The sequence below is a fragment of the Colwellia polaris genome (assembly GCF_002104515.1).
Lineage (GTDB): Bacteria > Pseudomonadota > Gammaproteobacteria > Enterobacterales > Alteromonadaceae > Cognaticolwellia > Cognaticolwellia polaris.
In genome coordinates this window covers 1-57,671 of sequence record NZ_NBOE01000018.1, presented here as the reverse complement: position 1 = coordinate 57,671, position 57,671 = coordinate 1, and the positions used below count along the sequence as shown (strand labels likewise).

The following is a 57,671-nucleotide window of genomic DNA, read 5'->3' as shown; positions in this document are numbered from 1 at the left end:
CTACCCTATTTCTGCCAAGCTCTTTAGCTCGGTATAGTGCTTGATCTGCTCGTTGCAATGCATCCTCTACAGCTTCGTCAGGCACGGCTAAAGTTACCCCAAAACTTGCCGTTTTATGACCAACACGAGGAAACACATGATCAGATATTATGGCTCTTAATTTTTCTGCTGCAATCATAGCCCCCTCAACATTAGTTTCTCGGCAAATAATAAGAAACTCTTCACCACCCCACCGGCCAATCACATCAACGTCGCGACAGTAAAGACGTAATATTTTACTTATCGAAATTAACACCTGATCACCAATCAAATGCCCATAATTGTCATTAATCATTTTGAAGAAATCTATATCACATAAAATTATCGATAAATCTAAGGTATAACGGCTCATCCTTCGAAATTCATCTGATAATACGTTATCAAGATACATACGATTATTAAGCCCAGTCAACGAGTCTGTAATTGACAATTGTTCAACTTGTTTTTTATCAGTAATATTTTGTCGAATCGAAATATAACCATAGATGTCACCCGTTTTACTTCTGATCGGGTCTATTCTTGCATCAAGCCAGTAAAATGAGCCATCTTTTGCTTGGTTTTTTAGCTCGCCTGCCCACGCATTGCCTTGCTTAATAGTGCTCCATAAGTCTTGATAGGTCGACTGAAGAGTATCAGCGTGTTTAACAATACTGTGTGATTGTCCAATGAGTTCATTTTTGCTGTATCCAGATACTTCGCAAAACGCCGTAGAAGCATCAATAATAATACCATTGAGATCGGTCTGAGAAGAGATTACATAGCGATCAACAATATCGACATATCGTGCCAAATTAGCTTGTGCTTCACTCAGTTCTATTGCTCTATTATCTACCATTGCCTTAAGGCGGCGATTTATACCGACCAAAAATATCGTCAGTAATAAACTTCCTCCCGCAACAGCAAATACAAACTTAGCCCAAAAAGGCAATGCGTCTTGCGTGTACAAATACTCACCTAAAGTGACACCGCTATAACTTGCATCTTCATCGACCAGACCTTGTTGCTTATATATATCAGCTATGCGGTGAAAGCGCTCGCTACTCATGTGTCCAATATCGACCATATTGGGCAAAATCATTTTCTCGGTTTCTTCAGCTTCAAATTGCAAGTAATTGTGTGATATTTCTGACGGGTATTTACTGTCTAACCAACCAATAACCTCGTCTTTGTTCTCAAGTGCGTAACGCCATCCTTTCATACTTGCTTCAAGAAACTTAAGCGTTCGCTCAGGATTGTCACGCACCGACTTTTCACTGGTAAACAGGATGTCGTCATAAAAATCGACACCAAAATTAATCGGGTTAATGATATGAATATCGTAACCCTTTTCTTTATAGTAATAAGGCTGGTTTGTTAAATAAGAGGCAATGGCATCGGTCTCTCCTCGTATTAAGGAGCCTGCATCAAAGCTAGGGGCAACGTGTTCAAAGTCGGATTCATTGATGCCCAATTGATGAAACATAGCGAAAAAGGTCGCGTCATCAGCTCCCTTACTATACATAACTCGCTTACCCTTGAGTTCGTATGGTCCAATAATACCGCTATCTGCGAGGGTTATAAGTACCAGAGGACTATGCTGAAAAACAGCAGCTAAGGCAACAACAGGAAGACCTTTCATGCGGTCAAGGATAATACTTGAGCCTACTATACCAAAGTCGGCTTGGTTATTTAATACGGCTTCAACGGGTGTTACGCTAGAATTTCTTTCTTTAATTGTTACGTCAAAACCTGCTTCAGCGTAATAACCTTTTTCTTTAGCAGCATAATAGCCTGCAAACTGAAACTGGTGCAGCCACTTCAATTGAAGTACCACTTTTTCATTGGCCCACGTAGGGTTCACAAGCAATAAGCCTGACGCTAACATGAAAATTTTCAAAACAATTAAATTAAATAGTCGCAAGTGTCACATCAAAAAAGGTGAAATGATAAATCTAGTGTAAAGCCTAAAAAACTATATTTCATCTATTTAGCGGGGAAATTTTTTATCTGAAGTAAATCAAATAAGCTTCAAAAGTTGAACAGCCAATACCCAATCGATATTGGCGTTATTATGTAGAAGGTATTTTAACGATTAGTCTGTACTTATTGATTATACAATTAAATTTATTAGCATAAGGTGGCAGGAAAAATAAAACACATCGTCGCTATTTTTTACGTCGAATATAAATGGTTCGGTTAAGCTTAGCCACAACTTCGCCTTGCTCATCTTTAACATAAACCGGAATTTGAGGTAGATACTTTTCACCTTGCGCTGTGTTAGCCAAAATATCATCAATAAAAGCATCGGTAATCAGAAATTCTGCGGTAACGGTACCCTTACCAGGCTTAATGTAGTCAATATCGGCAGACTTATCCCACACAACATAATCTTTTCCTAAGCGCGACATAACCAATAACATACAAAAGGGATCTGTCATCGCATATAACGAGCCGCCAAAATGCACACCAACAGCATTTTGGTTAAACATACTAAGCTTTAAACGCACTTTGGCTTTACGAAAATCTTCTGAAACGTCTAAAACACGAATACCTGTAAATAGAAATGGCGGCCAAAGATTTAATAATAATTTCATTTGCCAAGCTTTTTTAAACATATAACTACCTTGAAAACCCTTTATAAATTTTATTACCCATATAAACCGTATGGTTTATTATGCTAGACTGTTCAATTCTGACGGGCATTATGACGTTTCAGCTCAATAAAACCAGTAAAAGAGTTAATCATTTACAACTAGCTCTTTAAACCAAACTCATAACACCCTATAATTTTCCCTAAATTGAACGCCGATGTAGAGATAAAAATTAATGCCTGAACAAAATGAAGAACTAAAAAGAGCCGGACTCAAAATTACTCTGCCGCGCATTAAAATTTTGGCTATTTTACAAAACCCAAATAATCAACACATAAGCGCAGAAGACGTATATAAAATTTTGCTTGAGCAAAACGAAGAAATTGGCTTAGCAACGGTTTACCGCGTATTAAACCAATTTGATGATGCCGGTATAGTAACTCGTCATCATTTTGAAGGTGGTAAGTCAGTATTCGAGCTTAGCCATAAGAAACATCATGATCATCTTGTTTGCCTTAAATGCGGTAAAGTTGTTGAGTTTGAAGATGACGTTATTGAACAGCGACAAGAAGATGTTGCTAAGTTGCATAAAATTAAGCTCACTAACCATAGTTTATACCTATATGGTGAATGTGAAGACGAAGAAGCTTGTGAAGCATACCGTAAAGCCCAGTTTTAAAACCGTAAATACCCTATAAATAAAAAGCCCTAGTTATTAAATTAACTAGGGCTTTTTTAATTAATACGCTTGTCGTTCAATATTCAATTTTAGACCAAGCAGACTCATTGTTTAATTCTTTTTAAATGCTCTGCAATGCTATTTATGCTGATTGTTAGCCCTAATAACCGAGCGCATATTATGTTGTTTTCTGCACTTATTGCCGTGCAAAATCGTGTTTTACTTATGTAGTACTTATCTCGCTATTCTCGTTATATCGTGTTTAACTGCCCGCTAGCATTAGAAAGTTACCAACGTTCTATAATCCATTGAATTGCCATAAAGGCTATTAATAAAGAGCCAGCACGCATAATAGCTTTACTATAAACTTTGTTGTTACGCAGTAAGATCAAAATCGGTAGCAAAATTACCAATATCGCTAGTTGCCCTATTTCAACTCCTAAATTAAAGGCTAAAATGCTTAACAGTTGTTGATCAGCCGGTAAACCTAGTTCACCTAATACTCCAGCAAACCCCATACCGTGCAATAAACCAAAGGCGAAAGTTAACCAAGCTAACTTTAAAACAACAGGCTTTATATTATTTATTGCCGCAAACAATACCGAAACCGCAATGCCAAGCTCTACCCAACGACTGCTTGGCGTTAACCAACCTAATGCCGTAGCTGTTAACGTTAGCGAGTGTGCTAGTGTGAACGCGCTAATAATCCAAACCGTATGCGTTAAAATAGGTTTAACACTTTCAATGGCTTGCCACTGATTATTTTTTCGGTGCAATACTGCCGGCAATAATAATGCGAGTAGGAAAAGAATATGATCTATTCCTATCCAAATATGAATCATGCCTTGATAAACGAATTGAGTGAAAGTGGTTTGCCAACTACCCGCTTTTATATCTAGGCTTATTTCTCGAGTGGTATCGTCTAAAACAAAACTGTGTGAATTACTGGCATCGCCAACATTAAGGATAACTTCATGGCTACTATCTAATGCGAATATCGCACTGTATTTAACATTTAGTGGGCCACTAATGGCGCATTGCCCTGAAAAATCGGTAACTGCAAAAGCTTCGTTGGCATGATCTTGCAAGCGCTCTACCACCCCAAAACTGAGGTTACATGAAAGGTTATCGCGACTAAGTTTTAAATGCTCTGCTAAGTAACTAGCAATGTTAGTTTGACTACCTTTAACTTCTCCCCATGTTAACTCGCCATTGGCATTTAGGTCTAAACCTACCGCTAATTCCAAATCGGTTAAGCTTAATTGCCATTGGCCATTAATGCGGCCGGTATCGTCCATTTTCGCAATAATGTAACTGGTACTTAATTGATGAGCGGCAACGACATGGCTCAATAAAAACGATACTAGCACTAAGCTTATTTTTAACCACTTCGACATAGTTTACTCACTATCCTAATTTTAACTGTTAACATGTTTATGGTGTTTGCCGTTATTAAATATTGCTCGATTTTTGCGCTGTTTTTGCCCGTTCAAGAATACGCTTATCAGTGTGTAATTTCGCTTGTTGCCAATTAATTTCTGCCCAGTAAAGCGCTTTACTTTGATCCGGCTTAATATCTAAGTAATAACGAGCAATGTCTGCTGCGTGTGCGGTGTCGTTGCGCTTTAAACGTATGTCGATTCGTTGCTTTAATCTATTTTTCCAAATAGTGTTTATCGAGTTACCACTGAGATTAATATTTTTTTCTGCTAAAGCGAGTCGTAACAATAAAGCATCATCAAAACTGTCACTGTTTAAAACTATAGGGCCAAGGGTATTTAATACCGAATTGTTTTGTTGTTCAGACAACTGAATATCGGCCCATAAAGCTAAATAACTTACTGGCATTTCTGTTAACGGATAACCGGCTAAATGCGCGTTTGCCTGTTGCGTCAACTGTTGTCGCTGCGCTAAATCAGCCAAGATTTGCTTAAGCCAGATATTCTCTTCATGTGGAATATCGCCTGCAACACTAACAACATGTTTTAACTGCTGGTAACTCTGCTCAACCTGACCTTGCTCCGCATTAACTTCTAATACACAAACTGTACTGACAAAAAGGCCGCCTTGACCTAATGCTTGCACACAGGCTTTTCTCGCTGCGGCTAAATCGCCTTGTACCATGTGAATATTGGCTTTCATTAGCCAAGCGCTGATATGACTTGGCTGTTGTTGTAGTATTTGAGTAAGCAACTGCTGCGCTTGGTCAAATTGATGATAATGCTGAAGTACTGTTGCTGAATAAAACTGTAGTTCTACATCATTAGGGCTTGCAGCTAGCAAAGGCTTAATTAGTGCACTTGCTCGACCATAATATCGACTCGCTAAGCCTGGTTTACTGGCATCTTTAATGAGTTGAGCGATAAAAACTTTCGGTTGCTTTGCCGGTTTAGGCACTGTCCATTTAGCAACAATACTTTGTTCTGATTTAGGAATATAACTTTCGGAAAATACTGGAGACGTAATAAATAAAAAAGCCAAGATAAATACGTTTTTAAAGCGAATTATTCCACAACTTCTTAACTTACTTTTAAGGTTGGTTTTCTGCGTTTTAATGGTGTAATTGGTAAACATTTGCATTGGCATATTTTCATCCATAAAAGGGCGCCTTCCTTGGCGCAGTCAAGCTCGATATTACTGAGAGAGTATGTCGTCGTAAGCTGTTGGATCTTCAACATCTTGAATAAACACTCGACCATTTGTCGATAGTGGTTTATCTGTTGGCTGCTGATTAAAAGCTGCACGACTCGATGTATCAAAAGATACTACTAGCGCTTCAATGGTAATATTAACGGTGCCAGTAACCGGTGTATTTACGCCATCGGTTACTGCAAAAGTAAAACTGTCACTACCAGTAACTTCGTCATTAGGCTGGTAAATAAAACCACCATTTTCAGCAATGGTTACAACCCCTAACATCGCTTGTTGATCTAAACTAAAGGTCAAAATATCGCCATCAGCATCATCAGCACTTAACAAATCAGTAATAGATGTTTCTGTTTGCGTGATCAGATCAACCGTTATTGTAGTGGGCGCTGTATTAGGTGTTTCAGCTTTATCATCATTGTTACAGCCGGCAAGCACTATTATTGCCCCCAAGCTTAAGCTCAATAATTTAAGTGGACGACGTGCATTAGTGTTCAATGCCGTATTGTGTTTACTATAATTCATCATAGTGATCCTTATTCAGAACCAGGTAATGGCATGGCTAAGTAAGGAAAACTTGTTCCTATCATAGAAGCATTACTTGGGGCTCCATCTGTAAATGGTACGTTACCAACGCTTGCATCTTCAGGCGCACACAAGCCTAAATCAGTATCGGTGCCGTTAACTGGAATTGGATAACATAAACGTCCCATTACTACACGAAGCGCAATATCTACCACATCATCACCTGGACGACGACCATTTGGGAAGCCGGCTAAGTCATCACCCGCAACACCAAACGATGACTGCATATCAGCAGAAACGGCTGCGATTCCAGTATTTAAACGTAACATTTCAGAAGCAGTTACAGTCGACATTTGATTCACGCCAGGAAAGCCGGTTAAAAATGCTGTAACTAAATCAACACGCGGAAAGTTAGTTGGTGCAAGTGTTTCGATATTGGCATTAAGTGTGGTATTAACCGCATCTTTAAATAAGATATTTAGCAACTCAGGCAAGGTTGGGTGTGTTACATAATCAGCAAACTGGCCATCATTACTTGGGTGCGACGTAGAAAACTTATCTTTATCGGCAATACCAATAACTAACTCATTAACCAATGGAGAACCAAGACGCGAAACTTGTGTCATTGCTCCACCGTTTACTTCAGTTTTATCGAAGCTAGCATTTGGGTTTAAAATTCTCGCTTGCGGTAAACTTGCTGAAGTCCAGCTACCAATTACACCATTACCATCGCCCGTTAAACAAGCAGTAGGTACTTCAATGGCAATACTAGTAACATTTTTGTCAGCTAAGTCATCATTCATTGCTGATTGTGTAATACCGCCAGGAAAACCAGCAGCATCACCCGCACCTGGAGCACTATCACCTTCAACAGGCACAAAATTTACTAAATCAAATACGCGACCTAAGTTAACAGTAAAAGCATCTTTGCGTTGACCAACAAAAACTTTGGCAGGAGCGTCACAACCCGGAATAGCCGCTGAATAGATATGACTATTCGCATAAGCCATGTACTGCTGTGCACTACTGAATGTTTTATTACCAATGTAATCTAAAGGTTTAGCAAAGCTCGCGCCACCAGAGGTAGTATTTGTAACACTTACGCTAGTGCCAGTTGCCATTGGGCCGGAAGTCATTTTAACGGTATAGCTTTCAGAGAAGTTGGCTGCAGCTTGGTCTGCCATACTAATGCCACCTACGTTTTTAAGTGGCACACCAACCGACTTTTGTTCACCTTCAGGGCCAACCATTAAGGCTATACCGGCATTATTGTTACCTAACATTTGGCTGAAGTTAAAGCTAAAAGTAATATCTTCAACAGCATCACCATCGTTATCAATATGAATATCATAAGATGCTGCCGGATCCATAGCAAAGTAGTTAGGTCCACCATAAGCGTCTTGTAGGGGAATATAGTTTGCAATTAATGTGACGTAATCACCGCGACCTTCTTCGTAACTATTGAATGCGTAAAAATCTGTGGAATCTACTGTAGGCATACGCGTAAGATTAGGTGCTTCACGATGACTCGATGCTGAAACAGCTTGAGACAAGGTAGCACTCATGATTACCGAGGTAATCAGCGTTATTTTAAATTTTTTCATGACGTTTCCTTTTTAATTTTATACTTCTTAGTGGTTACTTTCTTGAAAGCTCATAAAGTTAAACGTCTGAAATTCACTTTTGGATTCAAAAAAATGAATATATTTTTCAAATAATTATATTTTCCTTCCATTATTTCATCTAAGTCTTTGTTAACTAATACTTATAAAAAATATTTTAAATTTAATATTATTTTACCCTAAACATTCATCTCGAAAAGTGTCGTTATAAATATTAAATAGCATGGTTATAGCAAGTAGATTAATGAAATAATCTAGGACTGAATCTGTAAAAAAGAGCTTAATAGCGCAGTAGGTATTCATGTTAAACAGGCAAAATGAGTAGGTAATTAATCAACTTGATATTATTTCTAGCCATAAAAAAAGCGAAACAAATGTTTCGCTTTTGGCATTTACTGTTAAACCGCTCTATTTAGGTGTTACCTAAGCATTACGAAAGCGTGACAAGCTTAGAAGTATATAATACCGTTGTGGGTGAACCATTTGGTGAACCGCCTAGTGGCTCTATACTAACCGCTAACGCAGCAATTTCAATTTGGTCAAATATTGCTGGCTTACTTAAGCTTAACTTACCTGTTTTAGGCAGTAGCCCTAACGAAATTGGTGCTCTGCCATCGGCTGCGACTATCCACAATTCATAATCAGCATTGGCTTGTGCTACTAAGCTTTTAGTTGCCTGAACACTAATAGTATCTGCACTTATTTCTAATGCCCATAATAATTGCGTTTGTTCATTATTTACCAAAGCAAGTTGCTTGGTGTCTGGAACGCTTGTATCAAGGTTAACTAAAAGTACAGCAAGAACTAATGCGGCAGCTGAAGCTAATCCTGCAATACTTTGCCACACTCTAGATCTAGCTTTGGTGATTGGTACAACTTTACTGACGGTTTGTTCGCTTGTTTTTATTGGCTGGTTATTTTGAACTGGCGCGTCAGTAAAGCCTAATTGTTGCTCTATTCGCAGCCAAACAGAACTATCCGGTGTTACCGGTGGTAGTTTTTGGCCTAAAGTATTTAAGTGTTGCTCCCATGTTGAAGTTGCCTCGCTGAAAGCTGAGTGTTGCATCATTAGCTTTTGAAAGCGTTGACGAGCAGGACCACGCAAAGTACCAAGAACATATTCTGCTGCTAGTGAGTTTTTGAGGTTTTCGGATTGATAATTCATGATGTTAAACAACTTTGTAAGCTCATAAGTCCGCGTCTGATCCAACTTTTAATGGTGCCCAACGGATTATTTAAGTGTTTAACCACCTCTTTATGAGAACAGCCATTAAAGTAAGCAAGGTATATTGCTTGGCGCTGTTGAGTATCGAGCTGTTGTAAGCATTTATCTAACAACAATTGCTCAGCATCGCTAACTTGCTCAATGGTTTCGATATCAAAATTATTACTTTCATCAAACTCACTTTCTTTTCTTACTTTGTTATAGCGAAGAACATCTAATGCACGATACCGTACAATACTTATCATCCAAGTAAGCACACTGCCCTTACCTTGGCGATATTCAGAGGCATTATGCCAAATACGTACATAGGCTTCTTGAAGTGCTTCTTCGGCTAATTCTTTACGCGTTAGCATTTTCAAACTCACGGCATAAAGCTGTTGACTGGTTGATTGATACAGCTCTGAAAACGCCTTTTTGTCACCCTGGGCAATAGCCCCAAGTAAGGCTAGGTGTTGTTCATTTTCCATTTTATTGCTCTTTTAATGAAGGAATAATTTACTCATTTGACCCGATAGTATACTAAACAGCCATCATTTACCTAGTGTTGTAAAAACCCCTTTTTTTAGTTTATATGCTAAATAGGTAAAAAAAACTTTTAAATCAAAGCTGTTCAGCCTTTCAAGAATCGTTTAATAAATGCATGAAAAGCTAACCACAAAATAGATACTTAATATTTTATAACAACAACTTAAAATGAATAACCATTAATCTGCTATATCTATTCGTTGTATAGGTACAACATATTTATTAACAACATATTTATTAACAACATTACCTATTTTAAAACGATATTTTATAAACTCAGTATTTTAATGGTCGCGTATAGCAGCGCTAAACTGATAGCAATAAAAGCGATAATCATTGAAAAGAACATAAGGTTAACCAGCTTGCTTTTTATACTACTAAACCAACCTTTATTTACTTTACTGGTATTGGTTTTTTGCACCAGCAACCCGATTATGGCACTAAATAACAAACTCCAAGTCGCAAATAATAGACAGGGTACGGCATAAGTATTTTGACTTTCTATTGAACCGTTAATAAACAAAATAACTATAGTCATGATGCCTATGACAAAGCTTAAATTTAATAATGGTTTGAGAAAAAATAATCGCTGCGCTAATAGGCTAACATGCATGCTAACTTCCCTTCTTCCTTTAAACTAAATGCTCTCTAAATGTTCTATTGCGCTCACAAGTTAACGTTTGGCTGCTGAGAATAAAACCATTCATTTTATGCTCAAAATAATCCTTTAAAAGTAAACATTTAACGAGAACTTCATAACCACTGTGGAACTAAAGTAGCATTCTAAACCTTTATATTATACGTCATGCTGATAAGCTGAGGCTGCCTCTTTTTACCTTAATATATAACACCCGATTTATAGCTTTTAACTTTGGAAAATTATCATGTATAAATGTCTATCGATGATTATTGTCACTACAACATTTTTTTTTACTAACGCTATCTTTGCAAAAACTCCAGCACTTACTGAGTTTGGCAATAACCCAGGCGAGTTAAGTGCTAGCTACTATCAGGGAGATATAAACAGTAAGACTTTAATTGTGTTACTCCATGGTTGTGTGCAACAAGGTGAACGCCTTGCAGAGCAAAGTGGATTAATGGCGCTAGCGCAGAAAAAAAAGTTTTCATTACTCATTCCACAGCAAAGTCAGGATAATAACATTAAAGGCTGTTTTAATTGGTTTTCCACCCAAGACATTGACAAAAATCAAGGTGAAAGCCTGTCTATAAAAAATATGATTAACACAGTTAACGCCGAGCAAGCGTTTAGCAATATTTATATCATAGGTTTATCGGCTGGTGGCGCTATGGCAAGCTCTATGGTGGTAAATTATCCTGAGTTATTCACCGCAGGTGCTATTGTTGCTGGTTTGCCATATCCTTGCGCAGATAATTTAATTACCGCTATTGCTTGCATGCGCAGCGGCCCTTCACAAACGGCGGAACAATTAACTGCTTTAGTAAAACAGCTAAATACAGTACAGCCAAAGTGGCCGGCATTGTCGATATTTACCGGTTTAAATGATGCAGTAGTAAATCCTAAAAATTCACAACAATTAGCCATACATTGGGCACAACTAACGGAGTCAACGCCGCGAGCTAAGATTTCAAAATATCAAGGCTATCAAGTAAGCCAATGGCATGGAAAAAACAAAAATATCAATGTTGAGCTCATAGAAATTGAAAACATGGGGCACGGTATAGCTGTAGCGCCAGAACAAACCGACGGAGGCAGTGAAGCGCCATTTGTGCTCAGCACTTCTATTAGCACCATAAAGTACTTACTTGATGCATGGAAAATTTAACTTTAGGAAAATATCAGTAACAAATAACATGTAAAAACAATTAAAATTAAATTTATATTCTTTATTTACAATAAGTTAAAACAAAAAATCGCAGCATACTACTATAGTACAAATTAACTTTTTTCAAATTTACTATAGAGTTTTATCCACACTAATAAAAAAACAATAAAGTGCTGGAACTAGCGGTTTATAAGATTAAAAAATACGGGGAAATACCATGAAACGTTTTAATACTAGGTTAAGTATTTTAGCCATAACAATTTCTACAGCATTAACTAGCCAAAGCATTATGGCTGCAGAAACCGATGAACAAATAAAAAATGATCCAACGTTAGAGCGTATTGAAGTAACAGCGCGTAAATCTTTAGAAAGTTTGCAGTCAGTACCAGTTTCTGTAACCTCTGTTGGTGCCGAGCAATTAGCTCAAAATGGCGTCAGTGTCATGTCTGAGGTTCAACAGTTTTCGCCTAATACAACTTTACAAGCAAGTCGTGGTACTAACTCAACATTAACCGCTTTTATTCGTGGCGTAGGTCAAGATGATCCATTATGGGGTTATGAACCCGGTGTTGGTATTTATGTTGATGACGTTTATATGGCGCGCCCACAAGGTGCGGTATTAGATATTCTTGACGTTGAACGCATCGAAGTTCTACGTGGACCACAAGGTAGTTTATACGGTAAAAACACTATCGGTGGTGCAATTAAATACGTGACAAAAAAAATGGCTGGTGATGTAGAGCTAGACCTTAAAGCAACCTTTGGTAACTATGGCCGCCAAGATTATAAAGTAGCGGGTAAAATCCCGGTAATCGACGACAAACTATATGTCGGCTTTGCCTTAGCTAACTTAACCCGAGATGGTTACGGTGAATTCTTACAATCTGATCAACCTAATCAAGACTTAGAGAACTACAATAAAGATGTTTTTGCTGGCCGAGTTACCATTGAATTTGAACCGACTGACGATTTGTTTTTCCGCTTTAACTATGACAAAACAACCGACGATTCTAATGCTAAAGGCGGTTACCGTTTACTACCAAGCATAATAACAGATGCGCCAGTACCTGATAGCGTTTATGACTCTTACACCAGCATGCCGACTTGGAATAGTGTTGAATCTGAAGGCTTTAGCTTAACCGCTGAATACTTTATCAACGATAATTGGTCAGTTAAATCTGTAACAGCAAGCCGCGAAAACTACTCAAAAACGAATATCGATTTTGATAATACCGCAGAACGTATTTTTGATGTTCCTGCGATTTATGACGATGAACAGTTTAGCCAAGAGTTTCAACTTAACTATGACTCAGACAATTTAACCTTTGTTTCAGGTTTATATTACTTTGATGGCGAATCGTGTGGCGTTTTTGATGCTATTTTAGAAAACTTTGGTCAATCTTTAGGTTTACCAGGATTAACTCGCGAGGTTAGCGGTTGTAACAACAGCGAAAGCTATGCTGTTTATGCCCAAGGTTCATACGACCTTACTGAAAAGTTATCAATGACTTTAGGTGCACGTTATACCACAGAAGAAAAAACAGCTAAGGTGAATAATGGTTTAGCATTTGAAACCGTGTACCCTGAAAGCGATTGGGTACCAGGTTATGTGCGAACTTCGACCGAATTTCCAGAAGTGTTAAATGACAAAGAAGACTGGTCACGTTTTACACCACGCGTTGGTGTTGAGTATCAATACTCGAACGACATGATGTTCTTTGCTAGTTACTCTCAAGGCTTTAAGTCAGGTACTTTTAACCCTAGAGCAGAAGGTCCAGAGCCAGCAGTAGATCCAGAAGTTGTTGATTCATTCGAAATTGGCGTAAAAAGTGAGTGGAATGATAACTTAAGGGTTAATGCCACCGCTTTCTATCTTGATCACAAAGACAGACAATTTGTGACTGTTTTACCTTCAGAAGACAACAGTGCTTTAAGCCAACGCTTAGGTAACATTGGTAAATCAACCGCATCAGGTTTAGAGCTAGAAATAGAATACGCTGCAGCCGATAACTTAAACTTATTTGCCAGCATTGGTTTAATCGACTCTTCTTTTGATGAAGTAAGATCATTTGATGAAGCGGGTAACCCAATAGATATTAGCGATAGCTTTACTATTACCAATACGCCAGAAACTACGGCAAACTTAGGCTTTGCTTATGATATTGAAACCTCTGCAGGTGCTTTTGTTGTAAATGGTAACTACTACTATCGCAGTGATTACGACTTAAACGTTACCGATAACTTACTAACACAAGATGGTTACGGCTTACTTAACTTTGGTATTAACTGGTATAGCAATGACGGTGATTGGACCGCAGCACTACATTGGAAGAATATTACCGATGAGGAATATTTAGTAGGTAATTACGCTTTCCTAGGAGCACAAAGTACTGATGGTAGTTATGCTCCTGGCTTAGGTGGTGATACAACCTTGATTGGCTATTACGGAGACCCTGAAACTATTTCATTAACTATTGGTTATAGCTTCTAAAACAAGCGTTACTTTTAAACAATAAAAAGAGCTGGTTTTTACCGGCTCTTTTTTTGATAATAAAACATCGATAAATAAGACTGATTTTTCGACTTGATGTGAGATAATATTTCACTTTATCCGCTCTTCTATTGTTAATCATTCTTATAATTTTAATCATTTAAAGGCTACTGCAATGACCCAAGCAAAAGTAATTATCGCTGACGATCATCCCTTATTTCGTACCGCTTTGAAGCAAGCAATTGTAGAGTGCATTGAAGATGATGAAACCCTAGAGGTAGATAACTTTCACGACTTACTAAAAGCCGTTAACGAAAACGACAGTTTGGAAATTGTTTTTCTAGACTTGCATATGCCCGGTAACGACGGTTTTACGGGTTTAACGCAATTGCAAAACCATTTTCCTGATATTGTTGTGATCATGGTGTCATCAGACGATAACTCTGAAACCATGCAAAAAGCGATTAACTTTGGCGCTGCCGCCTTTATTCCAAAATCAGCAAATTTAGCCACTATAGCAAAAGCTATTGAAACGGTATTAGATGGCGGTATTTGGCTACCCGCGCATATTGAGTTTAATGCTGACCAACAAACCGATTTAGCGCATCAAAAGCTAGCTAAACAATTAAGCCAGCTTACACCGCAACAATACATCGTATTAACGCAAATAGCTGATGGGCAATTAAATAAGCAAATCGCTTATGATCTCGATATTAAAGAAACAACGGTTAAGAAGCACGTTTCCGCTATTTTGTTAAAGTTAGAAGTGAATAATCGTACCTTAGCAGGGTTGGCTTACCAGCAATTAATGCTAAGTCCTTCACAGCATTTAAATGTCTCATAATAAAAAAATTCAATGCCCATTGAAAAGTTACCTCGCTTTTTAACGGTAACTAATGGCTTTCTTGTTGAGTGGAATACTCAGCATAGTTAGACACTCAAGCTAAGTCAGCACTTGCTTCATTATACGTTTTAAAGCTAACGACTTAATAGGTTTTCGTAAAAACAAACATTGAGCATCGCTGGTGTGCTGCCTAACACTTTCAGATGGGTCAGCAGAGCAAATTATGGTCGGTAATTGCCAGTTTTTAACTGCAAGTAGGTTAGCAACTAACTCAACGCCATTATTGCCATAATCAAGATGATAATCGGCAATAATTATATCTGGCTTAAGGCCTGATTGTGTTAGCTTTTGCTGACATGACGCTTGATCGTATGCTGTTAATACTTGGCAACCCCAGTCAATCAGTTGTTTAGTCATCGCCGTCAGCATTAATTCGTCATTATCAATTAATAAAACCACAATATTATTAAAAGGCTTAGTTGATGATATTTCTGAATTAACCTCTGAACTTATATTACGCTTATTCGCTGCATTGGCAGTTAACAACGTCGCCTCAGTCGTGTTAACTCTTGGTATTTCAATACTAAAGCATGTACCTTTACCCTCTTGCGACTTAACCGATATAGATAAACCGAGTAATTTTGCTATTCGCTCAGAAATAGCTAAACCTAAACCTAAGCCCGGTATTTCACGGTTTTGCTCTAAGCGCTCAAATTCACGAAATATGGCTTTTTGCTGTGCTAAAGCAATACCTGGTCCGTTATCCCAAACCTCAACTCGAATCATTGATTTGGTTCTGCGTATACCGAGTAAAATTCTATTTCTAATACCGGCTTTCTTACCTTGCTTATCATTACAGTAATGCACGGCATTTGATAAGAAATTTTGGATCACTCTTCTTAACATGCGCTTATCGGAATGCACAACACATTGACTTAATTGATAAGAAAACTGAATGTTCGCCTGCTTTGATAAAACTGAGAATTCATTTTTTAACGGGCTAAGTAAGTCATCTAAGGCAAAGTGGCTTTTATCTATTTTTTCAGAGCTGCTATCTAAACGAGAGATCTCAACTAAATCAGACAATAACGCTTCAACGACATTAAGCGAATCATCAATGTTTTCTGCAAGCGCTGTTAACTCATCTCCTTGTACTTTATTTTTTAACATAGATGTAAATAAAGATAAGGCATTAAATGGCTGCATTAAATCATGACTCGCTGCGGCTAAAAATCGACTTTTGCTGCTATAAGCCGCTTCCGCTTCAGATTTTGCTTTTTGTAACTCTTGCGTACGACTTTCAACCCGCTTTTCCAAATTTTCGTTGGCTTTTTTTAGCGCTTTCTCCGCTTCAATATGAGCAGTAATATCAGAAAAAGTGCTCACAAAACCACCCGCGGGCATCGACTGACCACTGATTTCTAAAACAATACCGTTTGGCATTTTTCGTTGAAAATGATGACTATCGCCGTTTTTCATATGCGCAATGCGTTTAGCGATCATTTGCTCATTATTTGCATTGCCGGCAATAATGCCTCTTGAAATATTAAACTTTAACAAGGTTTCAACAGGTAAACCGGCTTGCACAAAGCCTTCGGGGTAATCAAGTAATTCGATATAACGTTGATTCCAAGCCACTAACCTCATGTCTGCATCAACAACACTGATGCCCTGCTCAATGTTTTCTACGCCCGATTGTAATAACTCACGGTTAAATCGAAACATTTCATTGGCTTCATCGACAATACTGACAACATCTTCAAGTGGCATTTTTTCGGAGGTTGATGCAGCCTTCATTACCATACGTGTTGAGGCGGAGCCTAAAACACCGGATAGTTGCAAACGTGTGTATTCAATAAGGTTAATAGCATCAACATTGTTATTACTTTGTGCTGCTTGATTCGACTTTGCAATTTTCAGCAAGGCATCGGCAGCATTTTTGTCGATAAAACGTAATAACAAACTGTAAAGATCTTCCGTACTTAAGTTACGTTCATGTTTGCGCTGACTTTTAGAGATAAAAATATCCGCTTGAAGTTTTTCACCAAGGCTACGATGAGTCAGTAAAGAAACAAGCACAAAACAGGCAATATTACTGATTAAGCTATAAAACACACCATGACTAGTTAAGTCTAAAAAATCGATCCCCAAAAGCGCTGTCGGCTTTAACCAAGCAACGCCGAAAATACCGTTTTCTACCCAAGCTAAGTTAGGCGCAACTATGGGTAAAAATAAAGTAAAAAACCACATAACGCTACCAACAATCAACCCTGTTAATGCCCCTTTACCATTGGCTTTTCGCCAATATAAAGCGCCGATAATGGCGGGCGCAAATTGCGATAATAAAACAAACGAGAGTAGGCCAATACTGGCTAGGTGGCTTTGTTGATTTATACTGCGTTCGAAGGCAAAAGCAAATAACAAAATAGCGGTAATAGCAAAACGGCGTTGTTTCAACAAAAGGCCTGAAAACTGCGGTGCGCCTGCCTTACTAAAGTATTTAAATTTTAATGTTAACGGCGTAATAACTTCGGTTGAAATCATAGTCGATAACACGATTGCAGAGACAATTACCATGCTAGTGGCTGCCGCTAAACCACCAATGTAAACCAAAACACCTAACCATGCTTGTTGAAAAAACAAAGGCAGCGTAAGCACATAAGTATCAGCGTCTACACTACCACCCGGAAAGGTAATTAGACCGGCAATAGCAATGGGTAAAACAAAAATATTGATGAGTATAAAGTAAACCGGAAATAACCAACGTGCGGTTTTTAATTCTTGCGGATGATGATTTTCGATCATCATCATATGAAACTGCTGCGGTAATACAAAAATAGTTATAGCGCCCAAAATAGCTTGCGCCACTGAAAGATAAACCGAATTGTGATCGGTAAATAATTGCTCGTTTTGTTGTTGCTGCGTTGCTAAATCTGCAAAGCCATCAAAAACAAAAAATGTCGCAAAAATCCCAACCGCGGTTAAGGCAATAAGTTTTACCACTGAACTAAAAGCAATCGCTAACACTAAGCCTTGATTTTGCTTGCTTGCAGCAATTTGGCGTGTACCAAAAAATATACTAAAAACAATTAACACAATTGTTACGACAAAGGCGGTACTAATGCCCGATTGGAAGGTACCGGTAAGTAAATCAAAACTGGTGCTAATTGCCCGTAGTTGCAAGGCAATATAAGGCACGGTGCCAACTAAAGCGATTAATGCAACGGTAATGGCTATTTTAGGCGAGCGGTCGTAGCGAAAAGCAATAAAGTCAGCAATAGAAGTTAAGTTTTGCCGTTTGATGATTTTTAACATTTTCATCAACATAGGCCAGGCAAAAACCAAGCAAAGTATCGTGCCAATATAAATTGGTGCTAGCCAAGCTCCGGTAGTAGCAGCCTGCCCAACCGTGCCATAAAAGGCCCACGAGGTACAACTAACCGCTAATGAAAAACTATAAACCCAAGGTTTACAACGCCATTGTTCAGGTGACTGATTTTGGCCTTTATAAGCAACTAAAAAAAGTAGGCAAAGATAGCCTATAGAAAGAATGGTGATCAACCATGTGTCAATAGATAGCCAAGCTAACAAATTTATTCCTTTGATTTAAAGATGCTATGCCTAGCATAGAGATGTCAAGAACTAGCATATCACTTAAGCTAGTGAGTTATAGTGCACTAAGGTAGTACTTATTTCCCCAACATCCTCAGGTAACCTAGTTATTCATTGTTGTTTTGTATAAAAGTTATCATAGATGAAAATTACTAACAAATATTTAGTCGAAGCTATTGTTTTCTTTAGTTATGTATTATTTGCCATGGCTTGGGTTGGTGGCACCGCTAGCATGCAAAGCATTATGCTTTCGCTCGACGTACACAGTTTAGCTTCAGCAAGCTTTATTAGTGGCGCAGTGACCATAGCGAAAATTGTGGGTACTTTCATCGCTGCTTGGATAGCAATAAAACTGGGCATTAAATATGCCTTTTTTGTCTCAAGTTTATTAATTACCATTGGCCTACTCACGCCTTACGCGCCCAATTATGAACTCTTACTGTTAAGCCGTTTTTTAATGGGTCTTGGTGGTGCGTTTATGGTGGTGTATTTTAACCCGATTGTTTTACAATTTTTTAAAGCTGAGGAGCGCTCGACCATTAATGGTATTAATGCGGTAGCGTTTAACATTGGTACTGCCGTAATCTTGTGGCAAATGGGCAGCATTAACGACCTTACCGGAGGGTGGCAAAATAGTTTAACACTTTTCTCTGTTATGAGCTTACTTGTTGCTGTGCTCTGGTTATTCGTAAAATTTGAAGAGCCTGATGCCCCTACGCAAAATATTAATGAGACTCCTGAGGTTTACCATTATCGTGAAGGACTAAAAGACAGCTTTAATTGGATTTACGGCCTAGCATATTCAGGCATTTTAGCCTTCTACATTTGTTTATTCACTTTCTACCCAAAGGCCGGCATTGTACAAAGTAAGTGGGTTATTGGCTTTGGTATTGTAGGGACAATATTCGGTATTATTTATGCTAAGAAAGTTCCTTTGCGTATACCGGTTATTCGTTGGTCTGGCTTTGTAGTCATTATTAGCACAGCGATATTTTCATTTAGTGAACTCTATTGGTTACAAACGTTTGCGGCCATGGTGCTTGGCTTTTTTATTTTCTTACCCGTTACCGCTTTAGTGTCAATTCCGCACGAATTACCGAAAATGACCTTACCGCGTATTACCATTATTTTTAGTATGTTTTACTCAATCAGTTATATAATTTCGACCTTTATTTTGTGGATATTCGGTAGTTTGGTGGATAGTCATCAAGGCGATTTTACGTGGTCGTTTATTTTGATCACAGTATTAAGTTCAACACTATTTATTGGTAGCTACTTTTTACCGGAATCTGGCAAGAAAGAAAAATTACAAGCAGGGAGTTAACATGCGAGGTATAGTTTCAGACAATTTAAAGCCATTACTTAAGCAAGTAAATCAAGGCATTGAACAAGCAAAAGCAAGTGGTGCCGCATTTGAACCGGCTATTATTAGGCAGAACTTAGAAAATCTAACCGCATATATGATCCCAGGCCCTGAAGTGCCTTTAATAAAAAATACTTTTATTAAAGCCGGAGATCATAGTGTGGCGGTACGTATATATCATCCAAATCCAGAAAAAGCCTTACCAGTTTTATTACATTTTCATGGTGGTGGCCACATGTGTGGCAGTATTGAATTGTATGACCCTATAAGTCGCGAGCTAGCCATTGCGGCTAATGCAATTGTTATTTGTATTGATTACCGCTTAGCTCCTGAGCATCCATATCCCTGTGGAATAGACGACTGCCAGTTCCTTTTGGAAAATTATCAAGACCTACTCCAAGGTTATAAATTCAACCAACAACTTTATCTTGCGGGTGATAGCGCTGGTGGTGCAATTTGTACAAGCTTAGTTGCTAACAATATTAATAACTCTAAAATAAGTATTGATAAGCAGATATTGCTTTACCCCAGTGTTGATTACACCATGAGCTGTCCGTCAATTACCGAAAATGGCGAAGGTTTTTTGCTAGAAGCCGACAAAGTACGTTGGTACTTTCAGCAATATTTTCAGCTTGATAATATAGAATTAGAGACAAATGAAGCTACAGCATCATTAATAAAAAATGCATCGCCACTACTGGGCGCGTTTACGCATAAAATGCCAAAAACCTTAGTGATAACCGCAGGCTGTGATCCCTTACGAGATGAAGGTTGCTTATATGCTGACAAAGCTCAACAAGCGGGTGTAAGTGTTGAGCATTATCAATTTGATGAATTAATTCACGCTTACATGCTGCTTTCTAAATTGGTCCCTGAGCAATATCATCAAACTTATTTGATGATTAAAAAGTTTATTGAAGCTAAATAAGAACAACTTTAACAGCCTTATTTAAGACAATATATTCAGTACATTTAACTAATATATAAGCTAGCTGAAAAATATCCGCAGCAAATCCACTAACGTCCTATTTTACTAACTTCCTATTTTACTAACTTCCTATGGGCTCCTCATTTAACCGAGACAGCCCTTTTTTTTACTTTTTAAAATGTCAAAACTCATTCAGAAAATAACTATTGTGCAGTCCAGGCACCATCCATAGGCAATGCAGATCCGGTAATGCTTCTTGCGCTTTCACTGCAAAGAAATAAAATAAATTCACCTATTTGCTCTGGTGCCATCATCTCAGGTAAAGGTTGTTTTGCCGTTACCAGTTTGTATTTTGCATCATCAAAACTAATGTCTTGTTTTTCAGCTATAGCTGAAATTTGATTGTTTATTAGCGGCGTATCAACCCAGCCAGGACAAATAGCATTTACCGTAACACCATGCTCTGCGCATTCTAACGCTAGCACCTTTGTTAAGCCCACTAAGCCATGTTTTGCTGCACAATATGCCGACTTATTTACTGAGCCCACAAGACCATGAACGGAAGCAACATTAATAATTCTGCCCCAATTGTTATGTTTCATTTTCGGTAAAGCATATTGAATGGCATGAAACGCGGCTGACAAATTAATCGCTAGAATTGCATTCCACTTTTCTAACGGAAAATTTTCAGCCGACTCAGTGTGTTGTATGCCAGCATTATTAATTAAAATATCAACACTGCCCATTTGCTCAATAGCGTGTTGTATTAATCGCTCAATACTTTCAACTTTCATTAAATCGGCATCGTCAAAAATGGCTTTAATACCATATTGAGCAGAAAATTCAGCCGCTAATTCTTCACCTTCATCAATTGACATTAAGCCATGTAAAACCAAGTTAATTCCCTGCGCGGCTAGCACATGGGCCGTAGCTAAGCCGATACCGCTAGTTGAGCCGGTAATCAGGGCAACTTTTTCGTTAAGCATAAGGTTTCCTTATTATATATTGGTAATATAAATTTATGCTCAAGATTAACTTATTTCGGCCTGTTAATATTTGGTCCCTTAGTACCATGTGAGTTAGCAATAATATTATTGTTGCTGAAGTATGACTTTATAATTCAAGATCAAAGACCACATCAATGGTTGCTGAAAAAACAATATTTTCTTGAAGATAACGGCCAGGTTTTGCGGCGCTATCAGCCATACTTGATCTCATTTTATAACCTTCATTATTCGCACCGTATCTATGATAGCTTTGATTTGAACTGGCATTAATACTATAAATTGCGCCTAATTCCGCATCAAAAGCATTAGCTAACGATTTACCTTTGCTTTTAGCGTTACTAACAGCAAGTGCATTAACTTCTTGCTGTAATTGCTTCTGATTTGACGACGTTAACTCTATATTTCGAATCGCATTAATTTTTACCGAGAGTACAAAGTCCATAAAGGCGTTTAGTTTATCAATATTATTTAGCGTTACTTTTAGTGTTCTTCGAGCAATGTAACCTTCAATAGTATCTTGCTCACCACGGTTATAACTGCGGCGTATTTCTGTTGAAATATTAGACGCCGATACATTATCTTCATTAATATCAAAATCGACTAAACCATCCAGTAAATTATTCACTCGCAGGTCCACTTCTTTTTTTGCCTCTAAACTGGTTTTTTGTTCACTTTCAACATTTAAATGTAGCACGGCTATATCTGGCATTGTCATTAACTCAGCCGTGCCGGTAACTGAGATATGCCGGTGAGTTGGCAAACTATTATTAGCAAATGTAAAAGAGCAAAAACTTAGTAGTAATGTCACCAACAATGTAGAAGTAGAAAATTTCATAAAATATCCTTTTGAAAATTAAATGATAATACGCCATCAACAGCGTTATTATTAAATTAAACAAGCGATTTAATCACACTATCGTAAAAAATTAAGACGACTTTTAAACGGCGACTTTTGTGATAAATTAATCACTATAGATGATTAATACTTTAAACCTTAGCTCAAAATACATACCACAGACTACAGGCCTTAATCGCCAAATATTGCGTGATTAATTGTAACTTAACATCAGTTTACTTAGTGTAGGCTGAATCTTAGCTGAACGAATGCCGTACTGGTTTTATCGGCGAATAGTTATAATCAAAAATTAAAGTCATATTTCACTCGATTTGTCGCTTTAAATCCATTATGGTGCCACTTTTATCGCACTAAAGTACGTTCTTAATGTATTAACTTATAGGTAACTCATGCTGCAAAATCTTCTAGAAAACAAATCTATAGTTACTATTGTTTTAATTGTTACTATCATTACCTTCAAGTTAGTTATTACCCGCTTTATAAAACGTCGTGCAAAAAAGAAAAAAATCGACAAACGCTTCACCGTTAACTTTTTAAATAATATTTTTAACTTTGGTCTGATCGTCGTCTTGTTTAATATTTGGTCAGTTGAAATACAAATGTTCGCCTTTTCAATTGCCGCTTTTGTTGTCGCTATAGTGTTGGCAACAAGAGAGTTTATTCAATGCTTTATTGGTTTTATTTATATTGTATCTAACCGCCCATTCAGAGTCGGCGATTGGATCCAAGTGGGTAATTATTGTGGTGAGGTAAACTCTATTAATTGGATTAACTTAACCTTATTAGAAGTGAATGTAAGCAATTATCAATTTACAGGTAAAACACTTTATTTACCGAACAATCAATTAATTACTACCCCTATAAAAAACTTAAACTTTCTTAAGCGCTATGCAGTACACCATTTTACCTTGACCCGCGATGGCAGCGTAAACCCGTTTGACTTTATTGATGCACTAAAAGAAAAGGCCAATAGTTATTGTGCTGATTTTAATGATGTTGCCGCGAGATATAACCAAGTCATTGAGCATAGATTAGATATAACCATAGCTGGGCCTGAGCCACACATTGAAGTTGCTACGTCAGAGCTTGGCGATACACAAATTATCTTCACCATTTTTTGCCCAACAGAGCGAGTAATGGAGATTGAAAACAAGCTAACAGCAGATTTTATGAATTTCTGGTTCAGTGCTAAGCAACACAAATAAATAAGTTCACCTTCACTATCAAGCTTTTAACCTGACTTATTCAAGTTAAAGCTTGTAAATCTTTCATACGAGTTAATTTTACTTTTTATTTACAAATTAACTCGTTAGAATTAAATGTTTCTCAAAATTGGTTGCTTACATGCTTTTTCGCTTTCTCTCGGTTATTTTTATCCTGTGCTCTATCTCCAACGTAAATGCCGCTCAATATAATAGTTTTAAGAAAAAGCTTTCAAACAGTATTAACACTGAATTAAATAAATTCAGTGTTCCTGGTGCTGCTTATGTTGTTGTTAAAGGTGATAAAGTTATTGCCATTGAGAGTTTTGGTTACACCGATAAAACGAATAAACAAAAAATAAACGAAAACACGGTGTTTCGTCTCGCTTCTGTTTCAAAGCCTTTCGCAGCGACCATTGCGACTATGTTATCGCAAGAAAAAAAGCTTAATTTATCTGATCCTATTACAAAGTTTTTGCCTAATTTCGCACTGGCAAGTAAAGGTGCAGCAGAAAAAATTCAATTAACACACTTACTCAGCCATTCAACGGGTTTAATGCCAAATGCCTACGACAATTTACTCCATGAAAACTGGAGTATGGCAAAAATAATTAGTCGTTTTGACCGTGTTACGCCTATTTGTCAGCCGGCTAAATGTTACGGTTACCAAAATATTGCTTACGGATTTTTGCAACCGGCTATAGAGGCCGTTACTAAGCGAAGTTATGCAAGTTTGCTGCAAGAGCGAGTGTTTACTCCATTAAAAATGGATAATGCTTCAGTCGGTATTGATGTGTTTTTAACTAAAAATAATACTGCACAACCGCATATTTTAAGAAAAAGAGTAAAAACGGGTAAAAAAACTCGAGCAGGAAAAGACATTAGGCGCTATGTTTGGCGTACAGTAAATGTAGAGCCCGACTATTATAAAGTTGCGCCAGCCGCTGGGGTAAATGCTAGCATCACAGATTTATCGAAATGGTTAATAGCCAACTTGGGTAATAACCCTGAAGTGCTTTCACCTGCCCTGCTTTCTGAGCTCACCACACCAAGAATAAAAACCAAGAAAGACTTACGCCGTCGATATTGGCGAGAACACCTCACCGATGCTCACTACGGCTATGGCTGGCGAATTTATCAGTTTGCAGGTCACCCAATAATTTATCACTCAGGTTGGGTTGCTGGTTATCGTGCTGATATAGGCTACTCACCAACACTTGATATAGGTTTTGCCATTTTAATCAATGCAGAATCGAATGTTATCAATAAAATATCGAGCGATTTTTGGACTCAGGCGCAACAAGTTTTTGACAATGTAGATTAATCGCTAAAGTCTTAAAATTTTATATGTAAGAGATACTTATAACTTACTCTTACTGCTTTGTTGACTTTAGTTTTCATAAAAACTTACCCCTGCTAACAATGTAAAATGTACCTTGGCAGCTGAACGCAATAACTTATTCTTGCGCTCCAAAGCCATAATTTTGCCACAATTGCTCACCACTTTGCCTCAATGTTAACGCCCCGCATCCTTTTTGTTTTGTTGAAATAGCCCTAATAACTCAATATTGGAGCTTCAAGTGTTTAACTCAAATAAAAATTTAAGGCTAATCGATTATCAACATTCATACTTTTATCAACAAAAGCGCAAAAAACAACGCCGAAAATGGCTTAAATTTATCATTCTATTTTTGCTAGTAACAAGTGTTATTGCTGTTATTGTACCTTTTGCTCGAGCAGCTACATTTAATCAAGAATTACCAGCGAAAATGTCGTCGGTTACCGAAAACCCTTTAATTCAGGGGCCTCAATTGTTATTTAGTCACCCTGACAAACGCCAGCGCGCAACATTACCGGTAGATATTACTGCGAATATCGAGGTTAATGGTTTGGTGGCTTATGCACGAATAAAGCAAGTATTTATCAACCCTTATAACAGTTCGGTTTCGGGTGAATATCAATTCCCGTTACCTGAAAGCTCTGCCATAAAACACTTAACGATCAAGATGGCTGACCAAGTTATCATTGGCCAAATTATGGAAAAACAAGCGGCGAAGGCCGTTTATCAGCAGGCAAAAAAACAAGGAAAAAAAGCGAGTTTAGTACAGCAACAAAAGCCAAATTTGTTCACTAACAACATTGCCAATATTCCGCCTTTATCAAAAGTAGAGGTAACGTTAGAGTTTATTATGCCGGTTAACATTACTAAAAATAGTTTGAGTGAAAGTGTTTTTAATTTGCGCTTACCTGTAGCAATCACCACTCGCTATCAAAGCATTTATGATCAAAAAACATTTGATAAGCCTAACTCAGAAGCCCTCTTTCATAACGCTAAAGAGGCTTTAAAGCGCATTGAATATAACTCAGAAGTATTGCCCAAAGCGATAGCAGATAACCATACTGCGATTAGTATTTCGCTTAATGCTGGAGCTAGCATTCGCACGATTAAAAGTGCTAGCCATAACATACAAACACAAGCGCTTGATAACCAAGAATCCCAGTACTTAATTACCCTGCAAAAACAACAAACAACGGCTAAACAGGATTTTGAAATCAGTTGGCAGCTTAAAGCGAGCTATGAACCTCAAGTAAGTAGTTTTACTGAGCAAATAGGTGATGAATACTTTACTTTATTAACCTTTTTTCCGCCAGAAAGTGAGCAGGTGTCAACGTTATCGCGAGATATTATCTTCATTATTGACACTTCAGGCTCTATGCAGGGAAGCGCCATAGCACAAGCTAAAGCGAGCCTTCAACAAGCTATTTTAAACTTAAGCTCAGAAGACAGTTTTAATATTATCGCCTTCGACGATAACGTATCGCTATTATTTACCAAAACCCAAATGGCTACTAATCACAACATAGCGCAAGCACAGCAATTTATTAATCATTTACAAGCTGATGGCGGTACTGAAATGTATCGCCCTTTAAGTCAGGCACTGGTTATGGCAAAAGATCAACAGCAAACCGCAAAAGCCATTCGACAAGTTATTTTTATTACTGATGGCGCAGTGGCTAATGAGTTCGAATTAATGCAGTTACTTGAAGGTGCTCAAGCCAACTTTCGCTTATTTACAGTGGGTATTGGCGCAGCTCCTAATGGTTATTTTATGAAAAAAGCAGCGCAATTCGGTCGTGGCAGTTATGTTTTTATTAATAATAGCGAGGATGTGCAAAAACAAATGACTGCCTTAATGAGCAAAATAAACCATCCGGCGATAACCAATATTTCATTGATTTTTGATAATCTAGTTCATCAAGAAACTGAGGTTTTTCCGAAAAAAATTACCGATTTATACATGGGAGAGCCTTTACAAATAACCGTAAAATCTAAACTCCCCATTACCAGCATGCAAGCTATGGGTGATAGCGCACAAAGCCCTTGGTACCAGCAAGTAATAGTTGATGACAATCAATCATCGAAAGGTATATCAACACTTTGGGCCCGTAGAAAAATTGAAAACTTGTTAGACAGCTTGGTTACTGGTGCTGATAAAGCGCAAGTAAAAGCAGACGTTATTTCTACTTCAATTGCCCATCAAACCCTATCGCCATACACCAGTTTTATTGCCGTAGAAATGCCAGCGGAGTTACTTCCTATAACGGCAAAAAATAGTGCAAAAAATAACGCGATAAAAGCTAAGTACCAAATGAATACATTAGCAAAAGCCCATGAAAACTTAATGGTGGCAATGCCCAGAACAGCACTGGGTTGGCATCAACAGTTAGTTATCGGATTGATATTAATGTTATCAGCACCTTTATTGTTACGTATTTGGTCTAAATAACATGACTAACGTCACTAAACTTTTTCAAAAATTAGTCGTTTTAGCCTTAGTGATTATTGGAGGCGTTATGTCTATTCAAGCCAGTTGGCTGCCAACTAAAGCCTGGCTGTCGCAACAATTAATTAATTACAGTTGGCAGCAATCAATAACAGCACCAAAACCTTTGGTAGCAATTAAACCTTGGCCTTGGGCTGATACATACCCTATTGCTGAACTGATATTTCAACGTTTAGATAAAAGTATTGTGGTGTTAAATGGCGGCGACCCAACCACATTAGCGTTCTCAGCTGGTGCCGTTGCGCCATTTAACCAACCTAAAGCAACAAACCCTTTTGTGGTGGCAGGTCATAGAGATAGTCACTTTGCTTTTTTAGAGGATATTGCCATGAAAGATGTTATTTCATTAGTTGACGGGCAAGGAAAAACCCAACTATATCAAGTAAAAAATATTGACATAGTCGATGCCACAACAGGTCAACTGCCGTTAATCGCTGATGAACAAACATTAGTATTAATTACATGCTACCCCTTTAACCAACTAGGCAACGACTCAAACGAACGTTATGTTATTACAGCAAAACCCTTATGAAGTTTTAAGTTCGAAGCTGTCAGTAAGAAGCTTTAAGTTTATAGCTGTCAGCTGTCAGTAAAAAGCTTTAAGTTCAGAGCTGTCAGTAAAAAGCTTTAAGTTTATAGCTGTCAGCTGTCAGTAAATAGCTTTAAGTTTAGAGCTGTCAGTAAATAGCTTTAAGCTTAGAGCTGTCAGCTGTCAGCTGTCAGCTGTCAGTAAGAGACTAACAACCTACAACCTACAACCTACAACTTACAACTTACAACTGATAGCTGATAGCTGATAGCTGATAGCTGATAGCTTAAAGCTGATAGCTTAAAGCTGATAGCTGCCCTTAATACCCTATAAGTTTATTAACTGTGGTAGGTAGCTGTCCGGTTGTGCGGTAAGTTGTTATGTTTTTTGCGACAATGTCACTGGCACTATTGAGGTTTGTTGGCGCTGAAATATGTGGCAAAACAGTTATATCTGGGTGTTGCCACAGTTCGCTTTCTGCGTTTAGAGGTTCATGTTCAAATACGTCGAGTACGGCGTGGTTAAGATGATTGCTATCTAAAGCTGCTAGTAAATCGCTGGTGTTAATAATGCCACCACGTGCAAAATTAATAATGGCGCTACCTGTGGGTAGTTGATTTAATAAACTTTTATTAATAATCCCTTTCGTGATTGAAGTTAACGGCAGCAAGCACACTAGAATATCACTTTGCGCGACCATTTCAGCTAAGCCGCTATCGCCACTAAAACAGCTAATGTTTTCAATAGCTTTTTCAGTTCGGCTCCAGCCCATAACATTAAAACCATTAATTTGTAGCTGTTTTGCACTAACTTGCCCAAGTTCTCCTAAACCCAGAATACCAATACGTCGCTTACTCGCTGGCACTAGTTGATGTTGCTGCCATTGTTTTTTTCTTTGCTGCTTGGCATAGCGCGGCATCTCTCGGTGTAAATATAAGCTCCATGCTAACACCGCTTCTGCCATGGTTTGGCTAAGCGTTGGGTCCATTAATCGTACAACGTCAATTGATGAGTTAGCCAGTGAAAGCATTAAATGCTCAACGCCAGCCCAAACACTGTGCACCCAAATTAAACTTTTAAGTTCAGCCAATTCATCAATATTTGGGTTAGCGACAATGGCTAATTCAATACCCGCTTTATCACTAGATTTAAGCTCAGAAAACGACACAACATTTTCATTCGGCAAGCGTTGATTAAGCGCTGCTAACCACCTGACTTCTTCATCTTTAGGTAACTGATTTATAAATGGGATCATAAGGCGTTGTGTTAATGTAAAATAGATTTGATTATACTACCCCAAGTTAATACGTAAACCAGACAATGTTTTAATCTATTGATAAATAAAAAGTTATAATTTTGTTCTATCTTCCAACGCCCAACTAAGGTATAACGGCGCTATGAAAGTACCTAAACGCATACAGCCACTTGTAAATGATGGCCTAATAGACGAAGTAATAAGCCAATTAATGAGTGGAAAAGAAGCCACTGTTTATATGGTGCGTTGCGGCGATGATATTCGCTGTGCGAAAGTTTACAAAGAAGCCATTAAGCGCAGCTTTAAAAAAGCAGCACAATATCAAGAAGGCAGAAAAAGTCGCAACAGTCGTCGTGCTAGAGCAATGGAAAAAGGCTCTAAATATGGCCGTGATCAACAAGAATCCGCTTGGCAAAATGCTGAAGTTGACGCGCTATATCAACTAGCAGAAGCTGGCGTGCGCGTACCTCAACCTTTTGGTTGCTTCGACGGCGTATTATTAATGGAACTTGTTACCACCGACGATGGCGATGTTGCACCACGCTTAAATGATGTAGTTATGCCAGCAGAGCAAGCTGAAGAAGATCACACCCTAGTTATGCATTACGTTAAATTAATGCTTTGTGCTGGGGTTATTCATGGCGATTTATCAGAGTTTAACGTTTTAGTAGATGACTACGGCCCGGTTATTATTGATTTGCCGCAGGCAGTTGATGCTTCTGCTAACAATAACGCCAAGTCAATGTTAATGCGTGATGTTACTAATATGACTAACTACTATGGTCAATTTAGTCCGGCATTAAAGCAAAGTAAATATGGCCAAGAAATGTGGGCATTATTCGAATCAGGTGAGTTAACACCAGAAACCCCGCTAACCGGCTTGTTTGAAGAAGATACTGGCGCTGCAGATGTTGATACCGTGCTTGAAGAAATTAAAGCGGCATTTGAGGAAGAAGAAGCGCGCATTGAACGTATTAAAGATGCAAATGCTGTTGATAGTGAATTTTAAGTAAAGCCATAGTTAGGCCGCTATGCAATTAAAATTGTCGATTAAATTTGTGCGCATAAACCACACCTCGTATGCGCACTTTTTGCTTCATTGCTCGCAGTTATATTCGCTACGACCTACCATAAAAAAGCTTTATAAAGCCTTATTAATAAAAAAAGATAATGCCCAAAATAACCAATCCAGCCAAAAATACGCTCTCACTCGCCATTAATAATACCGGTCGCCAACCAACAGATAACACTTGTTTTAACGATGTTCTAACACCAATCGCTGCAATGGCAATAACCAGTAAGCTACTCGACAAGCTTCGAATAATGTCAATTAACCACATAGGTAACACACCAACATTTTTTAACAATGCCAACACGAAAAACATAACTAAAAAACCCGGTATAAAAGCGCTAACACCAGCCGACATTTTGCTGTTTTTCTCTTTAAAGGCAAAAAATACCATCATTACAATTGGCATTAACAGCGCGACCCTAAGTAGTTTAATGTAAGTGGCAACATCGCCCGCTTCTGGAGAAATAGTATAACCAGCACCAACAACTTGAGCGACATCATGAATAGCGCCACCAATAAAAACCCCAGCAAGCTCGTCTGAAAAGCCCAAATAGCTCGCCACTATAGGGTAAAAAACCATCGCTAAAGTGCTGAAAGTGGTAATACCTATCACCGTAAAGGCAAAGTATTTCTCTTGTGATTTATCGTTTGGTAATACAGTAGAGATTGCCGCTGCTGCTGAGACGCCACATACTGCAACTGCCCCACCCGACAACACACCAAATACTTTCGATAAGCCTAAAGTACGCGCAAACAACACACCAAAAATAATCGTTAAAAACATACTTCCCATCACGATCAAAGGTGGTGTTATCCCCAGTGAAACAATATCAGAAAAAGCAATACGCACGCCGAGCAAACCAACACATAAGCGTAATAACTCTCGCGAACAAAAATTAACACCACGTTGAAGGCTTGAGTGACTATAAAAGGAATGTAGGCTCAAACCTATTAACAAAGCAAATAGAATAATGGGCGCTTGATAGCGTGTAGCAATAATAGCGGCGATAACCGCGATAGCTGCACATAAGGTAACACCGGGTAATTTAGCTTTAATTTTAGTGAGCATTGTTCGTATAACCGCAGGGTTTTATTACTATAAATTAATCAAGAAAGTGTATCACTAAGCAAGACCTTATTAACTATTTTCAATTGCTAAAAATTGTTAACAACAGCGATTAATAAACAAAAAGCCTGCAATTGCAGGCTTTCAGAATAAACGTGTTATCGAATTAAATGGAGAAGTATTAGCTAAACCAGTTATTGTTACGACCTTTAATCGAAAATGCGACTAACAAGAAAGCGATAATGATTACCATAAGTGGCATTACCGTGCCGCCTGGACCATAAACCTCATAAGAGTTACTAATGAAAAATGAATGAAACATTTGCACTAATACCGCCACTAATGAAACGACAAATAAGGGATAACAAATACGCTTTCTCATTAATAACGCAATACTCCCTATAGCTCCCGCAAATACAGCAACAGTAAAAGCAATAGTTGCCCATATTGGCACTGCGCTATAAAGTGCTTGCTCTGCTTGAGGTAGTTCGGCTATCGCTTCTGAAGTCATCGTTATATGACCAAAAAATGCCATAACGCCAAGTAAGTTCCAAACAAGTGCTAAAATAGCGACTAATGTAAACCAACGAGGTAAGCCATTTAGGTGTGCAGTTTGTGTATTTTCTGACATAGGTAGTTCCTTATTTTTATAATAATATAGAATCTATTTATTGCTGATGTATTTTTACATTTTGAGCAAAAAAGTCAGTGTTAACAAGTAACTATTCGCCCCAAATATCTTTCGGTTTAAGTTTTAACACTTTACGTTCGCCAGGCTTGCGTTCAACTTTTGTTTTATTCGGATTAACATAAATTTTGCTCGCATTAGCTTTAGCCGAATTATAATTTTTATTTGCTAACACTTTTTCTAAATTATCTTTTGTTTCTTCGACAACCGGCTTGTTTACTTGCACTTTAGCGCGACGTTGTACATGAAACTTTTTATCAATACCTTGTAAAAAGTTACGTAAAACTTGATCTTTACATTCGCGATAATTTTTATGATCTGGCTTGCGAGAGAAAGCGCTTAATTCTGGTTTATTTAAACGAAAGTTTGCTAATGCCAACATTTCAATAATATCTTCTGCTTTTAAATTAAAAGCAATTTTAAGCTTAGTAAGAATAATATTATTATTTAAGCGTTTTTCAGCTTTTGCTGGCTCGCCTTCTTTTTTGCCACGACGTTCATTAATAAAGCCATTTAAAAAAGCCGCAAAAGTGGTATCAGGGCAATTTACATAAGCCGGATCTTCTTCTTTTTTTAACCAGTTACTTATTTGCTCGCGCGTTACTGTTAGGTCGCCCGAAGCAAAAATAGCTATAACCTTTTGATCATTAAAATTAAAAGTGTATCGTAAGCGGCGTAAAACATCGTTATTAGTCAAAAATTTTCTCCAAGGGCCAACGGTTTTCGCTGGATATTATTACTGATATTAAACGTAAACTTAATAACATGCAGTAACATGTAATGATTTAATTGTGCGCTATTATACACGCTTTAAATAACCAGATCTTTACCCGTATGTGCTATTTATCCTAAAAGCGGCAAAGCATTAAATTTAGCGGTTAAAGTTCAGCTAAAACTCATGTTAAGATATGGAAAATTTGAGCATATGACATACGAGTACAATGTATAAAATATTGCTTGAATCAAAATCATCAATGAGTAAGTTTTCCAAGTTCACCTTTTTAAAACGCAATTAAGTTACGAGTAATCATGAGTAAAAACGTTAGTATTTTCAGTCCTGTATTAGCTAAAAGCCGCGGAAAAAATGCCGATAAAAAGGTTTGGCAAAACCTGCCTGGTAGTAGTGCCACTGTTGCTATTTTTCATGGTGCGTTAACTACGCAACAGCCAATACTTTTATTAACTCATGATACGCCTTCGGCTTTGCGTTTAGAGCAAGAACTTGCCAGCTTAAATAAACAAGAAAAACTGCCTATTTGCTTATTTCCAGATTGGGAAACACTGCCTTACGACACGTTTTCACCACACCAAGATATTATTTCTCAACGTTTAGCGACCTTATATCAATTATCTCGTATGGATAAAGGCATTGTTATTGTGCCTATTTCCACCTTGATTCAACGTTTAGCACCCAAGCAATATATTGAAGCAAACAGCTTAATCATCAAAAAAGGTGATAAAAAAGATTTACACCAACTAAGACAAAACCTAGAAGCGAGCGGATACCGCAGTGTTGACCAAGTAATGGAACACGGTGAGTTTTCTGCTCGTGGCGCTATTCTTGATATATTCCCTATGGGCAGCAACACTCCGTTCAGATTAGATTTTTTTGATGATGAAATTGACGAAATCCGTTTGTTCGACCCAGAAAACCAACGTTCTAGCGATAAAGTTGACGGTATAAATTTACTACCTGCACATGAGTTTCCAACAGATAATGACGGCACTAACTTATTTCGCAGCCAATACCGTGAACAATTCACTAGCACCATAGATAAAGAATCTATATATCATCAGGTTAGTAACGGTATTATGCCCGCTGGTATCGAATATTACTTACCGTTATTTTTTGAACAAACCAACACCTTATGCGACTACTTAACTGATAACACCTTAATTATTATCAGTGGCGATATTGATAAATCGTTAAGCCATTATTGGAGCGATATTAATTATCGTTATGAAGATCGCCGCTATGATCCCACTCGGCCATTACTGCCGCCTGAACAATTATTTTTAAACAGTGAAGAGCTCTACAGCGCTTTAAAACCCTTTGATCGCATTAATTTAAAGCCTGAGATTAATGAAGAAGAAGTCAAGCTATCTCAAGTACAGTTTGATGTACATCAGCTACCTGACTTAACTATTGATCATAAATTAAAGCAGCCCTTTGAACTGCTGAACAACTTTATTACTAGTAAAGAAACGCCAAATAAACTGTTATTTGTCGCTGAAAGCCAAGGCCGACGTGAAAGTGTATTAGAGCTACTTGAGCGTAATAAAATAAAACCCAATATATTTAAAACCATTGAAGACTTTGTTAACAGTGACGCACCTTTGGGTATCACCGTTAATGCCTTAAGTGCCGGTTTTATTTTCCAAGCCAAAGGCAGTGCAAAAAAGAATGCCATAGCATTAATCACCGAAGCTGAATTACTAGGCGATAGAGTTCGCCAAACTCGTCGTCGCAATAAACAACAAGAGATTCAAAACGACGCGATATTTAAAAACTTAGCTGAGCTGAGCATTGGCCAACCTGTTGTACATATTGAACATGGTATTGGTCGATACATGGGCTTACAAACCATAGAAAACAGCGGTATTACTACAGAGTTTTTAGTGCTGAGTTATGCAAAAGAAGCCAAACTCTATGTTCCTGTTGCTTCACTACATTTAATCAGTCGCTACTCAGGCGCCGATGCTGAACACGCCCCATTGCACAAGTTGGGTAACGATACGTGGAGTAAAGCCAAACAAAAAGCCGCCGAAAAAGTACGTGATGTTGCTGCTGAGTTACTCGATATTTATGCCAAGCGTGCCAGCAATCATGGTTATAGCTTCAAACGCGATAAAGAAGACTATCAAGCTTTTGCTGACAGCTTTGGCTTTGAAGAAACCTTCGACCAAAAACAAGCCATTAATGCCGTGATAAGCGACATGCTATCGCCAAAAGCTATGGACAGATTAGTGTGTGGTGATGTTGGCTTTGGTAAAACAGAAGTGGCCATGCGTGCGGCATTTGTTGCGGTAAATGACGGTAAACAAGTGGCGATATTAGTGCCAACGACCCTACTTGCTCAACAACATTACGAAAGCTTCCGTGACCGTTTTGCTAACTGGCCAATAAGCATAGAAGTGTTATCACGCTTTAAAACCACCAAAGAACAAAATGCGGTAATTAAAGAGGTTGAGTCGGGGCAAATCGACATATTAATTGGTACCCATAAGCTATTACAAAATAGCATAAAATATAAAGACTTAGGCTTACTCATTGTTGATGAAGAACACAGGTTTGGCGTTAAACAAAAAGAGAAAATAAAGCAACTACGCGCCAACGTTGATATTTTAACCTTAACCGCAACGCCTATTCCGCGAACCTTAAATATGGCTATGGGTGGCATGCGTGATTTGTCGATTATCGCAACACCACCAGCAAAACGTTTAGCGGTTAAAACCTTTGTTCGCCAACGTGACGACGCCCTAATTCGTGAATCAATATTGCGTGAAGTTTTACGTGGTGGACAAGTTTACTTTTTGCATAACAATGTCGACACCATAGATAAAACAGCCGCCGATATTCAAAAATTATTACCTGAAGCAAAAATTATTACCGCACATGGGCAAATGCGCGAGCGTGAACTTGAACGGGTTATGAGCGACTTTTATCATCAACGCTACAATGTTTTAGTCTGTACTACGATCATAGAAACCGGTATTGATGTTCCCAGTGCTAACACCATCATTATGGACCGTGCTGATAATCTTGGTTTAGCACAACTACATCAATTACGTGGTCGTGTCGGTCGTTCGCATCATCAAGCTTATGCTTATTTATTAACACCTCACGAAAAACGCTTAACCAAAGACGCCAAAAAACGCCTCGAAGCCATCGCATCCCTTGAAGACCTAGGCGCCGGATTTACTTTGGCTACTCACGATTTAGAAATACGTGGCGCAGGTGAATTACTTGGCGAAGACCAAAGTGGCTCGATGAGCCAAGTGGGCTTTACGCTGTATATGGAAATGCTAGATGCTGCTGTTGAAGCGCTTAAAGATGGCAAATCGTTAACGCTTGATCAAGTCACTAAAACACAAACTGAAGTCGATTTACGAGTACCTGCTCTGCTTCCCGAAGACTATATATTCGATGTTAGCCTCCGACTAAGCTTATACAAACGTATTGCCAGTTGTAAAAACAAGCAAGCGCTTGACGATGTACAAGTTGAACTGATTGACCGTTTTGGCCTATTGCCACAAGCTACAAAGAACTTAGTGCATATTGCTAAACTAAAACTTAAAGCTCAAAAGATTGGTATTACTCGCATAGATGCCGGTCCTGCAGGAGGTTCATTTGAATTTGGCCCAGACACCAAAGTTGATCACATGTTTATTCTTGGCTTAATTCAGCAGCAACCAAAAATTTACACCATGGACGGCGCAAATAAGCTCAAATTCAAAGTACCGAGTGAAGATGCTAAAGCCCGTTTTATTTTAATCACTACTATGTTGAACGAGTTGGCGAACCATTTACGCCCTTAGCTACTAAGCAAACACTTTATTACACATATAAAACAGATAACTAATTGATAATTTAAGTATTGAATAACTTTTTGCTATTATCTCTTGGTAAATAACCATTAACTGGATACTGAATGAAATTAACACAACTATTTTTATGTTCTGCCTCGTTAGCATTACCGCTAACGTTAAATGCAGCAACGCAAAAAAGTGACGACAGATGGTTTGATGTCGAAATTATTCTTTTTAGTCAATTAGATGATAAAAGTCAGTCGAAAGAAAGTTTTCCAGAGCTTAGTGAACTGCCCACACACCGCCGTGTAGAAGATTTATTGCGCCAGTACTTAAATCCAGATATTCGCAGCTTAAAGCAATTGCTACCTCGCTGTGACGCCATACAAAATCATAATAACTTAGTACAAAAGCAGGCAAAGCTGCCTGAAATATTTGAAATAAAATCGTTAGCACAACTTGAAGAATTAGTAGCCGAAAGCATGGCAATTAACGACGCAAACCAAGCTTTGGGAGCAAGTGAAAGCGAACTAAATAACGCTTTAGTATCAACCAAGCAAAGCGTATCAGAAACTATTGTAGTACCAGAGCAATTAACTGAACCGAATAACAACACAAAATACTCTACCACTGACAGTAATGCTGCCCTATTAAACGCTGACTCAAACCTAAATGCAGCTCAAGGTAGTTCATTGGGTGAACATGATATAGAGCCTTCTCAAGCGTTAACAGCTGCAGAACGTGAAAATATTCAAGCATTATTATTAGCTGCTGAAAATGCATTTCAAGCACCAAAGTTTGAATATTCAATGATCGTTGAACCTAATATATTATGTAAAATGGATGAATCAACATTTGCTGACTATCAAGCCAATAACCCAAGCTTCGATTACTATGGTTTTAGCGTCGATAAAGTGCCATTGTTAATTGATGGGAAAGAAGAAGTTTCTAATAACCATACTCATTTGCTCAGCAAAGAATCTTTGCAGCTTGGCGATATAATCAAAGACTTAAGATATAGCAAAAACTTTCGTCCTATGCTGCATATGGGCTGGCGACAAGTTGCTAGACCAGAAAAAGAATCGATACCGGTTAAAGTTTATGCTGGCGACAATTTTTTTGCCGATCACACCAAGCAATTAGCCCGCTACAATCAACAGAAAAATCTCTACATAGCCGAAGCGAAAGATGCGGATAATGAGCAAAGTATTATGAGCATTGAAACCATGCATGAACAGGCTGATAATAATCAAAATGCACAATTACAAGCAGCTAAAGCATTGCGAATTCAAGAGATTATTACCCAATTACCCAAGGTTAATGATAATACAGAAGCGTTATTAACTTCGCTTGAGTCACAAGACTTATCCCTTAATTTTGAAAATCAAAACCCATTAATAACAACACCACCTAAAGTGCCTGTTCAACCCTGGTTTATCGACGGTTTTTTTAATATTCATTTACAGCATTATTTATTTATAACCGCCGACTTTAATATTTTAGATAAAAATTTAAGCGAAATCGCTACGGCTCGGTTAACCGATACTTCATCAATTACTGCCCCTTCGGTAACAAAAACAGCTAAACCGATTCAGGCAAAAGCCATTAGGTTTAAACAAAATCGTCGTGTTATAAGCGGTGAAGTACATTATTTCGATCACCCTTACATGGGGATGATTGTTCAAATAAGACCTTATACAAAACCAGAGCCTGAAGATAATTAATTATCATTGGGCTGATTTTAAATAAAAATAGAGAACAAAATGGATAAAGAAGTTGAAATTCAAGCAGCGGTTTTTCGTCGCTTACTTGCACATTTAGATAACCGTAAAGACGTGCAAAATATCGAATTAATGAATCTTGCTGGCTTTTGCCGCAACTGTTTTTCTAAATGGACCGTAGCTGAGGCTGAAAAGCTAGGTGTTAATGTTGATATTGATACTGCCCGTGAACAAGTTTACGGTATGCCTTATAGCGAATGGAAAGAAAAACACCAATTGCCTGCAACTGAGGAACAGCTTGCAAAATTTAACCAGTTAAACTCGAAAAAATAACAGTTAAAATTTTGGGCAATAATTGCTTTAATTGTTATGATTAAGGCAATAGTTGCTGCTATAAACGTTATAGGGACATTCCATTTATGAAACACCAATCTACTTTAGTCATGTTTTCTTTAATGTTTACGTTAATGCTGACTTCTAGTAACTCTTTTGCCGATAAACCACTGCTTAAAACCTCTTATTATAGTCAAAATGTTGCCCCGCAATTATTTTATGACGATATGGGCCGCCCAACCAGTGGTATTCTTTTTGATATTACCCATGCGATAGCGAAGCAGCTAGATATGGAGCTAGAGATGCTGCCTATTCCGCGCAAGAGAATAGAAATGTCTTTAGAAACCAACTTAGTTGATATGAATTGCGTTGCTAACCCCAAGTGGTATAAATCGATGTATATAAAGTGGAGTGATGATCTTTATAGCAACCCAGATATTTTGATTAATCGCGAAGGTATAAAAACCTTGGATGCTTTATCTGATTATAAAAACCTTCGAATTGGCACTACACTAGGTTACATATATCCAGAGATTGTGGGTTATATTAAAGACAAAAACATACTTCCTGTTATCAGTACAACGCCTTCAGAAAGCTATGAAAAATATCGTAAAAACAAAGTATCAGGTTTTGTTAGTGCATCAATAGAGGCATCTTATTTTTATAAAAAAACGGAAGATGAAGTTATTCATATGAATGACAACAAAATACATTGTGCGCTTTCTCCAAGTCTGAGTAATTCAACCATTAATAATATCAATACTGCGATACATAAGTTGAAAGATTCTGGTGAAATAGAGGAAATTCTTGAGAGATATAAAAAGGTACCCGGTTCAAACTTTCAAACTGTTCAAGCTTATAGTGACTAAATAACCTGAACTCTGGAAAAGCAGCACTTGCTCAATATTCCCTTTTAAGCCATTTTCTGCGTTAAAACGTCGATAAATAGCGCGCTATTCATAAACGTTTTGCCTTGGAAATGGCATAAAATGAAGCATTGATGATATCTATTCGTGATGTTCACCTGACTATAGCATTTACTTTATTACCTAAGCTTTTGGTTCACTTGAGTTTCAAGCACTCATTATCCAGAGTTCAGGTTAAATACTTATTTCAGCTTTGTCGTTAAATTTTTACGCTAATTTTCTGATTATTTGCTCTGCGATCTTTTCTATCACGAGATTCTAACCAGCGACCTCTATTAACGGATTTCTCTCGGCGTTCTTCTCCTGTGCGCCGCTCCGTTTCAACCACTTCTTTCTGCTCAGGTTTATCCTTAACCGACTGCGGGGTTGATGGCTTGCTTTTATCATTGCGCGCCTTTTTCTGTTTACTATCTTTTGCCGTTGCTTCAGGTTTAGTGGTGAAGCTAGCGGGAAGTAATTCAGTAAATACGTCCATTTTAATGCACTTTTGCCTTTTATAAATTGAATGGTATTAAGTGTAGATGATTAATTTATCGGCAATTCATAAGAAAAGTTTACTTTTATCACAAAAAAAAAGATCTTTGTACAAGTACTACCGAGCAATACCCAAGCCTAGTTATTACGAAAGGTATACCAGCAGAACAATGCAAGAGTATTTTACCGTACATTAAAATATTGTTGTTATTAGGAATCGGGCTGGGATTTAACACAATATAGACATTGCGTTGTTCGAACATGTATAGCTGTCAGAATATCAATCGGTTTGGTATAAAATGTTATTTGTTTATATAAAACAAAAACAAAATACCATTCAACTAATAAAGTAATTGAGTGATTTCAGCAAGCTGGACTGGCTTCGGTTGAATTGGAATTATTTTTAATTTGTTATTCAAGTTGTTATTTAAGTTGTTTTAAGCAAAAGCCAAACTTAGCAAAAAATTCTATAGTAGAGCTAGCTTTATATAAAACCTATTTATGTAAAGCCTATTGGTATAAAGCCTAAATAGATATTGATAAAATATCTTTACACAAATGCACTGACTTCTTCGGGTGTTAAATACCGCCATTGAGCCAATGGCAAGTCTGCAAGCTTAACTGGACCTATTTGCTCACGATGTAAACCTATAACTTTGTTTCCAACCGCGGCAAACATACGTTTTACTTGATGGTACTTTCCTTCGGTTATGGTCAGCAATACTTCACGCTCATCAACTTGCTCTAACTTAGCAGGACGCGTTAAATCATCTTCACCTTGAAGTTGTACACCAAGTAAGAATTTTTCGGCTGTATCGTCCTTTAAAGGGCTTCTCAACCACACACGGTATACTTTTTCACACTGCTTTTTAGGGGAAATTATATTATGCGACCAACGACCGTCATCTGTTATCAATACTAAGCCGGTTGTGTCAGCGTCTAATCGACCTGCAATGTGCATGTCGAATGCTCTATCTACATCAATTAAGTGTAATAACGAAGGATAAATTTCATCGACATTTGAACAAATGGTATCTAAAGGCTTATGAAGAATAATATAGCGAGAGCTACGTGCTGTAAGCCTTTGCCCTTCTATACAAATATCATTATTTTCATGAACTTGTGTCGCAGGATCTTTCACAACCACATCATTAACGGTGACTTTACCCATTTTAAGTAGTTTCTTAGCTTCGGTGCGAGTGAGCTCGGTGCTTTTGCATACAAATTTGTCTAGACGCATAGTCAATAATATCGTAATAAGGTTGAGGGTTAAGGCGAGGCTATTATCACTATTTGAATATTTTTATCAAGGTTAGCGCCATAAAACTGTGTTGATCATGCCCCTTTTCTATTTTTATTTCTTCCCTATGAACCGCTAAATTCCGTTTATTCACTGATTATACTGAGGGAATTCTTTTATCATATACAAGATATTATTTAAGCTAAGTTGTTCAGGATAACTTTCAAAGCTAAAACCAAAATTTTGATAACTTTTAATAGCGCTATGATTTTGCTCTAAAACAAATAATGAACAAGCATGAGTTTGTAGATCAGCCATTCCTTTGCTCATTAGTTGTGTCATTAAATGACCCGCAATGCCTTGCCCTCTTAGCTTAGGCTTTACGACTAACCTTGCTAGATGGCACCTACCAAGGCGCAAGTAATACTGTCCAAATGCTAACAACTCGGCTTGCTCTGAAAGTAAACAGTACGATGGTAAGCTCATTAACTTTAATTCACTCTTGAGCGTATCTAAACTTAAAGGAAAGTTAATGCTTGGGCCTGACCAAATATCTAGCTCATCTTGGCTTGAAAACCATGACATAAGTTCAATTAATTGTTCATCTGTTGCGGAAGATAAATGCATAGCCACCTTATGGAGTTTGGGTAATATAGTCAGTAATCGAGTTATTTAACAAAAGCCAACTAACGATTCGCGCTTAACTGCTTGAGTATTCAACAGAGTTACTAAACAATGACACGGCTATGCTAAGAGCCCTTAGTTCTTGTCGTTATTAATAAACTTACCTGACAGTGCCAAACCATTGCGCTGATGTAAAACACTATGACATTGCGCTAATATCGATAAAGCTATTGATTCAGGAAGCTCACCGCCAATATCTAAACCAGCTGGACCATTAACCTGTCGCATAAGCCAAGCTTTATCTGAAATATTAGATAATGCTTCAACATTGCCTCTGCGTTCAATAGGTCCTAATAAACCAATGTATTTTGCGACATTATTTTCATGCAATAAGCGCAACCATGCTGAATCTAAGTTTAAGTTATGAGTCATTAATACAGCGGCATCAATTTGCTTAAATTGAGCGAAAGCAGAAAAGTCATCTGGGTGAACACGAATAATTTCAGCAGCATGTTTAAAGTTACTATTGCGAGCATAACTTGAACGATGATCAACAACGGTTACTCGCCAACCCATTTGTGCAGCCATTGTAACTAGTGCTATAGCATCCGAGCCGCCACCAAACACCCATAAATTTGTTGGGGCAGAAATTTTAGTTAAAGACTGCTCATCTTGATCTACAGTGGCATTACAATGCGATTTATTCTCTGCGATCATGTTAACCAAAGCATTGTTGGATATTTTGCTACTTTCTTGTTGTGTTGTTAATAACTCCTGCCCTAAGTTATCAAATAAAACTAATTCATTTAAGCTTGTTTTTAATGAGTTTTGGGTTAGAAATACCTGCTGTAAATAACTGGTTTCACCCATTTGCATGCGTTGAAAAAGCAGTGCTAATAATTGATTAAATTCAGGGGTTATATATTGTAGTAATACGCCTATTTTGCCCTTACATCCAACGCCTAGCTCTGCGGCATAGCCATCTTCTTCAAGCATATCGTACTCAACAAAGTGAGCTTGCTCGTTATCGAAAACTTTTTTAGCATGCAAAACAATATTGGCTTCTAAACAACCACCACTCACTAAACCATGAGATTGCCCTAAGTTATTAACCAGCATAATAGCGCCAGGCGAGCGATAGCTAGATCCTTCTTTACTGACAATGGTAACAAGTACCCAGTTAAGTTTGTCGTTATGATTAAGATAATATTCTAGTAAAGAAAAGTGTGAATGGTTGTTAAGCAAGGATAATCCTTAAGGTTTAGAAAAAATGTTCATTAATACATTAAAAATGACAGAGTAAGTATGAATAGGAGGTTTTATATGCCTAGCCAATATGTAGCTATTATATAGACTAGACAGGCTTTAGATCAATATTCAGCTTAGCAAAGCTTCCATATCAAATTCATCAAGCTGTTTCGGATCAGCGAAGTTTAAAATGTAAGGTTCGTATACTTTAGAACGTACAAAAATAGCAAACAGATCTGAATCTAGATGATTGTTTTTTGCCATGCTGCTCATTATTTTTAAACATTCACTGACTGGTTTTGCACTTTTGTAAGGTCTATCTGCAGCAGATAATGCTTCGAATATATCAGCTAATGCCATTAACCTAGCCGGTACAGACATTTGCTCTTTAGTTAGTCCTCTTGGGTAACCTTTACCATCCATGGTTTCATGGTGACCTAACGCATATTCTGCAACATTAGATAAATGCTTAGGAAAAGGTAATGCTTCAAGAATATCTAAAGTAACATTCATATGCCTTTGAATGATTTTTCTTTCGTCATTGTTCAACGTGCCACGTTTAATACTTAAATTAATGATTTCATCTTCTGAGAGTACTGGCTGCTTTACTTTATCGATCATGATTTCGTATCGTGTTGAAATCATGTGTATATTTTTTTCCTGCTCGTCAGTTAAAAACTCGCCACCTACGTTTACTTTTTGCAGAAACGCCGTATCTAATTTCAACTGTTTTTTAGCTAAATCTCTTTCTCGTTCTAACTGATCGACTCGAACAGTGTTTCCGGCTTTTAGTGCTGTGATCATCTGCTCTTGGAAGTGAATATCTATATCTCGACCCGCGATTTCTAATTTAGCGGTAACATAATGAATGCGATCAAATATCGTTTCTAATTTTCTTGATTTTTCCATCACATGATCTGGTGTGGCGATCTTGCCACAATCATGCAACCAACCTGCAATACTTAATTGATGTCTATCTTGTGCCGAGAGTTTGAATGAGGCTAAAGGCCCTTCATCATAGTCACTAACAGCGTCTGCAATCATCAAGGTAAGCTCTGGTACACGCTTACAATGCCCACCGGTATGAGAAGATTTAGCATCAATCGCTACCGCGATAGTTTTAGCAAACGACTCAAACAATTGCTGCATGTTTGTAATCAGTGCTCTGTTAGTTAACGCAATTGCCCCTAATGACGCAAAAGATAATATCTGTTGCTCAACTTCTGGTGCGTAACTGATAATGTCATTATCACTCATGGCATTAATTAATTGAATAACGCCAATAATATCACCCGTATGATCTTTCAACGGAAAAGTTAGCATTGATTTTGTACGGTAGCCTGTCGTACTGTCCATTTTTCTTGCAGCACTAAAATCAAAAGGAAAAGCATCGTAGACATCTTCGATATTGATCACTTCACCGGTGTTAGCGGCATGGGCAACTATAGCTGAGCAGTTTGGTTGGTTATCAATAAATAACGGAATACCTGGAAAATTAATAGCTGAGCCTGAACTACCACCTAGATGAAGGTTCATACTTTTATTGTATATGGTGCGAAACTCTAATTCTTTTAAGCCATTGACCAAATAAATAGAACCAGCATCTGAGTTTGAAACTTCTACAGCCGCCAGCAGAATTTTTTCCATAAGTAAGTCGGTATTTTCTTCTTTACTTAATTGGATACTAATATTAAGTAAGTGCTCAAAAGCCGCTTGTTGTGATGAATTATTAGTCATAATGAATTACTTACTTTCATGGGTATATACCCCATCCCAGTTCGTTGCATCGACATTATCGATAAGATTAACTATTCGTTCTATCAATATATTATAAATAGTGATTGGTAAATTAGCATTTTGTTTTAATTGGGTAAACATTTCTTGAGATTCAATAAAGTTACCGGTTAGGTAATTTTCCATGGCTTGTTCATGCAATAAAACATCCGCTTTAGTTTCATCACTTACATCTGCTTCAAAACCGATAGGTTGATAAATTTCAACCGCGGTGTTTTTACCCTTTACTTTTATTCTATCCATTTTTCGACAGATAACATTATGCTTGGAAATTTCTTCAAACGTACTGCTTGAAACTAAAATATCAACGCCATAATATTTCGTTAACGATTCTATTCTAGCGCCTAAATTTACTGCATCTCCAAGCACGGTATAAGCTTTTCGATAAGTAGAACCCATATCGCCCACCACCATTTCACCAGTGCTTATACCTATACCTACTCGAATGGCTGGCCAGTTTTTCTCTTTAAATTTTTCACTTAACACTTCAGTTAACGTAATAAGTTGCATAGCACTCAACACAGCATTAACAGCATGGTCTTCGTCGTCTAACGGCGCATTCCAAAGTGCCATGATCATGTCACCAACGTACTTATCTATTGTGCCTTTGTTATCAAAGATAATAGCCGTAGCTTCAGATAAGTATTCTTTAAGGAAGTCACTTAACTCTTCTGGCGTAAACTGTTCTGATAAGGTCGTAAAGTCCCTAATATCAGCAAATAGTACCGACATGTCTTTACGCTCTGTTTTAAGCTCTACTCCCTTAGCTGAACGGATCATTTTTTCGATGTATGCTGGTGGTACATATTGATCAAACATACCTTTTATTTTTTTACGATTTGCATTTTCTGATACAAAGCCAACCGCGCCATAATAAATGGTTAGTAGTGTTATCAATAAAATTATTTGAAATAGTGGCAAGCTCACTTTTAATGCCCACCAACAATACCAATTAAAACTAATGTGCAAAGCAAAACTGACTAAGCTAATGATTAAAATTCTCATCGGCCCTTGTTTAGTCATCAATATAGCTAAAGTAAAGCCTGTTAGCAGTAACAACGTAAAAACAATAGCTACGGTGATATCAAGCTCTACAGGTATAATTTCAGGGTGTATAAGCCCTTCAAAGACATTCGCATGTACTTCTACTCCTGGATATTGAACACCAACTGAAGTGGTTCGCAAATCAGCTAAACCAACGGCTGAGGTGCCAATAAATGCTACAGAACCGTTCAATACATCTTCTTCAACACGATTATTTAATACATCGGTAGCTGAAACATATTTAAAACTGCGCTCACGGCCTTTATAAGGGATAAAAATTTGACCTTTTTCATTGGTTGGAATGAAGTGACTACCAAAACTAAGCCCCTGAAGCCATGACGCTCCTCCGGATTGTTTACTTTTAGTTTCAATGGTATCGGCCAAAGTGTAAACCCGCGCCGCCTCAAGTGCTAACGATGGGTATAACTTTCCTTGGTAATTTAAAACCAACGATGCTTTACGAATAAAACCGTCACTTTCTGGTACAGAATTTATAAAACCGGCCCCTGTAGCAGCAGACTGTAGGACAGGTATATTAGCCAGTACATGTTTAAAACTGGCTATTTCTGAGAGTTGGCTTTCATCATTAGACCAATTAATAACTGAGTTAGGTATTTGTCCAGCATTTTGGGCACTGTCATCAAATAAAAAACCTAGTACCACTTCTGAATTTTCTAAAGTTTTAGCAAATTCTTGATCAAAATTAACAGAATCTATTAATTGTTTAAGCTGCTCACGAGGTTGTTGCCCAAGATGATTATTTTTACTTAAAACAACTTCGACTGCATTTCTTTCAGGCTCGGCAAAAAATATATCGAATGCGACAACAACAACACCTGCATCCATGAGTTTAACAACGAGATCACTAACTTTACTCCGACTCCAAGGATATCGGCCTTGCTCGCGCATACTTTTTTCGTCAATATCAATAATAATAACTTGTTCATCAAATTGTCGAGGTTCATTTGATAACGTTGCTAAAAGACGTGCATCATACAAAATACCTTCAACCCGTTGTAATAGCTTTTGAACGTTATCAACACGGATAAAGTTTAAGCCGATTACCAATAAGGTAATGACTAAACCTACTAGAAAACTTTTTGAACGTAAGATATTGATCATTAATTTATGCGCTGCGCATTATTTTGCTTAGACAGATTAACAATCGTCCCCTCTCGAGCGCAGAAAATTTCCAGTTTATTTTTGTATTGCGCTTGTAATAGTTTTTCTTCGTGTAATAACTCTGTGTCGGTACGGGCAGGATCGTGGCTAATAATGTATAAACTTTTAACTTTTGCTTCGTAGGCTAACCTTGCCACTTCTGAAAAAGTACTGTGCCCCCAACCAAGCTTTAAAGGTAAATCAGCTTCAATATATTGTGCATCATGAATTAACATATCGGCATCAGCAATAAAATCAAGCCATTGTTGCCATGAGGTGTTTTTTACATCCGGTGAATTCAGTTCGTTATCGGTAACATAGGCAATTTTTTTACCTTCTGCCACTAAACAATAAGCCGTACCGCCATCAGGGTGATTTAAGCGTTGGGTATTGACTTCAAAACCAGGAATTTCAAACTGCTTTAACGCTGAACTTTTAATATCGACTTTTATATTAGCCGGTAGCTGCCCAAATTTAACTGGATGAGTCGACCCTGACATTTGCGTGAGAATCGCATCTTTATCATCGCCATCAACGTTACCGGTGACAATTGAAATATCTCTATTCGTTTGAAATATTGGCCTAAAATAAGGAAAACCTTGAATATGATCCCAGTGATTATGCGTTAACAATATATTGATAGGGTGTTTTGTTTTTTCCAACCTTTCACCAAGCTCAACGATGCCTGTACCTGAATCTAGAACCACGTTATGGCCATTATCTAGAGAAATATAAACACAGGAAGTATTACCGCCAAAGATCAGAGTGTTCTTACCCGGTGTAGGGGTAGATCCCCTAACACCGTAAAATTCTATTTTCATAAAGTCGCTTATTTTGTGTGAAATTAATTGAGTTTATAGTGACTTATATTAATATTGTTTTTTTCTGTTGCACCTTGATAACATTGGCCAGCAACAACAAATGAACTATTGTTAAGTAATATAATAGACTCGACACTTGCTGCTGATGAGCAATTTAATTCAATATAATAGCCATTATCATCAAACGATGTATCTATATCGCCATTGGTTTTAATACGGCCAATTAGGTAACCACTGTTACCTAAAATTTCACCATCACCAGCGACAATAATATTGTTATTACCATCAATTAAAGCATCTTTAACTATAGTATCTCCAAGCACCGCCATGGTATAGCTTGCTTTACCATCACCAGAGAAGCTAGTAACTAACTCGCCTGACGATGTAGTTTTAACTGCTTTAAGGGTAATTGGACTTAAAAAAGCTGAGCCACTTCCAATCCATACTAAGTCATTGTTGTTGTCAAATATTAATTTTTGCACGCTATCATCGTAAGATGGACTCATATCGATAGTTTGCTCATTATCAAGTAGGCCAGTTGCTAAATATTTCACTACCAGCATATCTTTATCACCGGTATCACGATTACCACCTGCAAAAATATTATCGCTAGCGTCGATTTCAACGGTTAAATAATCATCGGTGTTAGCACCTATAATATAGCCAGAGTTAATCCCAGTATTAAACAAAGTATCAAGCTCACCGTTACTGGTTAATCGCAAAGCGAAAGCACTTATATTACCACTTTCAAAGCTACCCACGGCAATAAGTCTACCTAAGCTATCAGTCTTAACTTGATTGAACTTTATATTAGTTGAAGAAATTGCTGATGTTGTATAAATACCATTGATTGCAAAACTTGAATCCAATAAGCCATTTTGATCTAAACGTGCAATAAATCCATCAGTATTATCACCTTCCGTAACATCACCATAGATGATGAAATTTCCGGTTGGTAACTCCAACATGCCATTAACTTTAGCGCTGGTGCCAATTTTTAATTGTTTGTTACCGTCACTATCAAACGTTGTGTCTAATTGTCCAGCACTTGTCAGCCTAGTCAAAATAATATGTTGATTAGTGCCATCATCGGCAATAGAAGCGATGAGATACTTACCCGCTTGCGCGCCACTTTGAATCTGTAATATTTCAGCTGCGCTGTCATCTGAATATGAACTTGAATGCGTTAAGGTGTTTTTCCCATTATCAAAATCGTTCTCATCAAATAAATCGCCATCCGAATCGAAAACAGTAATGGCCATATCGTTATCGCTACCATCTTCAACATAACCAGCGATCCAAATACCTTCATCCCCATCTAAGCTCATTGACTTCGCATAAGCATTATTTCCCGAGTAATTAGCTAACCGATAGCCATTAGAGCCATAATCGTCGGTATCTACACTACCATCTAAAAAGACACGTGTTGCAAATGGTTTATAATTACTGCCATCAAACAAATTACCGCTTAAAAGTAGGTTGTTATCTTCATAGTTATAGACGTAATCTGTAAATTCACTTATACCTGTACCCAAAACACCATCAACATCGTAAGTAGCGATTCCGTTAGTACCAAAGCCTGTAACATACTGGGCAAAACTATCAAGTTCTATAATAAAGGCGTCTTGCTCATCACTTGCTAAAACTGTCGAGCCTACGATATGAGCAGTATGACCACCAGCACCTGTATTTTCACCGTCAATAGCCTTAACTTTATCATCTTTGCCAATACTCCCTACATCATAAACTTTTGGAGTACTGTTATTAAAATCAGCGTAACTGCCATCAGCATTTTTCGGATTGAATATCCAAGCGAAAACATCATAATCGCCATCGGCCGATAACACATTACCAGCAATCATCGCTTCATTATCGTGTGGGTTGTATACAGCAACACCCTCGTCGTCTAGATTATTACCGGTAATATCGAGCATAATATGGGGCGAATGAACGACCTCCACACCAGAAACAATCGTGGTCGATGTTTGAAAATTACCGTTTTTATCAACTCTAATCACTAACAGGTCATCATCAGACGCATCTTTTACTTTACCGACTGCAACTATAGTTTCAATTTCGGTAGTATCGTCCCCTTGTGTAGCAGGAATTAAATAAGCTACCGCGTCATTGATTGAAAGCGTTTTTTGTTCATCAGTACATCGTAAGCCATTATCACCAAAGCTGTCATCAATATCGCCGTCGTTATCCACTTTAATAAAGCACACTTCTGTAACATTATTTTCATTACGTTCAAAGGTAACAAAGTAATCATTGCCAATATTTACGATCGCTTTAGCATACTCATTTGCACCGTAATCAAAGGTTTTTGTCCCGTTATTACCAAAACCGTTATCTACGTCGCCATCATCTTTATAGGCCACCATATATATATCTTTATCAACATTATCTATGCTGCCGACAAAATACACTCTAGAGCCATCCCTAACAGAGTCAGTTAACTGTGCTTGGGTTTTCTTTCCGGTTAACTCTAATCCACCAAAAGCTGTACGGCCAAAGTCAGATTGCTCTTCAATCGAAGAGTCTCCACCCTCGTTGGTTATATTGATAGTAATAGTAACATCTGTAGATGCTATTAATGGGCTACCATCATCAGTAACAGTAGCAGTTAAGGTATGAGCCTGATTTGTTTCAAAGTCGAAAGGAAAAATACCTTTTACTGTAATAGCACCTGTTGTGGGGTCTATTTCGAATAAACTAATATCACCGGCGCTGAGGGAATAAACAATTCCATCCCCCTCAATATCAAGCGCACTAATGGTGCCAACAGCGTCTCCACCTGTGGCCAGTTCAGTAATGCTAAAAGTATAAGATGCTGCGCTTGGAATAGGTGCATCGTTTACCGCTTGCATATTAAGTGTAACAGTAACAGTTTCACTGAAATCTTCACCATCAGTTACTGTATAGCTAAAATCATTAGCACCAAAAAAGTTAGGCACAGGTGAGAAGTTAAATGAGCCATCAGCATTAAAAGTTAAATTACCGTCAGTGGTATTATCAGTAGCTAGCACTACTGTTAACGCATCACCATCAACATCGCTAGCGCCTTCTAATAAATTATCAGTATCTGCTGCAGACTTACTAAAAGTAGCATCTTCATCAAAGGTGTAGCTTTTTGTAGTACTTGATACAAGGGGAATATCATTAATAGGGTTTATGGTTAATGTGACTCTACTGGTACCTACGCTATCACTAGTACCATCATTAACTTTATATTCAAATGTTTTATCCCCAAAAAAGTTGAGTGTTGGCGTATATATAAATGAGCCATCAGTATTAAGGGTTAAGTTAGGATCGTCGTCAGAAAACAATGTTACAGTTAACGTATCACCATCAGCATCAGTCGCATTACTTAATAAGTTATTACTATCGCTTGTTAATAGTGTAAAACTATTATCTTCATCGAAACTAAAGCTTTTATTGCCTGTTTATACAGGAATATCGTTAACAGCATTAACAGTTAAGGTAACACTAGCCTGAGCTGTACCACCATTTCCGTCACTTATTTGATAAACAAAATTGTCTGTAGTATTGAAGTTTAAATTCGGCGTATAACTAAACGCGCCATTGCTATTTAAGACTAAAGAGCCATTACTTGTGCTAGAAACCAGAGAAACAGTTAAGCTGTCGCCATCTACATCACTATCATTGTTTAATAAGTTATTTGTATCTGAAGCTAATATATTTAAAACAATATCTTCATTAATACTATAGGCATCAGCAATGGCAATCGGCAGGTCATTAACAGCACTTACCGTTAGTGTAACGTTACCTTGAGTACTTCCCCCATTGCCATCAACAACTTCATAGGTAAAGCTGTCTGTGCCATTAAAGTTAAGGCTTGGTGTATAACTAAATGCACCATTGGCATTTAAGGTTAAACTGCCATTATTAACAGTTGAAATCGGCGTTGAATTAATAGCTAAATTATCACCGTCTGCATCAGTTGCACCGCTCAGTAAACTGTCAGCATCACCAACTAATTTAATTAAATTACCATCTTCAAGAATAGTAAAGACCTTACTGACTATTATTTCAGGCACATCGTTTAGTGCAGCAATGTCTATCGTAACGCTCGCTTGGGCTGTGCCGCCATTACCGTCTGTAATTTGGTAAATAAAACTATCAATACCATTAAAATTAAGATCAGGAATATAAGTAAATGAGCCATCACTATTTAGCGTTAAATTACCGTTATTAACGTCTGACAACGGTGTAGTATTAATACTGAAGTTACTGCTAGTTGTACTAGAGATTGGCGTGGTATTAACCGTTAAAGTATCGCCATCAACATCACTATCGTTACTTAATAAGTGATTATTGCTGCTTGGTAAAACCCTCAATACGGCATCTTCAGCCAAGCTATATCGGTCATTAACGGCTATTGGCGCATCATTAACAGGGAAAACAGTTAACACTAATGAACCTGAGCTAGGCCCATTAATGCTATCAGTTATTGTATAAGTAGCAGTAATTTCACCAAAAAAGTTTAATGCCGGAGTGATGTTAAGTTTATTATCTACAATGTCTGCTGTGCCATTTTCTAAACTAACCGATAGAATTGTTAGAAAATCGCCTTCGCTATCCCTATCATTCGCTAAAACATCAACTGTGATTGGCGTATCTTCGTTTGTGCTAGCAAGGTCATTAACAGCAACGGGCGCATCGTTTAATGGGATAACTGAGATATTTACATTTGCGGTATTAGTTAACCCTGTGCCACTAATAACTTGATAAGTAAAACTATCAACGCCATTAAAATCAGACTCTGGTAAATAGCTAAAACTACCATCGTCAGCCAACGTTAGACTACCATTTTGAGGTGCGCTTACTGGTGTTGTATTAACTCGTAAAGATGAATTATCAATATTGGTATCATTAATTAATAAACCATTTGATGCTTCAACAATCAGCTGAATATCTTCTTGAACCTGGTAGTTATCATCTAACGCAACAGGAATATCCGCCGTTGGGTTGATCGTAATAGTAACAAAAGCTTGGGCATTTAAGCCGGCTGAATTCTTTATTTGATATTGAAATTGATCTACACCAAAAAAATTACTATTGGGAATATAGGTAAAGGTACCGTCTAGCGCTAAATTTAACAGTCCGTGTTGTGGTTGAATCAGTAATAGCTCTTGTAACTCAAAAGGCAAATCATTCGGGTCGCTATCGTTAGCTAAAATACCTAAATTAATAGCAGATACTACTAGTGTGCTGTCTTCATCCACGGTGTAATTATCGTTAAGCGCAAGAGGAGGTAAAACATCACCGTTAGGTAATATGGTAACTCTTGCTTCGGCAGTGCCTCCTTGACCATCAGTAACTTGATAAACAAACTGATCGTTTTCAACTAAAACACCAAACGATTGATAAGAAAAACTACCATCCGCGTTAATTGATAAAGTGCCTGACTGGGGTGGAGTTATCGGTGTTGTCGTGATAGCTAAATTATCGCCATCTATGTCAGAGTCGTTACTTAATAAGTTAGTATCAACGGCGCTAATATTCCCACTGGCATCGACACCATAAGCATCATCTATGGCTATTGGGTTATCATTTACAGCGAGTATTTCAAAAACTACCGTTGCTTCAGCTGTTGCCCCTTCAGCATCCATAACTCTATAACTAGCACTGTCAGTGCCGTGGAAATTTAATCTAGGAACATAAGTAAAGTTACCTTCATCATCACGTGTTAATGTACCATTAATGGGTGCTAACAATATGCTTTCAATGATTAAAGGTAACCCTTCGGGATCAAAGTCATTATCGAGCATATTAACGGTAATGGTTTCATCTTCATTAACTTGGTAGCTATCGTTATTTGCAACAGGAGGTAGGTTCGTGACCCCCGTTAACTTAGCCAAACTAAAAGGCGCTGATTTTCCGCTTTCACCACCGTTATCAATACCTGTAACCAATAAATGATAATTTTTGCTTTCGTCGACATCATTAAATTGCGCTGTTGTGCCATTAATGGCCAATTGCTGAATACCGTTTTCTAGTTCAGTAGCATTCTCTGATGTTACACCAACTTCTGTCGCTGCATATAAATTATAGCGCTCTAGTGTTGAGTTCCCTGACCAAGAAACAGTAATAAGCCCATTTTCTCGGCTCGCACTTAATGCTGAAATTTGGATTGGCTGCCAGTTAACACTAAAAGCATCAACCACGACGCTATTGCCTAAGCTATCTTCTACAACAAGCTCTATACGTAGTGAACCCGCTACTTCATCTGATAATTGAGGGTTAAAGCCGGTAATGGTCGCTTGAAAATCAGGAGTACAATTGTCTGCACATAAAACCAAACTACGTGCAGTGTTAGGCAAATATAGCGATACTTTATTCATTACATCAGTATCTGATGCAGTAACGCCAAACGTTAAATTCCCCTCAGCAATACCGGTTGTGTTGGGGTACCTGATGGTACCTAGTGCATTTGAAAAGCTAGTACTAACTGTGCTATTACTCTCGCTTTGTGTGCCCGCAACTTTTTGAGGCGTAGCAAGTGTTAAACCTGATTGCCCAGTTAAATCAAAAGTTTGTGCACTAGGCACTTGAGGAGTAGTGACTACCGGAGCAGTATCAACTGGTTTTTGTTCAGATACTGAGTCACCACCTCCGCCACCACATGCGGTAAGGCCCAATAAAGTAATAATATATATACATCTATTAATATACATTTTAAAAATCCTAATGTTTATGGGCGAATAGTAAATGAACCGTCAGCATTTACTGATGGGTTATTAACTTCTTGTAAATCAAAACCGCCAATAATTTCATCTAAACCATTGGAAAAAGCACCAAATATAATACCTTCAGCTCTATTATCACCATGCGAAGCAAAGTTAATACCTAGGTCGAGTTGATCAATATTTATCAATCCTGAGTATGCGGCAAACCATTCGCCCTCGCTGTCAGAAAAACTCAACGTGCCGCCTGGTACAGAAGCATTATCAAAATCTATGGTCATGTTGATAGAAAAATCACTTACTCCCCCAACGCTCGAAACAATGGCATTTTGGGTTACATTATTATAATCAATAACGCCTGTGCGCTCTGCTAAAAGCTCTGCGACTGATGAACCATCAATACCTTGCTGCTCAGACTCATTATAAACATCGCTTTGGTCATTAATATCAATATCAGCTGTGTCTAACTCGATTGGACTGACATCTGAGTCTACTAATACAGTTTGTGTTGTTTCGGGTGATTCATTAATATCGCTTTCTTCATCGACATCACTAGGTGCAACATCAGAAAAGCCTAAAGAAATAGCGGCTGGTGCTTGAGTCATGCGGGTTACTTGACCTTGAGCATTTACAGAAGCAAACGCGAAGTCTTCTGAGCTGCCAAGTGATAAAATACTTTGATCGTTTAACGCAACATCAATATTACCGCTGTAAACCGCTAAAAAAGTTTCCCCTCCAACAACTTCAACAGCAAAGTGTGTACCACGAATACCAATACTTCCTACAGGGGTTTTAACTTGGTAATCACCACCCGATTTTTTAATCAAGCCACTTATTGAGCGAAAACCTCCGTTAACAACTTCAAGCGTTGCTGAAGACTCTCCTGCCTCTGGACTATATTTGTAATTAGTGATTAAAATTTCTGTATTTGCTTTTAAAGTAATTAATCCACCATCAGTCATACTAAATTGGGCTTTACTTTTATCACCAGTAACAATTTTATCTACGGTGAATATTTGTGAGCGACGTTTAAGTTTGCGTTTTTCATTATTATCGACATTAAACGACTCCACGGTTCCCTTGGCTAGAATCGTTTTGCCTGCAACATCACTTGCTAAAGCTGAACTTTGTAAGCCTAAAACACACATAAAAAACGTAAACAATAAACGAGTGTTAAATACTTTAAACCTGCTTAGATACTTATTTGTTTTCATCGTTTACCCCTAAAAGCTCATACGAGCAGATAAATTAATTTCAGCACGTTGATAGGAAAAAAGTGCTAGATTACTATCTTTGTCTTGCATATTAGCACTTAATTGGTAGGTCCAATTTGTAGAATCTTTATATTGAATTGACGAACTAAACAACCACATATCATCTTTCTGCTTTTCTAAGAAAAAAGGATGTTCATGCTGATAGGCTTGGTGTTGAAAAGCAATATTGGTCGTTGCCAACCATTGTTGATTAATAGCAAAATTAACCATGTAATTAATCGTGTTAATATCTTTGCTATTGTGCTGGCTTTCAACAAATTCACTTTCTTCTTGAGAATAGATAAGTGAAAGAACATGTCGCCATTTTTGCGTTAGATATTGAGCCGATAATTGAATGGAAGCGTCATCAGTATTTAAAAGTTTATTGATATCATTTTTAGTTTTACCTACAAAAGCTTGCGTTGAAAGCATCCATTGTTGATTAAGAGTCTTACTTAAGCCAAAAGTGGCACCATATTGTGTTCGGTAATATTCACCATCTAACCAAAGTGGCACAGCTCTAAACCCAACATTGGCACTAAAAGCTTCAAAATCTTTATGATATTGCACGTTAGTTCTAAGTGTTATTCGGTTAAATTCAGGCTCACTAAAAAAACGATGTAATTTACCACTACCCAAAAATGTTAATTTCGACGACTGAGTTAACGCTTTAGTGCCACTTAATTGATAGCCAAGCCCTAAATAACTATCACTGTTTTCTTTACTGCTTTCAGAGAGAAGAATTTCTTGGTCTAAAAAAGGTAAATAAATATTATCTTCACTAGTGCCTGCATTTATATTCGAGTCATACCCCAAACTCATATTCACTGATTGTTGTATAAATAATGATTGCTTATTAAGTGCAACACTTGACTGGCGGTTTAAACTTTCTGTTGAGGCTTTCAGCTTAGGAGATATTGCGTCAATATTAATTAACGACTGCGTAATTTCGACAGACGCATGATAATTTTTCATTAGATGATAAGCACGGGCTAGGTAATATTGTGCATCTAACCACTGCGGCTTATTCGCAACAACACGCTCAAATGCATACACAGCAAATTCATTCTCTTTTACTTTAAGCGCTGCAATACCATAAAGAAAATCAAAGTCAGGATCGCCTAAATGCTCATCTTCAAGGCTGGTTGCCAACTGCCATGCACGGCTAGCATCATTGCTTTGAATTTCTTTTGATAAGGCGGCATAGGCACTATTGTCGCGAAATGTTTGCGCATTAATTGCAGAACTGGCGAATAACAACAAGAAAGTAATTAACCTGAGATCTGTTTAAGCCGTGTGTTTTAAATGGCCATCAGAGCAAATTCACTCGGTGATAATTTAATACATGGCTTTTGTTCTTTTAGACAATAAGCCACTATGCCAGAAATAACATTCAGC

General features: G+C 37.7%; 41 protein-coding genes and 3 pseudogenes (1 of these 44 running past the window's edge). 15 read left to right on the top strand and 29 right to left on the bottom strand.

From position 1 onward, the window contains the following. Together B6A32_RS18640 and B6A32_RS18635 are read right to left on the bottom strand one after the other, a co-directional pair. Positions 1-1,879, bottom strand: partial view of an ABC transporter substrate-binding protein gene (locus B6A32_RS18640; protein ID WP_158088520.1) — the 5' portion only. The gene continues 38 nt to the left of window position 1, outside the view; the window shows 1,879 of its 1,917 coding nt (coding positions 1-1,879); its start codon is at positions 1,877-1,879; the stop codon falls past the left edge of the window. Between the two features lie 304 nt (positions 1,880-2,183). After that, the gene (locus B6A32_RS18635) at positions 2,184-2,633 is read right to left on the bottom strand and encodes a DUF4442 domain-containing protein (protein ID WP_085306430.1); all 450 of its coding nucleotides are present in this window, start codon (positions 2,631-2,633) and stop codon (positions 2,184-2,186) included. Positions 2,634-2,844: 211 nt separating this feature from the next. Here B6A32_RS18635 and fur point away from each other — a divergent pair, with 211 nt between their 5' ends. After that, positions 2,845-3,288, top strand: coding sequence for a ferric iron uptake transcriptional regulator (gene fur / locus B6A32_RS18630; RefSeq protein WP_085306429.1), 444 nt, complete (start codon positions 2,845-2,847; stop codon positions 3,286-3,288). Positions 3,289-3,575: 287 nt separating this feature from the next. Here the strand turns inward: fur and B6A32_RS18625 are convergent, their stop codons facing one another. The 7 genes from B6A32_RS18625 to B6A32_RS18595 form a co-directional block, all read right to left on the bottom strand. Then, positions 3,576-4,685, bottom strand: a complete 1,110-nt coding sequence (locus B6A32_RS18625; RefSeq protein ID WP_085306428.1) for a HupE/UreJ family protein — start codon at positions 4,683-4,685, stop codon at positions 3,576-3,578. Between the two features lie 55 nt (positions 4,686-4,740). Further along, entirely contained in the window at positions 4,741-5,886 is a 1,146-nt protein-coding gene (locus B6A32_RS18620) for a tetratricopeptide repeat protein (protein WP_233131475.1), read from the bottom strand. Between the two features lie 36 nt (positions 5,887-5,922). Beyond that, the gene (locus tag B6A32_RS18615; protein ID WP_085306427.1) at positions 5,923-6,459 is read right to left on the bottom strand and encodes an Ig-like domain-containing protein; all 537 of its coding nucleotides are present in this window, start codon (positions 6,457-6,459) and stop codon (positions 5,923-5,925) included. A gap of 11 nt (positions 6,460-6,470) precedes the next feature. Continuing rightward, on the bottom strand, positions 6,471-8,063 hold the full coding sequence (locus B6A32_RS18610) for a DUF4331 domain-containing protein (RefSeq protein WP_085306426.1): 1,593 nt from the start codon (positions 8,061-8,063) through the stop codon (positions 6,471-6,473). A gap of 448 nt (positions 8,064-8,511) precedes the next feature. Continuing rightward, positions 8,512-9,246, bottom strand: coding sequence for an anti-sigma factor (locus B6A32_RS18605; RefSeq protein ID WP_085306425.1), 735 nt, complete (start codon positions 9,244-9,246; stop codon positions 8,512-8,514). Further along, the gene (locus B6A32_RS18600) at positions 9,243-9,773 is read right to left on the bottom strand and encodes a sigma-70 family RNA polymerase sigma factor (protein ID WP_085306424.1); all 531 of its coding nucleotides are present in this window, start codon (positions 9,771-9,773) and stop codon (positions 9,243-9,245) included. The genes B6A32_RS18605 and B6A32_RS18600 overlap by 4 nt, the downstream gene beginning before the upstream one ends. 326 nt (positions 9,774-10,099) lie before the next feature. Then, positions 10,100-10,444, bottom strand: a complete 345-nt coding sequence (locus B6A32_RS18595) for a hypothetical protein (RefSeq protein WP_085306423.1) — start codon at positions 10,442-10,444, stop codon at positions 10,100-10,102. Between the two features lie 271 nt (positions 10,445-10,715). On the opposite strand from B6A32_RS18595, the gene B6A32_RS18590 reads away from it, so the two are divergent. The 3 genes from B6A32_RS18590 (at position 10,716) to B6A32_RS18580 (ending at position 14,971) form a co-directional block, all read left to right on the top strand. Then, complete coding sequence (locus tag B6A32_RS18590) at positions 10,716-11,636, top strand: extracellular catalytic domain type 1 short-chain-length polyhydroxyalkanoate depolymerase (RefSeq protein WP_233131474.1); 921 nt, start codon at positions 10,716-10,718, stop codon at positions 11,634-11,636. A 217-nt stretch (positions 11,637-11,853) separates the two neighbouring features. Then, positions 11,854-14,127, top strand: coding sequence for a TonB-dependent receptor (locus tag B6A32_RS18585; protein ID WP_085306421.1), 2,274 nt, complete (start codon positions 11,854-11,856; stop codon positions 14,125-14,127). 175 nt (positions 14,128-14,302) lie between these two features. After that, entirely contained in the window at positions 14,303-14,971 is a 669-nt protein-coding gene (locus B6A32_RS18580) for a response regulator transcription factor (RefSeq protein WP_085306420.1), read from the top strand. A gap of 99 nt (positions 14,972-15,070) precedes the next feature. On the opposite strand, the gene B6A32_RS18575 is transcribed toward B6A32_RS18580, so the two are convergent. After that, a complete protein-coding gene (locus B6A32_RS18575; protein ID WP_085306419.1) occupies positions 15,071-18,562 on the bottom strand; it encodes a hybrid sensor histidine kinase/response regulator in 3,492 nt (1,163 codons plus the stop codon). A gap of 163 nt (positions 18,563-18,725) precedes the next feature. Here B6A32_RS18575 and B6A32_RS18570 point away from each other — a divergent pair, with 163 nt between their 5' ends. Both B6A32_RS18570 and B6A32_RS18565 read left to right on the top strand, forming a co-directional pair. Beyond that, entirely contained in the window at positions 18,726-19,907 is a 1,182-nt protein-coding gene (locus B6A32_RS18570; protein ID WP_085306418.1) for an MFS transporter, read from the top strand. A gap of 1 nt (position 19,908) precedes the next feature. Then, positions 19,909-20,874 (top strand): alpha/beta hydrolase, encoded by a 966-nt coding sequence (locus tag B6A32_RS18565; RefSeq protein WP_085306417.1) that lies wholly within the window; start codon positions 19,909-19,911, stop codon positions 20,872-20,874. A gap of 203 nt (positions 20,875-21,077) precedes the next feature. Here B6A32_RS18565 and B6A32_RS18560 read toward each other — a convergent pair whose 3' ends face one another. Both B6A32_RS18560 and B6A32_RS18555 read right to left on the bottom strand, forming a co-directional pair. Further along, positions 21,078-21,860, bottom strand: a complete 783-nt coding sequence (locus B6A32_RS18560; RefSeq protein WP_085306416.1) for a 3-hydroxybutyrate dehydrogenase — start codon at positions 21,858-21,860, stop codon at positions 21,078-21,080. Positions 21,861-21,987: 127 nt separating this feature from the next. Next, the gene (locus tag B6A32_RS18555; protein WP_085306415.1) at positions 21,988-22,716 is read right to left on the bottom strand and encodes an SIMPL domain-containing protein; all 729 of its coding nucleotides are present in this window, start codon (positions 22,714-22,716) and stop codon (positions 21,988-21,990) included. Between the two features lie 410 nt (positions 22,717-23,126). On the opposite strand from B6A32_RS18555, the gene B6A32_RS18550 reads away from it, so the two are divergent. The 4 genes from B6A32_RS18550 (at position 23,127) to B6A32_RS18535 (ending at position 28,316) form a co-directional block, all read left to right on the top strand. Continuing rightward, positions 23,127-23,942 carry a mechanosensitive ion channel family protein gene (locus tag B6A32_RS18550; protein ID WP_085306414.1) on the top strand — a complete coding sequence of 272 codons (816 nt, stop codon included), beginning with the start codon at positions 23,127-23,129 and terminating at the stop codon, positions 23,940-23,942. 139 nt (positions 23,943-24,081) lie between these two features. After that, positions 24,082-25,263 carry a serine hydrolase domain-containing protein gene (locus B6A32_RS18545; RefSeq protein WP_085306413.1) on the top strand — a complete coding sequence of 394 codons (1,182 nt, stop codon included), beginning with the start codon at positions 24,082-24,084 and terminating at the stop codon, positions 25,261-25,263. Positions 25,264-25,519: 256 nt separating this feature from the next. Beyond that, entirely contained in the window at positions 25,520-27,727 is a 2,208-nt protein-coding gene (locus B6A32_RS18540; protein ID WP_085306412.1) for a marine proteobacterial sortase target protein, read from the top strand. 1 nt (position 27,728) lies between these two features. After that, a complete protein-coding gene (locus tag B6A32_RS18535) occupies positions 27,729-28,316 on the top strand; it encodes a class GN sortase (RefSeq protein WP_085306411.1) in 588 nt (195 codons plus the stop codon). 316 nt (positions 28,317-28,632) lie between these two features. On the opposite strand, the gene B6A32_RS18530 is transcribed toward B6A32_RS18535, so the two are convergent. Further along, positions 28,633-29,568 (bottom strand): 2-hydroxyacid dehydrogenase, encoded by a 936-nt coding sequence (locus tag B6A32_RS18530; RefSeq protein WP_085306410.1) that lies wholly within the window; start codon positions 29,566-29,568, stop codon positions 28,633-28,635. 142 nt (positions 29,569-29,710) lie between these two features. Here B6A32_RS18530 and B6A32_RS18525 point away from each other — a divergent pair, with 142 nt between their 5' ends. Beyond that, entirely contained in the window at positions 29,711-30,577 is an 867-nt protein-coding gene (locus B6A32_RS18525; protein WP_085306409.1) for a PA4780 family RIO1-like protein kinase, read from the top strand. A gap of 145 nt (positions 30,578-30,722) precedes the next feature. On the opposite strand, the gene B6A32_RS18520 is transcribed toward B6A32_RS18525, so the two are convergent. The 3 genes and pseudogenes from B6A32_RS18520 to B6A32_RS18510 all read right to left on the bottom strand — a co-directional run. After that, positions 30,723-31,709, bottom strand: coding sequence for a YeiH family protein (locus tag B6A32_RS18520; protein WP_085306408.1), 987 nt, complete (start codon positions 31,707-31,709; stop codon positions 30,723-30,725). A 178-nt stretch (positions 31,710-31,887) separates the two neighbouring features. After that, entirely contained in the window at positions 31,888-32,337 is a 450-nt protein-coding gene (locus B6A32_RS18515; RefSeq protein WP_085306407.1) for a hypothetical protein, read from the bottom strand. Between the two features lie 304 nt (positions 32,338-32,641). Beyond that, a pseudogene (locus B6A32_RS18510) lies at positions 32,642-33,091 on the bottom strand (DUF1456 family protein); the annotation flags it as partial. Positions 33,092-33,423: 332 nt separating this feature from the next. On the opposite strand from B6A32_RS18510, the gene mfd reads away from it, so the two are divergent. The 4 genes from mfd to B6A32_RS18490 all read left to right on the top strand — a co-directional run bounded on the left by mfd (position 33,424) and on the right by B6A32_RS18490 (position 39,847). After that, on the top strand, positions 33,424-36,933 hold the full coding sequence (mfd, locus tag B6A32_RS18505) for a transcription-repair coupling factor (protein ID WP_085306405.1): 3,510 nt from the start codon (positions 33,424-33,426) through the stop codon (positions 36,931-36,933). 113 nt (positions 36,934-37,046) lie between these two features. Continuing rightward, on the top strand, positions 37,047-38,648 hold the full coding sequence (locus tag B6A32_RS18500) for a CsiV family protein (RefSeq protein ID WP_085306404.1): 1,602 nt from the start codon (positions 37,047-37,049) through the stop codon (positions 38,646-38,648). Between the two features lie 39 nt (positions 38,649-38,687). Continuing rightward, the gene (locus B6A32_RS18495) at positions 38,688-38,978 is read left to right on the top strand and encodes a DUF1244 domain-containing protein (protein ID WP_085306403.1); all 291 of its coding nucleotides are present in this window, start codon (positions 38,688-38,690) and stop codon (positions 38,976-38,978) included. Positions 38,979-39,064: 86 nt separating this feature from the next. After that, complete coding sequence (locus B6A32_RS18490) at positions 39,065-39,847, top strand: substrate-binding periplasmic protein (protein ID WP_085306402.1); 783 nt, start codon at positions 39,065-39,067, stop codon at positions 39,845-39,847. Between the two features lie 256 nt (positions 39,848-40,103). On the opposite strand, the gene B6A32_RS18485 is transcribed toward B6A32_RS18490, so the two are convergent. The 13 genes and pseudogenes from B6A32_RS18485 to B6A32_RS19185 all read right to left on the bottom strand — a co-directional run. After that, on the bottom strand, positions 40,104-40,379 hold the full coding sequence (locus tag B6A32_RS18485; protein ID WP_085306401.1) for a hypothetical protein: 276 nt from the start codon (positions 40,377-40,379) through the stop codon (positions 40,104-40,106). 549 nt (positions 40,380-40,928) lie between these two features. Continuing rightward, complete coding sequence (locus tag B6A32_RS18480) at positions 40,929-41,618, bottom strand: pseudouridine synthase (protein ID WP_085306400.1); 690 nt, start codon at positions 41,616-41,618, stop codon at positions 40,929-40,931. 150 nt (positions 41,619-41,768) lie between these two features. Further along, complete coding sequence (locus B6A32_RS18475) at positions 41,769-42,245, bottom strand: GNAT family N-acetyltransferase (RefSeq protein WP_085306399.1); 477 nt, start codon at positions 42,243-42,245, stop codon at positions 41,769-41,771. 132 nt (positions 42,246-42,377) lie between these two features. Next, entirely contained in the window at positions 42,378-43,487 is a 1,110-nt protein-coding gene (locus tag B6A32_RS18470) for an XdhC family protein (RefSeq protein ID WP_085306398.1), read from the bottom strand. Positions 43,488-43,619: 132 nt separating this feature from the next. Beyond that, entirely contained in the window at positions 43,620-45,227 is a 1,608-nt protein-coding gene (locus B6A32_RS18465; protein WP_085306397.1) for an HD domain-containing phosphohydrolase, read from the bottom strand. Positions 45,228-45,233: 6 nt separating this feature from the next. Next, positions 45,234-47,450 (bottom strand): CHASE2 domain-containing protein, encoded by a 2,217-nt coding sequence (locus B6A32_RS18460; RefSeq protein WP_085306396.1) that lies wholly within the window; start codon positions 47,448-47,450, stop codon positions 45,234-45,236. Then, entirely contained in the window at positions 47,450-48,310 is an 861-nt protein-coding gene (locus B6A32_RS18455) for an MBL fold metallo-hydrolase (RefSeq protein ID WP_085306395.1), read from the bottom strand. Before B6A32_RS18455 ends, B6A32_RS18460 begins: the two co-directional genes overlap by 1 nt. 23 nt (positions 48,311-48,333) lie before the next feature. Continuing rightward, entirely contained in the window at positions 48,334-49,572 is a 1,239-nt protein-coding gene (locus B6A32_RS19615) for an NHL repeat-containing protein (RefSeq protein WP_408607685.1), read from the bottom strand. Positions 49,573-50,880: 1,308 nt separating this feature from the next. After that, positions 50,881-51,741 (bottom strand): annotated as a pseudogene (locus tag B6A32_RS19650) (tandem-95 repeat protein); the annotation flags it as partial. Positions 51,742-51,756: 15 nt separating this feature from the next. Then, positions 51,757-55,011 (bottom strand): tandem-95 repeat protein, encoded by a 3,255-nt coding sequence (locus B6A32_RS18445; protein WP_085306393.1) that lies wholly within the window; start codon positions 55,009-55,011, stop codon positions 51,757-51,759. 17 nt (positions 55,012-55,028) lie between these two features. Then, positions 55,029-56,234, bottom strand: coding sequence for a FecR family protein (locus B6A32_RS18440; protein ID WP_085306392.1), 1,206 nt, complete (start codon positions 56,232-56,234; stop codon positions 55,029-55,031). 9 nt (positions 56,235-56,243) lie between these two features. Further along, a complete protein-coding gene (locus B6A32_RS18435; RefSeq protein ID WP_085306391.1) occupies positions 56,244-57,536 on the bottom strand; it encodes a surface lipoprotein assembly modifier in 1,293 nt (430 codons plus the stop codon). Between the two features lie 38 nt (positions 57,537-57,574). After that, a pseudogene (locus B6A32_RS19185) lies at positions 57,575-57,671 on the bottom strand (IS982 family transposase); the annotation flags it as partial.

What these genes read in the sequence shown, in the direction of transcription:
- B6A32_RS18635 (WP_085306430.1), bottom strand. Translation starts at nt 2,633, where the DNA reads ATGTTTAAAAAAGCTTGGCAAATGAAATTATTATTAAATCTTTGGCCG.
- fur (WP_085306429.1), top strand. Translation starts at nt 2,845, where the DNA reads ATGCCTGAACAAAATGAAGAACTAAAAAGAGCCGGACTCAAAATTACT.
- B6A32_RS18625 (WP_085306428.1), bottom strand. Translation starts at nt 4,685, where the DNA reads ATGTCGAAGTGGTTAAAAATAAGCTTAGTGCTAGTATCGTTTTTATTG.
- B6A32_RS18620 (WP_233131475.1), bottom strand. Translation starts at nt 5,886, where the DNA reads ATGGATGAAAATATGCCAATGCAAATGTTTACCAATTACACCATTAAA.
- B6A32_RS18615 (WP_085306427.1), bottom strand. Translation starts at nt 6,459, where the DNA reads ATGAATTATAGTAAACACAATACGGCATTGAACACTAATGCACGTCGT.
- B6A32_RS18610 (WP_085306426.1), bottom strand. Translation starts at nt 8,063, where the DNA reads ATGAAAAAATTTAAAATAACGCTGATTACCTCGGTAATCATGAGTGCT.
- B6A32_RS18605 (WP_085306425.1), bottom strand. Translation starts at nt 9,246, where the DNA reads ATGAATTATCAATCCGAAAACCTCAAAAACTCACTAGCAGCAGAATAT.
- B6A32_RS18600 (WP_085306424.1), bottom strand. Translation starts at nt 9,773, where the DNA reads ATGGAAAATGAACAACACCTAGCCTTACTTGGGGCTATTGCCCAGGGT.
- B6A32_RS18595 (WP_085306423.1), bottom strand. Translation starts at nt 10,444, where the DNA reads ATGCATGTTAGCCTATTAGCGCAGCGATTATTTTTTCTCAAACCATTA.
- B6A32_RS18590 (WP_233131474.1), top strand. Translation starts at nt 10,716, where the DNA reads ATGTATAAATGTCTATCGATGATTATTGTCACTACAACATTTTTTTTT.
- B6A32_RS18585 (WP_085306421.1), top strand. Translation starts at nt 11,854, where the DNA reads ATGAAACGTTTTAATACTAGGTTAAGTATTTTAGCCATAACAATTTCT.
- B6A32_RS18580 (WP_085306420.1), top strand. Translation starts at nt 14,303, where the DNA reads ATGACCCAAGCAAAAGTAATTATCGCTGACGATCATCCCTTATTTCGT.
- B6A32_RS18570 (WP_085306418.1), top strand. Translation starts at nt 18,726, where the DNA reads ATGAAAATTACTAACAAATATTTAGTCGAAGCTATTGTTTTCTTTAGT.
- B6A32_RS18565 (WP_085306417.1), top strand. Translation starts at nt 19,909, where the DNA reads ATGCGAGGTATAGTTTCAGACAATTTAAAGCCATTACTTAAGCAAGTA.
- B6A32_RS18560 (WP_085306416.1), bottom strand. Translation starts at nt 21,860, where the DNA reads ATGCTTAACGAAAAAGTTGCCCTGATTACCGGCTCAACTAGCGGTATC.
- B6A32_RS18555 (WP_085306415.1), bottom strand. Translation starts at nt 22,716, where the DNA reads ATGAAATTTTCTACTTCTACATTGTTGGTGACATTACTACTAAGTTTT.
- B6A32_RS18550 (WP_085306414.1), top strand. Translation starts at nt 23,127, where the DNA reads ATGCTGCAAAATCTTCTAGAAAACAAATCTATAGTTACTATTGTTTTA.
- B6A32_RS18545 (WP_085306413.1), top strand. Translation starts at nt 24,082, where the DNA reads ATGCTTTTTCGCTTTCTCTCGGTTATTTTTATCCTGTGCTCTATCTCC.
- B6A32_RS18535 (WP_085306411.1), top strand. Translation starts at nt 27,729, where the DNA reads ATGACTAACGTCACTAAACTTTTTCAAAAATTAGTCGTTTTAGCCTTA.
- B6A32_RS18530 (WP_085306410.1), bottom strand. Translation starts at nt 29,568, where the DNA reads ATGATCCCATTTATAAATCAGTTACCTAAAGATGAAGAAGTCAGGTGG.
- B6A32_RS18525 (WP_085306409.1), top strand. Translation starts at nt 29,711, where the DNA reads ATGAAAGTACCTAAACGCATACAGCCACTTGTAAATGATGGCCTAATA.
- B6A32_RS18520 (WP_085306408.1), bottom strand. Translation starts at nt 31,709, where the DNA reads ATGCTCACTAAAATTAAAGCTAAATTACCCGGTGTTACCTTATGTGCA.
- B6A32_RS18515 (WP_085306407.1), bottom strand. Translation starts at nt 32,337, where the DNA reads ATGTCAGAAAATACACAAACTGCACACCTAAATGGCTTACCTCGTTGG.
- mfd (WP_085306405.1), top strand. Translation starts at nt 33,424, where the DNA reads ATGAGTAAAAACGTTAGTATTTTCAGTCCTGTATTAGCTAAAAGCCGC.
- B6A32_RS18500 (WP_085306404.1), top strand. Translation starts at nt 37,047, where the DNA reads ATGAAATTAACACAACTATTTTTATGTTCTGCCTCGTTAGCATTACCG.
- B6A32_RS18495 (WP_085306403.1), top strand. Translation starts at nt 38,688, where the DNA reads ATGGATAAAGAAGTTGAAATTCAAGCAGCGGTTTTTCGTCGCTTACTT.
- B6A32_RS18490 (WP_085306402.1), top strand. Translation starts at nt 39,065, where the DNA reads ATGAAACACCAATCTACTTTAGTCATGTTTTCTTTAATGTTTACGTTA.
- B6A32_RS18485 (WP_085306401.1), bottom strand. Translation starts at nt 40,379, where the DNA reads ATGGACGTATTTACTGAATTACTTCCCGCTAGCTTCACCACTAAACCT.
- B6A32_RS18480 (WP_085306400.1), bottom strand. Translation starts at nt 41,618, where the DNA reads ATGCGTCTAGACAAATTTGTATGCAAAAGCACCGAGCTCACTCGCACC.
- B6A32_RS18475 (WP_085306399.1), bottom strand. Translation starts at nt 42,245, where the DNA reads ATGCATTTATCTTCCGCAACAGATGAACAATTAATTGAACTTATGTCA.
- B6A32_RS18465 (WP_085306397.1), bottom strand. Translation starts at nt 45,227, where the DNA reads ATGACTAATAATTCATCACAACAAGCGGCTTTTGAGCACTTACTTAAT.
- B6A32_RS18460 (WP_085306396.1), bottom strand. Translation starts at nt 47,450, where the DNA reads ATGATCAATATCTTACGTTCAAAAAGTTTTCTAGTAGGTTTAGTCATT.
- B6A32_RS18455 (WP_085306395.1), bottom strand. Translation starts at nt 48,310, where the DNA reads ATGAAAATAGAATTTTACGGTGTTAGGGGATCTACCCCTACACCGGGT.
- B6A32_RS19615 (WP_408607685.1), bottom strand. Translation starts at nt 49,572, where the DNA reads ATGGCCATTACTGTTTTCGATTCGGATGGCGATTTATTTGATGAGAAC.
- B6A32_RS18445 (WP_085306393.1), bottom strand. Translation starts at nt 55,011, where the DNA reads ATGTATATTAATAGATGTATATATATTATTACTTTATTGGGCCTTACC.
- B6A32_RS18440 (WP_085306392.1), bottom strand. Translation starts at nt 56,234, where the DNA reads ATGAAAACAAATAAGTATCTAAGCAGGTTTAAAGTATTTAACACTCGT.